At 49.5% G+C, this 50,182-nt stretch carries 40 protein-coding genes and 1 pseudogene (1 of these 41 running past the window's edge); 16 read left to right on the top strand and 25 right to left on the bottom strand.

The genetic code is table 11. The features are described 5' to 3' along the window. Positions 1-441: 441 nt before the first annotated feature. The 4 genes from thyA to KJS69_RS26775 form a co-directional block, all read right to left on the bottom strand. Positions 442-1,236, bottom strand: a complete 795-nt coding sequence (gene thyA, locus KJS69_RS26790; RefSeq protein ID WP_213586891.1) for a thymidylate synthase — start codon at positions 1,234-1,236, stop codon at positions 442-444. Positions 1,237-1,640: 404 nt separating this feature from the next. Beyond that, a complete protein-coding gene (locus tag KJS69_RS26785; protein ID WP_213586889.1) occupies positions 1,641-1,943 on the bottom strand; it encodes a YunC family protein in 303 nt (100 codons plus the stop codon). Between the two features lie 69 nt (positions 1,944-2,012). Continuing rightward, positions 2,013-6,554 (bottom strand): DEAD/DEAH box helicase, encoded by a 4,542-nt coding sequence (locus KJS69_RS26780; protein WP_249730727.1) that lies wholly within the window; start codon positions 6,552-6,554, stop codon positions 2,013-2,015. A gap of 150 nt (positions 6,555-6,704) precedes the next feature. Continuing rightward, complete coding sequence (locus KJS69_RS26775; protein ID WP_213586885.1) at positions 6,705-7,079, bottom strand: DUF423 domain-containing protein; 375 nt, start codon at positions 7,077-7,079, stop codon at positions 6,705-6,707. 168 nt (positions 7,080-7,247) lie between these two features. Here KJS69_RS26775 and KJS69_RS26770 point away from each other — a divergent pair, with 168 nt between their 5' ends. The 4 genes from KJS69_RS26770 to KJS69_RS26755 all read left to right on the top strand — a co-directional run bounded on the left by KJS69_RS26770 (position 7,248) and on the right by KJS69_RS26755 (position 11,477). Then, complete coding sequence (locus tag KJS69_RS26770) at positions 7,248-7,691, top strand: hypothetical protein (protein ID WP_213586883.1); 444 nt, start codon at positions 7,248-7,250, stop codon at positions 7,689-7,691. A 469-nt stretch (positions 7,692-8,160) separates the two neighbouring features. After that, complete coding sequence (gene yhbH / locus KJS69_RS26765; protein ID WP_213586881.1) at positions 8,161-9,309, top strand: sporulation protein YhbH; 1,149 nt, start codon at positions 8,161-8,163, stop codon at positions 9,307-9,309. 5 nt (positions 9,310-9,314) lie between these two features. Further along, positions 9,315-10,739 (top strand): SpoVR family protein, encoded by a 1,425-nt coding sequence (locus KJS69_RS26760; RefSeq protein WP_213586905.1) that lies wholly within the window; start codon positions 9,315-9,317, stop codon positions 10,737-10,739. Between the two features lie 372 nt (positions 10,740-11,111). Beyond that, a complete protein-coding gene (locus KJS69_RS26755; RefSeq protein WP_213586879.1) occupies positions 11,112-11,477 on the top strand; it encodes a helix-turn-helix domain-containing protein in 366 nt (121 codons plus the stop codon). 49 nt (positions 11,478-11,526) lie between these two features. On the opposite strand, the gene KJS69_RS26750 is transcribed toward KJS69_RS26755, so the two are convergent. Beyond that, positions 11,527-11,700, bottom strand: coding sequence for a hypothetical protein (locus KJS69_RS26750; RefSeq protein WP_213586877.1), 174 nt, complete (start codon positions 11,698-11,700; stop codon positions 11,527-11,529). Positions 11,701-12,251: 551 nt separating this feature from the next. On the opposite strand from KJS69_RS26750, the gene pseB reads away from it, so the two are divergent. From pseB to KJS69_RS26710, 8 genes are all read left to right on the top strand, one after another. Next, the gene (gene pseB, locus KJS69_RS26745; protein ID WP_213586875.1) at positions 12,252-13,250 is read left to right on the top strand and encodes a UDP-N-acetylglucosamine 4,6-dehydratase (inverting); all 999 of its coding nucleotides are present in this window, start codon (positions 12,252-12,254) and stop codon (positions 13,248-13,250) included. Then, positions 13,237-14,421, top strand: a complete 1,185-nt coding sequence (gene pseC / locus KJS69_RS26740; protein WP_213586873.1) for a UDP-4-amino-4,6-dideoxy-N-acetyl-beta-L-altrosamine transaminase — start codon at positions 13,237-13,239, stop codon at positions 14,419-14,421. Before pseB ends, pseC begins: the two co-directional genes overlap by 14 nt. Positions 14,422-14,441: 20 nt before the next feature. Continuing rightward, positions 14,442-15,176, top strand: a complete 735-nt coding sequence (locus KJS69_RS26735) for a cytidylyltransferase domain-containing protein (RefSeq protein WP_213586903.1) — start codon at positions 14,442-14,444, stop codon at positions 15,174-15,176. Positions 15,177-15,242: 66 nt separating this feature from the next. Then, positions 15,243-16,586, top strand: a complete 1,344-nt coding sequence (locus KJS69_RS26730) for a DUF4910 domain-containing protein (RefSeq protein ID WP_213586871.1) — start codon at positions 15,243-15,245, stop codon at positions 16,584-16,586. A 276-nt stretch (positions 16,587-16,862) separates the two neighbouring features. Further along, complete coding sequence (locus tag KJS69_RS26725) at positions 16,863-17,537, top strand: formyltransferase family protein (protein ID WP_213586870.1); 675 nt, start codon at positions 16,863-16,865, stop codon at positions 17,535-17,537. Next, positions 17,534-18,589 (top strand): pseudaminic acid synthase, encoded by a 1,056-nt coding sequence (gene pseI, locus KJS69_RS26720; protein WP_213586868.1) that lies wholly within the window; start codon positions 17,534-17,536, stop codon positions 18,587-18,589. Before KJS69_RS26725 ends, pseI begins: the two co-directional genes overlap by 4 nt. A 315-nt stretch (positions 18,590-18,904) precedes the next feature. Further along, on the top strand, positions 18,905-20,401 hold the full coding sequence (locus KJS69_RS26715; protein ID WP_213586866.1) for a hypothetical protein: 1,497 nt from the start codon (positions 18,905-18,907) through the stop codon (positions 20,399-20,401). A 234-nt stretch (positions 20,402-20,635) separates the two neighbouring features. Beyond that, positions 20,636-21,919 carry a DUF4910 domain-containing protein gene (locus KJS69_RS26710; RefSeq protein WP_213586865.1) on the top strand — a complete coding sequence of 428 codons (1,284 nt, stop codon included), beginning with the start codon at positions 20,636-20,638 and terminating at the stop codon, positions 21,917-21,919. 178 nt (positions 21,920-22,097) lie between these two features. On the opposite strand, the gene KJS69_RS26705 is transcribed toward KJS69_RS26710, so the two are convergent. From KJS69_RS26705 to KJS69_RS26655, 11 genes are all read right to left on the bottom strand, one after another. After that, on the bottom strand, positions 22,098-23,231 hold the full coding sequence (locus KJS69_RS26705; RefSeq protein ID WP_249730726.1) for an LCP family protein: 1,134 nt from the start codon (positions 23,229-23,231) through the stop codon (positions 22,098-22,100). A 50-nt stretch (positions 23,232-23,281) separates the two neighbouring features. Beyond that, entirely contained in the window at positions 23,282-24,622 is a 1,341-nt protein-coding gene (locus KJS69_RS26700; protein ID WP_213586864.1) for a sugar phosphate nucleotidyltransferase, read from the bottom strand. 40 nt (positions 24,623-24,662) lie between these two features. Continuing rightward, positions 24,663-25,655: a GDP-mannose 4,6-dehydratase gene (gene gmd, locus KJS69_RS26695; RefSeq protein ID WP_213586863.1), complete on the bottom strand. Its 993-nt coding sequence runs from the start codon at positions 25,653-25,655 to the stop codon at positions 24,663-24,665. Positions 25,656-25,695: 40 nt separating this feature from the next. Further along, positions 25,696-26,823 carry a glycosyltransferase gene (locus KJS69_RS26690; protein WP_213586862.1) on the bottom strand — a complete coding sequence of 376 codons (1,128 nt, stop codon included), beginning with the start codon at positions 26,821-26,823 and terminating at the stop codon, positions 25,696-25,698. Beyond that, positions 26,801-28,045 (bottom strand): glycosyltransferase, encoded by a 1,245-nt coding sequence (locus KJS69_RS26685; RefSeq protein WP_213586861.1) that lies wholly within the window; start codon positions 28,043-28,045, stop codon positions 26,801-26,803. The genes KJS69_RS26690 and KJS69_RS26685 overlap by 23 nt, the downstream gene beginning before the upstream one ends. Beyond that, positions 28,042-29,235, bottom strand: coding sequence for a glycosyltransferase family 4 protein (locus tag KJS69_RS26680; RefSeq protein ID WP_213586860.1), 1,194 nt, complete (start codon positions 29,233-29,235; stop codon positions 28,042-28,044). Before KJS69_RS26680 ends, KJS69_RS26685 begins: the two co-directional genes overlap by 4 nt. A gap of 80 nt (positions 29,236-29,315) precedes the next feature. Further along, on the bottom strand, positions 29,316-30,710 hold the full coding sequence (locus tag KJS69_RS26675; RefSeq protein ID WP_213586859.1) for a lipopolysaccharide biosynthesis protein: 1,395 nt from the start codon (positions 30,708-30,710) through the stop codon (positions 29,316-29,318). Further along, positions 30,707-32,170: an O-antigen ligase family protein gene (locus KJS69_RS26670; RefSeq protein WP_213586858.1), complete on the bottom strand. Its 1,464-nt coding sequence runs from the start codon at positions 32,168-32,170 to the stop codon at positions 30,707-30,709. Before KJS69_RS26670 ends, KJS69_RS26675 begins: the two co-directional genes overlap by 4 nt. A gap of 23 nt (positions 32,171-32,193) precedes the next feature. After that, entirely contained in the window at positions 32,194-32,823 is a 630-nt protein-coding gene (locus KJS69_RS26665) for a CpsD/CapB family tyrosine-protein kinase (RefSeq protein WP_213586857.1), read from the bottom strand. Next, positions 32,807-33,532, bottom strand: coding sequence for a YveK family protein (locus KJS69_RS26660; RefSeq protein ID WP_213586856.1), 726 nt, complete (start codon positions 33,530-33,532; stop codon positions 32,807-32,809). The genes KJS69_RS26665 and KJS69_RS26660 overlap by 17 nt, the downstream gene beginning before the upstream one ends. Before the next feature lie 33 nt (positions 33,533-33,565). Further along, the gene (locus KJS69_RS26655) at positions 33,566-34,987 is read right to left on the bottom strand and encodes a UDP-glucose dehydrogenase family protein (protein ID WP_213586855.1); all 1,422 of its coding nucleotides are present in this window, start codon (positions 34,985-34,987) and stop codon (positions 33,566-33,568) included. A gap of 484 nt (positions 34,988-35,471) precedes the next feature. Between KJS69_RS26655 and KJS69_RS26650 the strand changes: the two genes are divergently transcribed. Next, complete coding sequence (locus tag KJS69_RS26650; RefSeq protein WP_213586854.1) at positions 35,472-36,830, top strand: hypothetical protein; 1,359 nt, start codon at positions 35,472-35,474, stop codon at positions 36,828-36,830. Here KJS69_RS26650 and KJS69_RS26645 read toward each other — a convergent pair. The 3 genes from KJS69_RS26645 to galU are packed head-to-tail and all read right to left on the bottom strand — an operon-like array spanning position 36,806 to position 39,375. Then, the gene (locus KJS69_RS26645; protein ID WP_213586853.1) at positions 36,806-37,801 is read right to left on the bottom strand and encodes a UDP-glucuronic acid decarboxylase family protein; all 996 of its coding nucleotides are present in this window, start codon (positions 37,799-37,801) and stop codon (positions 36,806-36,808) included. The two genes, KJS69_RS26650 and KJS69_RS26645, sit on opposite strands and share 25 nt — an antisense overlap. Before the next feature lie 22 nt (positions 37,802-37,823). Continuing rightward, complete coding sequence (locus KJS69_RS26640; RefSeq protein ID WP_213586852.1) at positions 37,824-38,462, bottom strand: sugar transferase; 639 nt, start codon at positions 38,460-38,462, stop codon at positions 37,824-37,826. 7 nt (positions 38,463-38,469) lie between these two features. Then, positions 38,470-39,375, bottom strand: a complete 906-nt coding sequence (gene galU / locus KJS69_RS26635; RefSeq protein WP_213586851.1) for a UTP--glucose-1-phosphate uridylyltransferase GalU — start codon at positions 39,373-39,375, stop codon at positions 38,470-38,472. 189 nt (positions 39,376-39,564) lie between these two features. Between galU and KJS69_RS26630 the strand changes: the two are divergent. Beyond that, positions 39,565-39,756 (top strand): annotated as a pseudogene (locus KJS69_RS26630) (helix-turn-helix domain-containing protein); the annotation flags it as partial. Positions 39,757-39,847: 91 nt separating this feature from the next. Here KJS69_RS26630 and KJS69_RS26625 read toward each other — a convergent pair. Continuing rightward, entirely contained in the window at positions 39,848-40,315 is a 468-nt protein-coding gene (locus tag KJS69_RS26625) for a hypothetical protein (protein ID WP_213586849.1), read from the bottom strand. A gap of 265 nt (positions 40,316-40,580) precedes the next feature. On the opposite strand from KJS69_RS26625, the gene KJS69_RS26620 reads away from it, so the two are divergent. Both KJS69_RS26620 and KJS69_RS26615 read left to right on the top strand, forming a co-directional pair. Further along, on the top strand, positions 40,581-41,423 hold the full coding sequence (locus KJS69_RS26620; protein ID WP_213586848.1) for a stalk domain-containing protein: 843 nt from the start codon (positions 40,581-40,583) through the stop codon (positions 41,421-41,423). Between the two features lie 429 nt (positions 41,424-41,852). After that, on the top strand, positions 41,853-42,500 hold the full coding sequence (locus KJS69_RS26615; protein WP_213586847.1) for a metal-dependent hydrolase: 648 nt from the start codon (positions 41,853-41,855) through the stop codon (positions 42,498-42,500). Positions 42,501-42,746: 246 nt separating this feature from the next. Here the strand turns inward: KJS69_RS26615 and KJS69_RS26610 are convergent, their stop codons facing one another. From KJS69_RS26610 to KJS69_RS26590, 5 genes are all read right to left on the bottom strand, one after another. Further along, positions 42,747-42,998, bottom strand: coding sequence for a hypothetical protein (locus tag KJS69_RS26610; protein WP_213586846.1), 252 nt, complete (start codon positions 42,996-42,998; stop codon positions 42,747-42,749). A gap of 565 nt (positions 42,999-43,563) precedes the next feature. Next, on the bottom strand, positions 43,564-45,297 hold the full coding sequence (locus tag KJS69_RS26605; protein ID WP_213586845.1) for a methyl-accepting chemotaxis protein: 1,734 nt from the start codon (positions 45,295-45,297) through the stop codon (positions 43,564-43,566). 1,038 nt (positions 45,298-46,335) lie between these two features. After that, positions 46,336-47,283, bottom strand: coding sequence for an aldo/keto reductase family protein (locus KJS69_RS26600; RefSeq protein WP_213586844.1), 948 nt, complete (start codon positions 47,281-47,283; stop codon positions 46,336-46,338). A 31-nt stretch (positions 47,284-47,314) separates the two neighbouring features. Beyond that, positions 47,315-49,438: a glycoside hydrolase family 31 protein gene (locus KJS69_RS26595; RefSeq protein ID WP_213586843.1), complete on the bottom strand. Its 2,124-nt coding sequence runs from the start codon at positions 49,436-49,438 to the stop codon at positions 47,315-47,317. 115 nt (positions 49,439-49,553) lie between these two features. Continuing rightward, positions 49,554-50,182, bottom strand: the 3' portion of a protein-coding gene (locus KJS69_RS26590) for a sensor histidine kinase (protein WP_213586842.1). It continues 1,204 nt past the right edge of the window; only the last 629 of its 1,833 coding nucleotides appear in the window; its start codon lies off the right edge, out of view — the gene reads right to left on this strand; its stop codon occupies positions 49,554-49,556.

Below are 50,182 nucleotides of genomic sequence, written 5' to 3'. Positions count from 1 at the left end.
GCTCGAACGGCAACGCGAGGCGAGAAGCGACGATGAGCGGCGAGGCACGGCGGGTACCGGCACTCGAGCGGCAACGCGAGGCGGGGGGCGACGATGGGCGGCGAGGCACGGCGGGTACCGACGCTTGAGCGGCAACGCGAGGCGAGAAGCGACGATGAGCGGCGAGGCACCGCGGGTACCGACGCTTGGGCACCGCGTCGGCCAACGACTGCAATAATGCAGTCGTTTGGACCGGAACCCGCTCTTTCCAAACCATCGCCTGCATTTCTGCAGTCAAATCTTTAAATTTATCTCTTTTTCAGGCTTAATGGAAAAATCTACTGCACATTTGCAGTAGATCTGTCAAAAAGAGAGCAAAAGCCATCCATCGACTGCACTTCTGCATTCCTTTATACATTTGAAAAGATCGGAAAATGTAACAATTACGTGCCTGAGTGCCCCTTAAACAGCAATAGGCGCTTTAATCCGGGGATGGGATTTATAATCTACTATTTCGAAATCTTCATAACGGTAATCAAAAATCGAATCGGGTTTTCGCTTAATCATCAGCTTGGGCAGCGGGTAAGGCTCGCGGGTCAGCTGCAGCTTAACTTGCTCAATATGATTGGAGTAGATATGTACGTCTCCTCCGGACCAAATTAATTCTCCCGGCTCAAGTCCGCATTGCTCCGCCATCATATGCGTCAGCAGAGCATAGCTGGCGATGTTGAAGGGAAGGCCCAAGAACGTATCGATGCTTCGCATATTGAACATACATGAAAGCTTGCCGTCCGCCACGTAGAACTGGAACGCATAATGACAGGGCGGTAAAGCCATCTCGTCGATTTCAGCCACATTCCAGGCATTGACCAGAAGACGGCGGGAGTCCGGGTTGCTCCGGATTTGCTCGATCACCCGGCTGATCTGATCTATACGGTTTCCATCCGGAGCCGGCCAGGAGCGCCATTGAGACCCATAAACCTGTCCCAGATCCCCATTGACATCCGCCCATTCATCCCAGATCGTCACCCCGTTCTCCTGCAGGTAACGAATATTCGTATCTCCGCTAAGAAACCATAGCAGTTCATGGATGATCGAGCGAAGATGGAGCTTTTTAGTAGTCACCAACGGAAAGCCCTCGGCCAGATCGAATCTGAGCTGCCGCCCAAAAACCGAAAGAGTCCCGGTTCCGGTCCGATCCTCTTTCTGAACACCATTCTCCAATACATCTTTTAATAAATCCAAGTAGCTTTTCATTGTGCACCTCACGCGTAGAATCATAAACTATAGATACGGCAAACTTATAAGACTCATTATAGCAGAGACGACCCTTGAAGCGGAACTTCACCTCCGCCAATGTCCCGTTCATTATAATTTGTAGTGGCTGTGAGAAAAGCTCTATCGGAATCCATCAAGGATGAGCGGCCGCGTTTAAAGGTTGTTTTTACCACACTAGAAAGAACTTAGTTTTAATTCAGCGGTCAACTCCAGCAATGAAGAGCCAACATTACCCAAAGACATAAAGGCTCTGTGATGATTTTCAAGCTGCGAAAGTTGATTTATAAAATCTATATATGTGGTAAAAAAAGGGCCGGCACCGTGAAGTGCAGGCCCAACTGTAATAGAGATGGCGAAGAGGTAGTACGAATCCTGCCCAGGAATCACATCATCTTGGCGACCGCATCCATTCCTTTCATTCCCGAATGAATGCCTAGCGTCTCTGCTTCCAAAGTAACGGACTCCAATGGCGCTTCCAATAATTCTTCCAGCGTTCGGACTCCGACCGCTCGGCCGGCGATGATTTTGCGATCCTTCAGCTTATCGTTCAACAGTTGGACATCCAAAGCGCCGCACATAATATAACCCTTATCGGTAGTTACGGCCAGCAAAGTGGTCTTCGGCAGCTTCACTTCAATCCCTAGAGCTGTCCGTCCGCCGATATCGATCGGTTTGACCTGCATCATATGGAGCATCCCCTTTCCCACACTGTCCCTATTAGCATATGAGGGGCAGGGACATCCGGTTATAGGCGGCTATCGGAATGAACTGGGCCATATAACGATTTTGTGACGGTCGCGCTCGGCTCCGCTCTGCACTAGCCACTCTGTGGCTGCCGTTTCCGCTACCGGCTGACCGTTCCATTGTTCAACCGCGATTTTCCTTTGACCGCTTTGGCGCAATATTCGGGAAAGCAAATCCGGGAGCAGGTCCCTCCATTCCGGCCAGGATTCCCTCGCTGCTGAATCCTCTGCGCCTTCTTCCTCCATCGTCCATATTTTCTTGCCGTAATGCTCCAGCCACAAAAGCCACCTGTCCCCGCACAGCACGATATAATTGCCCGGCTTGCGGGCAAATGACGCCTCGTTCCGATTCGGCCACGGCACCGTCGCCCCATAAGGATTGACAGGATCGGAGGCGGATAACAGAATAAGCTCCGAATCAGAGTAACGGACGCTGTTCAGGGACTCGGCTGTCTCTTTGAGAGCGAATTGCATGGCGCTGACTCCTTGCACGAACATTCCGCGAGTGACCATTCCCCATTCTTCGAGTCTGCGAAAAATGCCCGACATCGTCTCCCACGCAAACGGGGCATCCTTTGCCGTTTCCTTCGTCACCGCTCCATACCGCTTAAGCAGCAGATGGGCCCATTGTAACGCGGACTCTTCCCCTGCCGTGTTGGCCAATGGCGAGGCGCGGTTGTCCGGCTGCGCCCATTCATCCAATGCATACCAGCGTCCCAGACCGGATTGGAACTTGCCGGGTCGAGCGCTCTTCGCTTGCTTATAGCTGCGGACCGGTCCCAATTGGTCGTTGGATACGCGTCCCTCCCAAACCAGATCGATCAGCTTGTCCAGCAGAACGGACGGCACTTCTCCGGTTTCCCGGCTCAGAACGGTCAAGAAGCTGGCCCCTTTTGCCTGCAGCAGTTGGAGCAGCTCCGGATGAGCGCTATCCGCAGCGGGCGATCGCATAGCTTGCATAAAAGGCGAATACAACGGCTTGGCTTCCACTTTAAAGAAAGCTATGCGTCCCGCCTTTTCATTCTCTTCCTTAGCGCCCAGCCAAATCCATTCTCCGGAAGCGAGCAATAAGTCGAGCTCTTCCTTGCGGTAGGCCGTCAAGCGGGAAGGAAATACGATGCTTTCCCATTGGTCCAGCGGCAGAAAGACACCTTGCAGTTCCTCCAGCACTGTCCGCAATCCCTCCGATCCGCCCAGACGCTGACCGGCGGTCATCCGGTGACGTTCCACGAGATAACGACAGAATCGAGCGGAGGGCACCCTCTCGGAAGCTCTGCGAAAATCCCGAATCGATATGCGGATCATTCGGCGGGTTACCTGCGTGCTTGTAAAGAGTTCTTCCTTGCCTTCATGGGCAAATGGCGCAGGCTCCATCATCCCGCTCTCCTGCCAGCTTGCCAGCAGCTCCTTCGTCCGCTCGGGAGTTAAACCGTATCGGCTTTGCAGCTGTTCCGGGGTAAAAGACAGGCGATGATCAATATAGCGTTTATAGATAAAGGTAGCCGCTATCGAATCCTTTTCCCTCGTTTCATATAAATGCTGCTCATCCCGGCAAATCCAACGCTGCTCATCCCCGATTGTCCATGCCGTAACCCGTCCCGCCGCCGCCAGCTCCGGAAGCCATTCCGCCGCATGGCTTCCAGCCAGCCGGCTAAGCTCTTCCTCCGTCTGATCGCCCCGCTCTTTAAGCAGCCGATACAAGTCTTCGGGACCGTTCCATTCCAGCCCTTCTCCCCGTTCCAGCCGCTTCTTCTCCTGGCTCAACGCCTCCGGATGGATCATTCCTTTAAGACTGTCTTCTCCAAAATATTGAGCAGCCAATTCCTTGCTGACACTGGCCAGTTGAACCTGAAGATCCGGCTTCAAGGCGTCGGATTCATACAGCGACACCCCGACATAATCGAGCAAAAACTGGGCGGCAAAGGGAGAGGGAAATCGGGTCTGTTCCACCTTCCATTCCATTTCCCCTGTCCCGATTCGGGTCAGCACGTCTTTTAGGTTCTCCGTGTCCAGCGTGTCTTCCATACATTCCTTCACGGCCTCCCGTAAAAAAGGAAATCGGTCCGCATAAGGCAGCGCCTCCTCCAGCAATCCTTCGCTCCGCAACCGCTTCTTCCAGGCCGGAACACGACTGAACCCCTTGGAGAGCAGCAGAGAGGTCTCCGCTATGCGGCGAAAAGCAATTCCCAGCATAGGCGATCCGGGGAGGGATTCCAGCAGCAGCTGGTCCAGGGAAGCCGCATCCACCTGCCGCATCAGCGATAACCAGACCGGGTCCCATTCCGGGAAAATGAACTCGATGCCGTTATCCTTGGCATTCGCATAATAGGTTCGACGAACCGTTCCACTAAGCTTCGCTTGAATCGCCAGCTGCCAGGTCAAATTGAACCGGCGGCCTAACAGCGAATGAATAATGACGTGATGCTGGCGGGTATCATCGGTAAACTGCTCGACGATGATCCTTCGATCCGTAGGCAGCGGGCAGACCGCTTGCTGGCTCCGCACCCAGGACGTCAATTGCTCCGCCGCCCGCGCATCCAGCGCATATTCGTCCATCAGCCATTGCTGAGCCTGCTGCGCCGACCCTTCCGCTCTATCGCCCAGCTGGGCCATAAACTGTCCGATCCGCACTCCCAGCTCATAACTGCGGCCGAGCGCTTCCGCCCGCCAGAACGGAATCTCGCTGAAGCGGTTCTCCGCTTCCGTCACATAGACCCGGTCGTGCTTAATCGACCGGATGGACCAGGAATTCGTCCCCAGTTGGAAGACGTCGCCAGGCCGGCTCTCGAAGACGAATTCCTCATCCAATTCCCCGAGGTGCTGCCGGGTGTCCATATGGTACACCGGATAGCCGCTGCTGTGGGGAATGGTGCCTGCGCCCATGATGGCCGCCATGGGCGTATGAGCGCGGCGGCTGAGCCGGCCGGTATCGCGGTCCCAATCGAGCAGCGGGCGGGCGAATGGATAGAGCCCCGCCAGCACCTCGAGCAGACCGCGGAACCGGCCGCGCGGGAAGCCGCGGAAGCAGTCGCTGCGCGTGAGCGCGCGATAGAGCTGCCCCTCCTCCCAGTCGTCGACGGCGACCATCGCCGTCACCTGCTGGGAGAGGACATCGAGGGAATGCCGCGGAATGCGGATTTCCTCGATGTCCCGGGCAGCGATGAGCCGCGCCAGCACAGCGGCTTCCGGCAGCTCGCCGCGACTGCGCGCGAGGATGAAGCCGCGGCTGACATCGCCGACGGCGTGGCCCGCGCGGCCGATGCGCTGGATGCCGGCGGCGGCCTGCTTGGGGCTGTCGATCTGGATCACACGATCGACATGCCCCACATCGATGCCGAGCTCCAGCGACGACGTCGCGACGAGGCAGCGCAAGGCGCCTTCCTTCAGCAGCCGCTCGACCTCGAGCCGCTTCTCGCGCGATACGCTGCCGTGGTGGGAACGCGCCGCCTCATAGCCGAAGTGCTCGTTCAGCCGCAGCGTCAGCCGCTCGCACAGCCGCCGGTTGTTGACGAAGAGGAGCGCCGTTCTGCAATCGTCCATCAGCTGCACGATTCGTTCCACGATGGAGAGCCAGAACAGCTCCTTCTCTCGTGACGGCGCCGGCCGGTCCGGCATCGTGACGAGCAGCTCGTAGCGCTTCTCCATCTCGCTTTGCACGATGACGACGCTACGCGGCTGCATAGTGCGGCTTTCCCACGGCATGGGATTGTTCCCATCCGCAGCATTCTCCTCGCACGCTGCCCCAGCCTCTCCGGCTGCGCCCTCCGTAATGCCTTCTCCCTTCACGCAAGCTGCCGTTGACTCGTTGACCGCCTTCTTCTCATCCGCTGCTTTCTTCAAGCTTGCTGGCTTATTCTCGCCTGCTGCGTTTTCCTCGCCGGAGCCGGCTTCCTCCCAGCCCCCCAGGAAACGGGCGACCCGCTCCAGCGGCTTCTGAGTGGCGGAGACGCCGATCCGCTGAAACGATCGGCCGCACCATTCCACCAGCCGCTCCAGCGTAAGGGTCAGATGAACCCCTCTTTTATCCGCGGCCAGGCTGTGAATTTCGTCGACGATTACTTTTTCTACCGTCTTCAATATTTCCCTCGCCTTCGGTGAGGTCATCATAAGATAAAAGGATTCAGGTGTCGTAACCAGCAAATCCGGCGGATGACGCAGCATGGATGTGCGGGTGCTCTGCGAAGTATCCCCGGTTCTGACGCCGATTTTTAAATCCGGCCATGCCTCTCCGAGCTCAAGTGAGTACTGCTTCAACTGCTCGACAAACCGGAACAAATGATGGTGAATATCGTTGTTGAGCGCCTTAAGCGGAGTAATGTACAATACCCTGACCCCGGGCTCCGCCTTCGCCGGCCGCTCTTTGCTTTGGACAAGCGAATCCAGGCAAGGCAGCAGCGCGGCCAAAGTTTTGCCTGATCCAGTAGGGGAAGCAATAAGCGTGTGACAGCCTGCAGCCACCCCTTTCCATGCTTTACGCTGCACCTCTGTCGGTTCTCCAAAGGATTGCCGAAACCACCCCGCCAATACCGGGTGAAACGAAGCTAAGGCATCCATCTTTACAGCCATCTCCTTCCATGCACGAAATGATACAGTCCATATTTTGTGAATTTACGTATAGTTCTATTGTTATGTAAGCTGGCCGAGGCGCGAAAAGAGCCGCTTTTCCCAAGTTGCCATGGAAAAACGGCCCTGTTCCGAATTCACTCACTTCATTTTAATAGCAGAAATCGCCACTAGCGCCCACCCGACGATAAATAACACCCCGCCAATGGGAGTGATCATCCCCAAGGCAGTTATCCCCGTCATGCTTAAGACATATAAGCTTCCCGAGAAAATAAGAATACCACAGAAAATAAGCCTGCCGGCCCACAGCAGCTGTCTGGATTGGGGCATCCTCATGGATAGCGCAGCAATAACGAGCAGCCCAAGGGCGTGATACATATGATATTTGACCCCGGTCTCAAAAATACTCAGCATTTTGTCATCTAAAGTGGCTTCTAATCCATGAGCGCCGAAAGCGCCCAAAGCAACAGCCAGCAGAGCACAGACGCTGCCAAGAATGATGAACTGCTTATGCATGGTTTGCCTCCTCGCATGGAACCTTTGTCAGCATCATATCATAATTTTTTTACGAATGCTCGTGACTTGAGCCATGAGTTGTTGACAGGTGGTTAGAGTTTCAATTATCCTTGATTTCGATTAATATGGTAATAATATAAGATATGGTACGAAATAGGGGGTACACAAATGGAAAATTTCAATGAACACGAATCGGAGCGTCCTCGGGATTCGGGGTATGCCCGAAATGAATTTATCGCTCCCGAGAAACATTCGGGACCGGGAATCGCTTCTTTTATCGTGTCGCTTCTGGCCGGGATAGGTTACATCGTTTTGATTATTTTAAGCACGGCTGTTCTGGCCAACAAGCTGGCGGCCCTGCCGGACTTAACTATAGAAAATATCGAACAGCTTCAGCAAACGCCGGAGCTCGTTACCGTGATTCTTTTTGTCGGTTTAGGAATGCTCGGAGCTTTTGTCACTTCGTTGATTGCGCTTGTGCTGGGCATTATCGGTTTGCTGCAAAAAAACCGCAAAAAAGCGTTTGCCATTACCGGGACCATTCTAAGCGGCATTATGGTTGGCATTCCGCTCCTCTTCTTCCTTCTTTCCATGGGAATGGGAAGGATTTAGATACTCCCCGGGCATTAAGGGATGAAAGACGCTTTTCCGTTTCCTTTCTTTTTGCTTATTATAAGAGGTCTTTTCCGCTTCCGCGCGGAGAGGCCTTTTTCTAATTCCTTGACTAAATAAAATCCCTGCCGGGATGCGTGTCCCAGGTCCATCCAGAGTAAGATAAGATATTCCCATGGAACGAAAGGTTTCTTCCTCATGCGACTGAAGAATAATCACCGGGTTCCGTTCCCCCAACGGTCGAGTAACCCGCAGAACGGTTGCTCTTACAACAACCCCTCTCAAATAGACGCCTTTGCAAGGCTGCCTGCTTATTTATCTGCTTCTTCCTTTTGAAATAGGCGCATTCCATACATGGTTTTTCAAAAATTGAATATATTTGAATAACACCCGGGAAACACGATCATTCTTAATAGTTTATTGACTAAGTCCGCTAGTATTCCGAAAGAATTGTCAAGGAGGTGCCTGCATGTCCGAAAAGCCTTTATTTATCGTTTCTAGAGAAGATTGGTCGCTGCACCGTAAAGGATATCAGGATCAAACCCGCCATCAGAGGAAGGTCAAGGAAGCAATTAAGCAAAATCTTCCCGACCTCGTCACCGAGGAGAGCATTATTTTGTCGGACGGCAAGCAAATCGTAAAAGTTCCCATCCGCAGCCTGGATGAATACCGTTTTCGATATAACTACAATAAGTCGAAACATGTTGGGCAAGGAGATGGGGACAGCCGGGTCGGCGACATCCTCGGCACCGATCCGGCGGAAGGCCGGGCGGGCCAAGGAAGTGGAGCCGGGGATCAGGCCGGTGAAGACTATTATGAAGCGGATGTGACGATGGAGGAATTGGAGACCCTGCTGTTCGAGGAGCTGGAGCTGCCCCATCTGCAAGAAAAGCAGAAGGATCTGATGAAAGCCTCCGATATCGTCTTTAACGATGTGCGCAAAAAAGGAATCATGTCCAATATCGATAAAAAACGGACGATTCTTGAAAATTTAAAACGCAATGCGAATGCCGGGAAGCCGGGAATCTTCGGAATTTCTCCCGACGATCTGCGCTTCAAAACGTGGGAGGAGGTAGAGAAGCCCCATTCCAACGCCGTCATCATTGCTATGATGGACACCAGCGGCTCGATGGGCAGCTTCGAAAAATACGTCGCCCGCAGCTTTTTTTTCTGGATGACCCGCTTTTTGCGGTCTAAATATGAGCAGGTCGAGATGGTCTTCATCGCCCATCATACGGAAGCGAAGGAGGTAACCGAGCACGAGTTCTTCACGAAGGGAGAGAGCGGCGGCACGATTTGCTCTTCCGCTTACCAGAAGTGCCTGGAAATTATCGATAGCCGGTACCCGGAGGCTTATTACAATTTGTATCCGTTTCATTTCTCCGACGGCGATAACTTAACGTCCGATAATGCCAAATGCCTGGAATTGATCGGCAGAATCATTCAGCGCGCGAACATGTTCGGCTATGGCGAGGTCAATCAATATAACCGCAGCAGTACTCTTATGTCCGCTTTCCGGCAGCTCCAAAATGAGAAGTTCCAGTACTCGATCATCCGAGAAAAAGGGGAAGTCTACAAGGCGCTCAAGGCGTTTTTTGGGAAAAAGGAAACGGGGTGACGATGATGACCTCTGACGATCTGAAGCAGTTGGAGCGGAGCATTGATGAAATAACAGAGATCGCCCAAGGCTTTGGGCTCGATTTTTATCCGATGCGTTACGAAATTTGTCCAGCAGACATCATCTATACGTTCGGTGCTTATGGGATGCCGACCCGGTTCAGTCACTGGAGCTTCGGCAAAACCTTCCATAAAATGAAGATGCAATATGATTTCGGCCTAAGCAAAATCTATGAGCTTGTCATCAATTCTAATCCTTGCTACGCTTTCCTGCTGGAAGGCAACTCCCTCATCCAAAATAAGCTGATCGTCGCCCATGTGCTGGCCCATTGTGATTTTTTCAAAAATAACGTTCGTTTCTCAAGAACCAACCGGAATATGGTGGAGAGCATGTCGGCCTCGGCTGAAAGAATCCGTTTATATGAAATCGAGCACGGCAGCAAGAAGGTCGAAGCCTTCCTCGACGCAGTGCTGGCTATTCAAGAGCATGTCGATCCCAGTCTTGTCTATCGCTACAAACAGGCCTCCAGGCAGCGCGAGAATAAAGAGAAGAAGGAGGAGAAGTCCCAGGCCCTCTCCTCTCCTTACGATGATTTATGGTCGCTGGACAATAGGCAAGAAGAGGCAGCGGAACCCGAAGAGCCTAGAAAGTTTCCTCCGTCCCCCGAGAAGGATCTGCTCTGGTTTATCCAGCAGTATGCTCCCGAGCTGGAGGATTGGCAGCGGGATATCCTGACGATTATGCGGGACGAGATGCTTTATTTCTGGCCGCAAATGGAAACGAAGATCATGAACGAGGGCTGGGCCTCCTACTGGCACATTCGGATTCTTCGCGAAATGGATTTAACCTCCGAAGAGACGATTGAATTCGCCAAGCTTAATTCCGCCGTCGTACAGCCGTCCAGACACAGCTTGAATCCATACTATCTAGGGCTCAAAATATTCGAAGATATCGAGAAGCGGTGGGATAAGCCTTCACCCGAAGAAATCGAGCTTTACGGCCGAGTAGCGGGTGAAGGGCGAAATAAACTATTTGAGGTCCGTGAGTTTGATTCCGATACTTCTTTCATCCGAAGCTATTTAACGAAGGATCTCGTAGAGGAACTGGATCTGTATTTATTCGAGAAAAAGGGAAGCGAGTGGAGAATAACCGATAAAACTTGGGAGTCCATTCGCGATCAACTTGTTTATTCAAGAATTAACGGAGGATTTCCTTATCTCGTAGTAGACAATGGAAACTATTTGAAGAATGGAGAGCTTTATTTGAAGCATCAATTCGAAGGGATTGAGCTGGATTTGAAATACGTGGAGAAAACATTACCTTACGTCCAGCAGCTATGGGGTAAAACGACTCATCTGGAAACCGTGGTCGAAGACAAACAGGTGCTGTTCACCTTTGACGGCAAAAAACATACGCGCCGATTTTTATAGACATCTTCGCTTATTGTGTTATTGCTTCCTATGGTTTGCCAGGTCGTATGGAAGACCGGACCCAACCTGATTGCAGGGGGATGTCCGGTCTCCTTGTATTCCTTAATGACGCACGGGAATATATTAATCCTCCCTGGTCAATTTTGATAGAATCAGCCATAACGGTTCTTCGCCTGCCGATTGCTTTTTCAACCATTTTCTGATACACTCAGTATCGCAAAACCTTTTTATTTCAAAAATAACCTGATACGATATGTATCATCTATTTATTTTTTTTAGATTTTTCCGATATAAGTATCAAATTGATACGTTTTGTTTACAAATATGGAGAGGCAAGGAATAAAATCTCCCATAGAATGGGTGGTGAATAATATGGATTACGGTAGTCGAATTTACGCTCTTCGCACGTCGAAAGGCTTGACTCAGGAACAGTTAGCCAAGTCTCTGGAAATTTCCAGGGCCTCTCTCGCTCATTACGAACAAAACCGTCGCGAGCCGGATTCGACCATGCTGACCAAAATAGCAAACTACTTTGACGTATCCGTCGACTACATTATAGGAAGGACGAACAACCCTCATACTGTTCTCGATAACGACGTCAGGGAGTTTGTCGACCAATTGGAGCTCTCCGATGAAGAGATCATCGCGAAATTCAAGCTTAAAGTGGATGGCATCGAATTAACCGCTGAAGAAGCTAAAAGATTCGTCGCCTTTGTTCGCGCGGAACGCTCCATGTAGACGTCATTTCCCGCTGTTTCAGCTGATGCGAATTGGCGGGAACCCCACTCTATCTTCCTTGACCGAAATTCAGCCCATCATTATTCGCAGCTTCCGAACCAGAATTCCCCACATTTTCACTAATCCAAGCAGCAAACTTGGCCGGATCGATGTTCAATTGCGTTATAATATGATATACATCCAGTTCAATCTGATTCTTTGTCTTCTCTTCATTTTGGCTCAAGGATAAGCAACTCCCCGCGAAATAAATCTATTATTTTACATATATGGGATAATAACTAAACTCTATGATACATTTCGTATCTTGTCAAACGCTTTTTTTAGATTTATTTGTCACTTTGTTTCGCAATGTGTCAAAAACTTCTCCAATTTCCCATTTTTTTTTGAACCATCCTTTTTTTCCGTTCAAATTTAGGTCCTTTGGGTAAATTTAAATGATGTCTAAAGTTCAACACTTTTTGTTAAAAAGTGTATTTAGTTGCATATTGTGGTTTGTATTGCATATTGTAGCATACTTTTTCTTTTCGGAAGATATGAAAAAATAAAAAAATAATGTATCCCAAGGCGGCTGCTGTCCATTTTATATCGGATGATTTTTTTGTGAATCTCTTTCAGCCTCCCCTCCAAACGGCTTAAGACGTCAATGGAAATTCACAAATTTACAATTGACAGATCTAGGCTATTGGTATAAATTGATTGTAATTGATACAAATCGTATCAGCAAAGTAACGATTCGTATCGTTAATTTTTCATTGATGAGGGGTCGATCAATCAATGATTTTATTGGGTAAAACAGTGTTGATTACCGGTGGCACCGGGTCCTTCGGCAGAACCTTCATCCGCAACGTGTTGAGCTGCGGAATTAAGAAGGCCATCGTATTCAGCCGTGATGAATTGAAGCAGTTTGAGATGATGCAGGAGTTTAACGATCCCAGGGTACGGTTTTTTATCGGTGATGTTCGTGATAAGGATAGGCTTCGACAGGCATTCGACGGAGTGGATATAGTTATCCACGCTGCAGCACTCAAACAAGTTGGATCTTGTGAATACAATCCGTTCGAGGCCGTTAAGACCAATATCATGGGAGCGCAAAATGTGATCGAAGCGGCAATCGATCGCAATGTCAGCCGCGTAATTGCATTGAGTACGGATAAAGCGGCCAGTCCGGTTAATTTATACGGAGCTACCAAGCTCGCTTCCGACAAGCTCTTTGTAGCCGGGAATTCGTATACCGGCGGCAAGGAAACCCGCTTCGCTGTTGTCCGATACGGCAATGTGGTGGGCAGCCGCGGCAGTGTCATCCCTCATTTTCTCAAAATGAAGCCGACCGGCATCCTGCCGATAACGGACGAACGCATGACGAGGTTTTGGATTACGCTGGAGCAAGGAACTCAGTTCGTCCTGGACTGCCTGCCCCGAATGCGAGGCGGCGAAATTTTCGTCCCCAAAATTCCTAGTGTGCGCATCGTTGATTTGGCTGAGGCCATCGCTCCGGAATGCCAGTTGAATTTCATCGGAATTCGTCCGGGAGAGAAGCTTCACGAAGCCATGATTACAGAAGACGACTCTCGCCGCACCGTCGAATTCGATAGCTATTACGTTATTCAGCCCGAATTCCCATGGTGGCAGCATGAAGGAGAACAGGAGGCCGAAGGGTCACCGCTTCCCGAATCATTCAGCTATATGAGTAATACAAATAACGATTGGCTATCTGTGGATGAAATCCGAGCTGAGCTTGGACTCGGTTTGGGGGCCCTTCATGCCAACGTCTAATCCGGCCCCTCCCGAACGGGAACAGTTGCTGCCCTATGCAAGACATTGGATTGACGATGACGACATTGCGGCCGTCGTACAGGTTTTGCGAAGTGACTATTTAACATGCGGGCCCGCCGTAGAGCAATTCGAGCGTAAAATCGCCGAGTATGTTGATGCTGCCTATGCAGTCTCCTTCTCCAATGGAACCGCGGCACTGCACGCAGCATGTCACGCAGCCGGAATCGGCCTCGCGGATCAAGTCATCACAACGCCTATGACATTCGCGGCTAGCGCCAACTGCATTCTATATCAAGGCGGTATTCCGGTATTCGCCGATATTGACGAGCGAACGTACAATCTCGATCCGGAATCCGTTGAACGGGAAATAACCGAGGATACGAAAGCGATTATCCCTGTTGATTTTACCGGTCAGCCGGCCGATCTTGATTCGATTCTGGAGTTGGCCCGCAAGCGCGGGATCATCGTCATAGAAGATGCCGCTCATGCGCTCGGCGCAGAATATAAAGGGCAAAAAGTAGGCGGCATCAGTGATATGACGATGTTCAGCTTTCACCCGGCCAAACTGATTACCTCTGGAGAAGGCGGCGTCATTACAACTAATAACAAGACGTATTACGAGCGGCTGCTGCAGTTCCGGACTCATGGAATAACAAGAGATGCGTCTTCCTGGAATAAAGCTGGCAGCCGTTGGTACTATGAAATGCAGTTTCTAGGCTACAACTACCGGCTCTCCGACCTGCAAGCGGCTCTAGCTATCAGTCAAATGGATAAGCTTGAGAACTTCATCGCTCGTAGAAAGCACATTGCCTCCAAGTATAATGAAGCCTTTGCGGAATGTCCGCAGCTGCAGCTCCCCTACCAAGCTCAAGCTGGAGTCTCCAGCTGGCATCTATACATCATTCAGCTGCGGCTGGAGCAATTGTCGGGGACCAGGGACGACATCTATGAAGCACTCCTTCATGAAAACATTGGGGTGAATGTCCACTATATTCCAGTCTACCTTCATCCGCATTACCAGAAATTGGGTTACCCTGAACGAATTTGCCCAAAGGCAGAACGAATTTACGAACGGATGATTACTCTGCCTTTGTTCCCAGCCATGTCTGAGCAGGATGTGGACGATGTCATCCGAAGCGTCCGCAGAATTATGGAACGGTATTCCATTTGAAGAAAAGGAGGGGGATTCTGCTGAAGGTAGTCGCTATCATTCAGGCCCGGATCAATTCTTCCAGACTTCCCGGTAAAGTACTGATGAAGGTGATGGATAAACCATTGCTTGAATATCAGGTGGAAAGATTACAAAGGGCTGTTTCGCTAGATGACATCGTTATTGCTACGACCACAGGCTCTCAGGACGATGCTATCGCGGATTGGGCCAAGAAGCTGTCTATCCCATGCTTTCGCGGGCCGGAGCAGGATGTATTGGCCAGATATTCCATGACCGCCGACAGGTATCAAGCCGATGCCATCGTTCGCCTGACGGCGGATTGCCCATTGCTTGACCCGCAAATCGTAGATAAGGTTGTTGAATCTTATGTTCTGTACAGTCCGCCGTATGACTACTTTTCGAACATATATGAAAGAACGTACCCTAGAGGAATGGACACCGAAATTTTTTCTGCCGAAGCGTTAAAGATGGCCCATAACGAAGCGGTGCGGCCTTACGACCGAGAGCATGTAACTCCGTATTTATATAATCATCCCGACCGCTTCAAAATTGGAGGAATGATTCATCATACGGATGAAAGCCGATATCGGTTAACGGTCGATACGCCCGAAGACTTTCAACTGATTTCGCGGATCATCGAGACCTTGTATCCGCTCGATCCGCATTTTACATTGGACACCATCCTTGAGCTACTCCGGACTCATCCCGATTGGGTGAGGATCAACGCTCATATTGAACAGGTGCAAGCACTGTGATTATGCTGGTTTTTTTATAAATCCGGTGAAAACCAACGAGGATGATAGCACAAGGAGGTAAACAAGGTGGAACACAATGATCGACAACAACGGATGAGGCAATGGATGGAGCAATACTACATGCTAAACCGGGTTCCTGTAAGCGAAGAGATGGGAAGGTTCACCCGGAGTTTGGCCCAGCAATTGGGCGCGAAGCTGCATACTATCCCTTCGGGTACAGAATGCCTGAGCTGGATCATTCCGGACAAATGGACGGTTAAGGAAGCTTATATCGAAACTCTCGATGGACACAGAATTGCCGATTTTCATTGGCACCCTCTATATCTCCAAGCTTATTCCGCTTCCTTCTCCGGCATCGTCCCTCGCGAGCAATTGCTCCAGCATATTTCGGTTCATCCCCATTCTGATGACAAGTTAATCTATGAAAGCCGGTGGCAGTATCGCCCAGGACCCAAAACAGAATGGGGGTTCAGTCTGACCCGGAATACGGTTAACGATCTGTCCGAAGAAGAATATCGGGTCCATATTGATGTCGAATTCAGCAAGGGGACGCTGGATATCGTCGATTGGACCCTGCCTGGAGCGACTTCGGATACCGTATTGCTTGCCGCCCATACCTGTCATCCGGGGCAGGTGAATGACGGTATCGCTTGCATTGCCGTTCTGGTGGAGCTCTTCCGTTCATTGCAGCGGCAAACCAACCGTCATTTTACATACCGCTTGATTCTCGGCCCGGAATATTTCGCGGCCGCCGGGTTGCTTCATTACGGAACTGGAATAGAGCAGATCCGATACGCCGTCTATTTGGATATGCCCGGTCATAACCAACCGCTCTCTTTTTCCAGATCCTTCAGCGGGAACAGCTATATCGATGCCGCCACCCGCAACGTACTTAAATCTTATGAGCCGGGATATTCGGAAGCCCCTTACCGGGGACTGTACGGAAACGATGAAATGTTTTACGACGGGCCGGATTTCGAAATTCCGACCGTAGGGATCAGCCGCTATGATTACGAGCACTATCATACAGATGAGGATAACTTGGAGCATTGCGATTTCGCAAAATTGGAGCAAACGGTCGTCCGTTTACAGCAGATAATAGATGTGCTGGAGACGGATTGTATCCCGACACGCCATTATAAAGGCCCGCTCCAATTAAGCAGATATCATCTTTACATCGATCCGAAACAGAATCCGAAAGGCTATCAAAGCTTGCAAGCGGCACAAATTCTAATGGATGGGCAGCGTTCTTGTCTGGAATTAGCCGAAGCGTTAGATATCGATTACCGGTTCGTCCGCTCCTTTGCAGATCAGCTTCAGACCCAAGGGCTTGCTTCCATTCGTCCCGCCGTTTCCCCCGTCCGCGTCCTCACTCGGGAGGACGGTGCCCGACAGGAAACGATTCGATAAGAAAGTTCCCGTTTCAAGTCTTGGCATCCTTCGTGATCAAAAAGGGACTTTTGAACAACCTCTATATACTCGGCACTAAAGATTTCAAAGCTCATGAAGTGGAGAAAGAAAGATGCTTCCAGGGCGAGTTTTGGCTTTGTATTCCTACTATCCGAAGGCCTATTCAATAAATAAGGAATACAAAACAAGATGTTTGAAGCTTCGGAGGCACTTTCCTTCGAAACGGAATGATCGCTTTCTTTAGTGCCACATATATAAGTGTAAGGAGTCGTTAGCTTGAACCTATCCATAACTATCGTCTCTGCTGCGAACAGCTGGATGAATACTCACATTCCCCGCCTCATTGAACAAATGAAAGGGTCGGGAAATCAAACTGGATGGATTCACGACGTGAACTCCCTGCCCCATGGTGATTTGGCCTTTTACTTAAGCTGCGAGCAAATCGTATCAGCCAAGCTGAGAGAACGTAATCGTCACAATCTCGTCGTCCATGCCAGTGATTTGCCTCGCGGCAGGGGCTGGTCGCCGCTGAGCTGGAAAATCGTTAACGGGGAAAATTCCGTGCCGATCGTGCTGTTCGAGGCCGCTGATCAAGTGGACAGCGGTGACATTTATTTGCGCGATACGATCGAGTACACCGGCTTCGAGCTCCTTGGCGAATTACGCGAAGCCTTGGCTGAAGCGTCCATCCGACTGTGCTTGTCATTTATCGAGCAGTATCCGGCCATCGTTCATCTTGCGAGTAAGCAGCACGGCGAGGCCACTTATTATCCGAAAAGAACGGCCCGAGACAGCAGACTGGATCCCGATCGAACTATCCGGGAACAATTCAACCTGATGCGCATAGCGGATAATGAGAAATATCCTTGCTATTTTGAATTAGGGGGATGCCAATACATCCTGTCCATTGTCAAAAAATCCGGCGACCCGGTGAAAGGAGAGCAGAAATGAAAGAAATCCGCTTAGGCCATCGGCTTGCTGGAGTTAACCAGCCTCCGTTTATCATTGCGGAAATGTCGGCCAACCATAATCAATCGTTGGATAGAGCCTTGGCTTTGGTGGATGAGGCCGCGGACAGCGGAGCCCATGCTCTGAAGCTGCAAACCTACACTCCCGATCTGATGACGCTGGACTTGGCGGAAGGAGATTTCCTCATTCAGAATAAAGACAGCTTATGGAAGAATCAATCGCTCTATCAGCTCTACAGCCAAGCCTATACTCCGTGGGAATGGCACCAGCCGATATTCGAACGCTGTCGGGAACGTGGGATCCTGCCGTTCAGTACACCTTTCCATCCGGCTGCAGTCGACTTCCTCGAACGATTGGATATTCCTTTCTACAAAATCGCTTCATTCGAAAATAATGACAAACGGCTCCTTCAGACAGTTGCTGCCACTGGGAAGCCTGTCATTGTCTCGACCGGACTTTCCACGCTTGCCGGATTGGCGGAAACCGTGGAATGGCTTAGAGCGGCAGGCTGCCAAGAGCTGATCCTGCTGAAATGCACCAGCACTTATCCGGCTTCCCCTGAGCAGAGCAACCTGCTGACCCTGCCGCATATGAAGCAACTGTTTCAATGCGAAGTCGGACTGTCCGATCATACTCAAGGGATCGGGGTTGCGCTGGCAAGCGTTGCATTAGGCGCTTCCGTCATAGAGAAGCATTTTACTCTGTCCCGTTCCGATGGCGGAGTAGATGCCGCCTTCTCGCTGGAACCCGCTGAAATGAAGGCACTTGTGCTCGAAAGCGAAAGGGCTTGGAAAGCGTTAGGCCGAGTTCAATACGGCATAGAGGAACGGGAGAGCTCCTCTCTCGTCTTTAAACGTTCTCTCTATGTCAGTCGGGATATGCTGCCGGGAGAATCGTTCGACGATACTAATTTGCGCAGCATACGACCTGGCTATGGATTACCCCCCAAATATTATGATGTCTTTATCGGGAAATCCGTGTCCAAAGAAATCAAGGCGGGAACGCGAATAAGCTGGGATCTGTTGGATCATTGAGAATACATAGACTATACAATTTGAACTAAAGAATATATAGATCATGTAGTGGAGAAAGAAAGATGCTTCCAGGGCGAGTTTTGGCTTTGTATTCCTACCATCCGAAGGCCCATCCCATAAATAAGGAATGATCGGTTGATCGGGGTCCCCGCAAAGTACCTGGAAATGCTTCGAAGCTCATCTTCACTCTTTGGGGAAGGAGTATGATGTTTGAAGCTTCGGAGGCACTTTCCTTCGGAACGGAATGATCCCTTTCTTTAGTGACACTTATATAGTTAAAAAAACGGGAAGTTGCGAATCGGAGATGGTCGTATTATGAAGGTTCTATTTTTTGCCAACCATTATAAAACTATAGTTTTTCATAAAATAGCAGCAAAGCTTATCCAAGCTGGTCATCGGGTTTACTGGATTTCCCCCAGCCACGAATGGGCTGAATGGCTCGTGCGAAACGGAGTAGAGCGTCATACGTTGCTAGACTTGACAGACTATGGAGAAGAATGGGTGGCCAAGAGCAAACAGGAGCTGTCCGAGGAAGACCGAAGCTTTATTGCCGCTCACGAAGGGCAAGACCTGCTGCTCTCCAACATGATCTTAATGGACCGTGGGCTGGTCAACAAAAAACCATCGTATGCACGCGCATTTCTGGCGGTTTGCGGCAAAAGGATCAAGCAGTTTTTACTGGACCATGGAATCCAGACTGTGTTCTCAGAGCGAACCTGGGCAACGGAATTGTTGACGGTAAAGCTATGCGAGAAGCTGGCCATTGCCAATTTTCATCCGCAAGTCATCCGAATTCCTGATGGAAGATTCAGCTTTTTTAATACTTATACCGAAAAAAACTTCGAGTGGATTCGTAAGCCAAGCAGTGAGGATATCCGGCAGGCAGAGCAATTCCTCGATTATTTCTTGGAAGCCAGTCCCAAGCCAAGATATTTTCATCTCAACAATATTGTTCCCCGGATCAGAGCCCGCTGGCCCATCGCGTTCTTCCAAAGATTAATCCGGGAAAGACGATACCGATATCGCTATGATTCGGCACTGCCTACGACATTCGAGTTGGTTGGCCATAAATTCAACGAATTATTCAATACATGGTCTATCCGAATGAAAGACCCATTCATGATGCCCCATCCAGAGACCCGTCCGACCAGACCTTATGTTCTTTACGCTATCCATAAGCAGCCGGAAGCTTCCATAGACGTACTGGGAGGAGCTTGCTCTAATCAACTCGATATCATTCGGGCGATGGCGCGAAGCACACCCTCCACTCATGATCTGTACGTAAAAGAGCATTCCAACAATATTGGAAATAATTCCATGCGCTTTTATAAACAACTGCTATCCATTCCCGGGGTCAAGTTAATTTCCCCGTTTGCAGACAGTCATTCCCTGTTCAAGAGAGCGGATCTGGTGGTCACGGTATCGGGGACGATCGCTTACGAAGCGGGCTTGTTTGGAGTTCCCGCCGTTTCTGTGGCCAGCATGTTCTTCAGCCCCTTGCTGGTCGACGGGAATTTCAATCCGTATTCGGACAGTATCGCGGAGCTCCTGCGCAATCAACGGCCGTCTCTCCCAAGCCATGCCGACAAAGTGAGCTTTATCGCCCGGCTGCTCGCCAATTCGTTCGAGGGAACCATGAGCTGTCCTATCGAGGATCATACGTGTGTCAAACATGACAACATTGACCTTCTGGCCCGTGGATTCTTCACTTTGCTGGACGTCATTGAGCAAAAACAACCGAGTGCCGAAACCCGGCCGCTGCCATTGGTTGACCATTCGCTTGCAGCCCCTCCTCTTCGAGTTACCGTATAGCGGACTGAAGAGACAAGGAAGTGGCAGCTAAAATCAAAGGACTATCGGTTGACAACCGGGGTCCCCGAAAAGTACCTGGAATTGCTTCGGAGCCCATCTTCACTTTTTGGGGAAGGAGTATGATGTTTGAAGCTTCGGAGGCACTTTCCCTCGGAACGGAATGATCCCTTTCTTTAGTACCAATTATATAGTCCGACAAGGACGGATGTAGACGAAAAGGAGTGCGGAAAGACTATGATAATGGACTTGTTCGATCGATTGTTTCCGATTCACCGGAGCATTACCGGCAATGGGGTACGGGAATCGTTGGCAATTCTTAACGAAATAGTCCCTATAGAACAAAAAGAGTATCCTTCAGGAATGGAGTGCTACGACTGGACCGTCCCCAAGGAATGGAACGTTCGAGAAGCTTTTATCCGTAATAAATGGGGAGATACAATTGTAGATATTCGTGACAATAATCTTCACCTGGTCTCCTACAGCACTCCATTCCACGGAAGGGTAAGCCGGGAAGAACTGCTTTCGCGAATTTACACTCTGCCCGAAATGCCTGACGCTATTCCTTATGTTACTTCCTATTATAAGGAACATTGGGGATTCTGCCTGGAGCACAACCGGCTGAAGCAGTTGGTCGATGATCAATATGAGGTGGTTATCGATTCGACGCTGGAGGACGGGCATATGACGATTGGAGAAGGGGTAGTATCGGGAAGCGTCGGGCAGGAAATTTTGTTCTCCACTTATATTTGCCACCCCTCGATGGCTAATAACGAGCTGTCCGGTCCTATCGTCCAGACGATGATCTATAAATATTTAAGAGAAAGAGGAAATTTAAAATATAACTATCGATTTTTATACCTCCCCGAAACGATCGGTTCCGTCCTGTATCTGAGTCAGTACGGGGAGCCGTTGAAGGAGAAGCTGGCTGCCGGCTACGTCATTACCTGTGTCGGACACGGCTCCTCCTTCACTTATAAGAAGAGCAAAAGAGGACATACGCTTGCCGATCGCGCCGCCATTCACGTTCTCCAGCATTCGGGCAAGCCCCATCGAATCATTGAGTGGTCCCCTTTCGGCAGCGACGAAAGACAATATGGCAGCCAAGCCTTCCAGCTGCCTGTAGGCAGCCTGATGAGGACGATGTATGGCGATTACAAAGAGTACCACACCTCGCTGGACAATCGCGATTTAATATCCGAGGAGGCTTTGCAGGAGACCGTCCAGATGTATATCGATATTATTGAAACGCTCGAGGCCAACGAAACCTATCAAAGCACACATATTCATTGTGAGCCTAAGCTGGATAAAAGAGGGCTGTATCCGTCAACCGGCGGAACCCGTTCGGAGAAGGAGCGTAAACAAGTGTCCATGATTATGCATCTGCTGGCCTATAGCGATGGAGAGCATGATCTGATCGCTATAGGAGATAAATTCAATACGATGGGCAAGGACTTAGCCGAAGCGGCAGCTTTGTTGGTCGGGGAAGGCTTGTTAGTCCCCATAAGCGCGGTGAATTAAGTGTGCGGAGGTTAACCTACCCTATCTTTTTGTGCCAGACACCATTAACTCTTCTAGCTACGCGCCTATACGGGCACACCAAATAGAGGACGTTCGATGAAATCATCGAACGTCCTCTTCATCACTGACCGTCCTAATATCGTAAATCATCCGGCTTCAATAACGTACGGTTTGCGGCTTAATGAAAGTAGTTTTCCGAAATGCTGTACAGCTGATCCTTATCCGGAACCCAATAGTAGAGCTGCAAGCCCATGATCGCATCTATGGCCCGATTGCTGTGGCCTGGCATTTGCATATATCGAAGCTGGTCCTGCTGCAAATTTTTGAACAGCCATGCGAGACTGAGCAAATCAGAGTCTGAAAAATTCGTGTCCAGTACCTCTTCTTTGACCTGATGGATCAGACCCGGGAGCTTAGGTATATAATCCAGTTTCGTTAATTTTGCAGCAATCGAGCGAATGACCTCCATCTGGGCTTCTTGTCTGCCGAATTCCCCGTCTTCCCGCGAGTAACGCTCCCTTACATAATCGAGAGCCAATTCGCCGTTTAATGTCTGAAGACCTGCGGGAAGCAGCAGCGGCTCCCGAGGAGTGAGCGGCTGGGTCAACCACACCTCACTGGGCAAATCCAGTTCCACGCCTCCGATAGCGTCTATGATACTCTCGAATCCGCTAAAGTCTATCTTCACATAATAGTTTATGGTCACATTCAATAAATCGCTTACCGCCTGAATGGATGCTTTCGTGCCGCCGCTATTCCCGTTTCTTTTGCTTCCGATAAAATGGACGTGATTGATTTTGGTATAACCTGTTCCTTCGAGGTAAATCTGGGTATCCCGCGGGATGGAGAGAATATTGACTTCCTTCTCCCCGGGATCGACATGAGCCAGCATGATCACATCCGTTCGGGAGCTCTCCTCCGCTCTGGCATCGACTCCAAGGATCAATATATTAAAGGCAGGATCGTTCATTGCCTCCCCGGTTCGTCCACCATCAGACGGACGGGTGGAAGATGCGGAGGACAGAGAGTCCGCTCCCTCCAAATCACTGGATGAAGGCCACTTTCTATCCCCTCCCAATAAATCAGCACCTTGAAAGTCTACTCCAAGAGAGGTAATTTTCACAGCCTGCGAACGGATGAAATCCATCCCCCAGGAGCCCATGTATCCTGATGATTTCGGTACCGCAAGCACCGGATGGTTCGATGGCTTAAAATGAACTCCCGGAGATAATGAATAGCCCCAGACCCCCAATACGGCTAATAAACCGATAATGGCAGTTCCTCCCCATCTCAACCAACGCTTCCTCTTCATCCTTTTCCCACCCCGGTTCCGTTCGAAACTATTCCCATCACGGACACGGATCAAGTTCCCAACTTGAGAGCCGAGCCGTCCATTGGAGCCATTCCATATTGGACCTCGACCATCTCCATATCGGTAAACGCATGCATCTTATACTCCGCTTCCTCCGGGAGTACGACGACGTCCCCCATATGGATATAACGGAAGCTTCCATTGACTTCGATTTTTCCTTGCCCGGTAAGAACGGTCCAAACTTCGCTATGGGCTAACGCGAGCCGAGCCGCAAGAGTACCTCCTGCCTTAACAAAGCATTTTTGAATCCGCACATCACTTCCCGGAGGTCCCGGCATGTATTCCAGTACTTTATAATAGCCCCAAGCTTTTTCCCCGTACATAGGAAATAACTCGTCATGCTGCATGATAGTTTTAATACGGGGACTGGCCGATTTATCGGCCACGAGAATTCCGTCCGGACTGGCAGCGACCACAACGTCGGATAGGCCAAGGGCAACGACCGGAATATCCAGCTCATTAATGACATGAGTCCCCGGCGAATCCTCTTTCCTGACCTGCTTGCCGATCGCTTCCTGGGCCATTTCTTCCGTCAGCGTGTTCCAGGTTCCAAGATCTTTCCACGATCCCTCGTAAGGAAGCACGACGACATGCCCGGCTTTTTCGGCCACCTCGTAATCAAAGCTGATCTTCGTCAGCCGGGAATATTGCATAACCATTTCCTCATATTGAAGCGGAAGCCCTTTGCTTATCAGCAGATCGATCATGTATTGCAGCTTGAAAGCGAAAACTCCGCAGTTCCATAGAGCGCCCCGGTGAATGAGCGCCTCCGCTTCCCGCTCAGACGGCTTTTCCTGAAAATGACTAACCTTCAGGCAGCCAGGATGGTTGGCGACCTCACTATAAGAGGGGACAATATACCCGTATTTCTCTGATGGATAAGTCGGCCTGACCCCTATCAGAGCCAAGTCTGCCTCAGTTTGATTGAGCAGGGAGTCAAACTGAACCACCTTGTGAAAGAAAGCTGTCTCCACGTATGGATCAACGGGAAGGACAGCGATCACTTCATCCAGACTGACGCCGGCCACGGAATACAAATATACAGAGGCCAAGGCGATGGCCGGAAACGTGTCTCGGCGTTCCGGCTCCACTATGAGGGGGATTTCACTCCCCAGCTGGTTCTGAACCATGTCCACTTGTTCTCTGCTCGTTGCTATGTAGCCTCTATGGTTCAAGCCGGCTTCCTCTAACTGCCTCCAAACTCTCTGTGCCATCGACTCCAGTTGACCCTTCTCATTCCGCAATACTTTGAGGAACTGTTTCGATCTGGCATCATTGGACAAGGGCCATAATCTTTTACCGGAGCCGCCCGATAACAAAACGAGTCTCATGCAGGGCCACATCCTTCAAATATAATAGATCTATTCTTCCTCAAACCGAGAATATTTCACGGGATTCCCCCGCTCTGACTCTTTGCAGGTCCGCATCGACCATCATCCGAATCAATTCTCTAAGCGGTGTCTCCGCTCTCCATCCGAGCCTTTCTCTAGCCTTGGCCGGATTCCCTTGCAAAATATCCACCTCTGCTGGACGATATAGCTCCGGATCAATCACAAGATGATCTTCCATGTTTAACCCTGCATATTCAAAAGCGATTTGGCACATTTCCCGAACCGTTGTCGTAGTGCCTGTAGCAATGACATAATCTTCAGGCTTATCCTGCTGAATCATTAACCACATCGCCTTCACATAGTCTCCTGCATATCCCCAGTCTCTTCTGGCATCGATATTGCCAAGACGCAGTTCTTTCTGCTTCCCGCATTTGATCCGGGCTACCGCATCCGTCACCTTCCGGGTAACGAATTCAATCCCCCGCAATGGCGATTCGTGATTGAATAGTATTCCCGAGCATGCAAATATATCAAAGCTTTCCCGATAATTGACGGTCGACCAATGTCCGAATAATTTGGCAACGCCGTACGGACTTCGCGGATAAAGCGGTGTCGTCTCTGATTGGATGGGCTGCTGCACCAGTCCGAACATTTCACTGGTCGAAGCTTGGTAGAATCGAATAGTAGGATCTGTAAGACGGATCGCTTCCAACATATGAAGCACCCCGAGCCCACTCACTTGAGCGGTCGTCACGGGCTGCTTCCAGGAAGTGCCGACGAAGCTTTGCGCGGCCAAATTATAAACTTCATCCGGTTTGGATACTCTGACTGCCCGGACAAGCGACGACATGTCGCCCATGTCCCCTTCGATCAACTCCACTTGCTCGTGAATTCCCAGAAACTCCAGTCTCCATAAAGAAGCGGTACTGCGGCGGGCTGTCATACCGTACACTTTATAACCCCGATCAAGTAAAAACTTGGCCAAATAAGCCCCATCCTGGCCTGTTACACCCGTGATTAAAGCTTTTTTCATCCCGTTTCCTCCCATCACTGTTATCGATCCACTCGCGGAATCATTTCATAGAAATCGTTTCGCGGCTGCCAGTTCCAGATTTATGCTGCTCGTAAGATTCCAACAAAGATCGATTGAAGCGATTTTTAAACACAGCCGTATCATATTTCTTTGCATGAGCAACGATCGTGCCAGTATCCCAGGCCAGTCTCTCCAATTGCTCGACTGCTTCTATTACGCTTTCCGGCTGTTGTTCGGCAAAGAACAATCCATTTTTATAGGGAATAATTGTATCCAACGCTCCCCCTGCCCTATAAGCCAGCACTGGCCTTCCGGCAGCGTTCGCTTCCAAGGGGGTTATTCCGAAGTCTTCTTCCCCCGGAAACAGGAAGGCCCGGCAGCGGGACATTAACGCACCGACCTCTTCATCCGACAACCTGCCAAGAAACTGTACATTATTTTTAGCCAAGCCCTCCAGCCGAACGCGGTCCGGACCATCTCCAACGATATAAAGAGGAAGGCCGAGACGGTTGAATGCTTCTACGGCCAAATCTATCCTCTTATAGGAAACCAATCGTGAAACTAGCAAATAATAATGATCTATTTGCCTCGAAGGAGTGAACCTGGATGTATGTACAGGAGGATAAATCACTTCCGATTCCCTCCCGTAATAAGTTCGGATCCGGTTATATACAACCGAGGATATAGACACATAACGGTCTACCCGATCTGACGTTCTCTCATCCCAGTAGCGCAAATACTTTACATACTGGCGCAGGACTGATTTTACCGGCTTTGGATACGGTTCTCTTTGAATATAATTTTCAAAGTCCCAAGCGAATCTCATCGGCGTATAACAGTAACAAAAGTGGAAGGTTTCTTTAGGAACGCGAATTCCTTTAACAAAGGCAAAGCTCGAACTAATTACGGCATCAAAGCCTTCTAAAGAAAGCTGGCGAAGAGCAAGAGGATAGAGCGGAAGCAGTTTTTTAAAGTTTGTTTCGATACCCGGTATTTTCTGAACCCATGTTGTTCGGATGTCCGTCTGCTTCAACGCTTCACTAAGCCGTTCCCGGTTGACGGCCAATGTATAGATGGGAGCATCCGGGTACATTTCATGCAGTACCTCAACTACACGTTCCGCCCCGCCCATCTGAGTCAGCAGGTCATGGACGATCGCAATTTTCAACGTATTTTCCCTCCGCCCTTACTGTGAACGCAGATTTTTTGCGGGGCAGCAGCTCCGGATAAAATTGAACCAGCGCCCGAATGGACTGACCGATGGCAAAATGCTCCCGGACCCGCTTAATGCCTCCCTCTCCCATTAGCCTGCGCCGCTCCGGCGAGTTCATCATCCACTGAATCGCTTCACTGAGCACGTCGGGATCCCCTGGCGGAATAAGAAGTCCAGTCTCACCGATCTCAACAATTTCTTGGGGTCCTCCTGTGTTCGAGGCAATCACGGGAAGTCCCAGCGCCATCCCTTCAACGATGACCTGACCGAAAGGTTCAGGCATAACCGAAGCATGAACGAGCAAATCGGCCTCCACCATTAATCGCTCCATTCGGTCTACATGTCCAAGCATCGTTACATTCGTAAGCTGCTCCTGCTTAATCCAATCCAGAAGGGATTGCTTGTAATCGTCCTGACCGAACAAAGCATCTCCCGCAATCCAGAATTTAATGTTTGGCTTATCCCTGAGCAAACGAGCAGCTTGAAGCAGCGTGCGATGCCCTTTCCATTCATCGATTCGTCCAGCCATCAAGACGACGAAGTCGCCTTCATTGCGGCTCCATTCTTCAGGAATAGCCTCCTGTTCTTCTTTAACGACTTCTTCCCGGCCAAACCTTCCAGCGTAAGCGGGGTAGAGAACCAGTTCCTTGTGTCTCCCCGCGGAGGGCAGGCATAGAGTAGCCAGGGTCGATCTGGAATTGGCAATCACTCCATTCGGAAACATCCGCGCCAGCCTCTGAATGAATTTAGCCACATAAGATTTAAGATAGGGAGCCTGGATTTGATCGTGAATATGCCAGACTAACGGCAGACGTGCCAGCTTGGCAGCGACCGCCCCATACAATGCTGCTTTCAGAGAATTGGTATGAACGAAGTCCACCTTCTCTTCCTTAAGCAAACGGGCCAGCCTCCGGCTGTACCGCATCGTCTCGAATACAGAACGGAACAAGCCACTGGAGACAGCATGCCGATTCCGATCGCGGATAGCCGGATCCAGAGGGAGGATGCGAACGTCTATCCCTTTCTCCGCTAGCCTTTCTTTAAGGGGACCTTCCTCCGCAAGAATGACTATTGGATCTATCGAAGCCCCTATTCCCTGTAAATTCGTAAGCAGATTGTACAGAGCTACTTCAGCGCCGCTCCAGCGAGCTGTATGATCTAAATAGGCTACCTTCATCCTTTTCCTCTCCCTTTCTGTTCGAGTACTTCCATAAAAATATCTTCTATCGCTTTCAAAACCTGGTTCCACGTATAATGTTCCATCACATACTCCCTGCACTGCTGGGCGCTGGGCCACTGCTCGCGCCGCTTCAATACATGATTCAATCCTTTAGCCAAAGCGTTCACGGTTATTCCTTCACTTAGAAAATCCGGCGAAAACCGGGTTAAAATTTCCAGATTTCCTCCCACGGGAGTTGCAAAAACGGGAACTCCGCTCGCTAACGCCTCCACGGTAGTAAGTCCGAAGCCTTCCAGCGCCTGGGTCGGGACTATGACCAAATCAGCCGCCTGATAATAGGATGGAAGCAGCTCTTCCGGAATGTAATTAAGCATATAGACATTCTGTTCCAGTCCATTGCGTTGAATAGCCGTCTCCAGCGCTTCCTTCAAGGGACCTATTCCGCCAATGTACAACAAAGCATCAGGATGTTGGCGAACGACTTCCGTCCAGGCTTCGACCAATTGAAGCAGCCCCATCCGGTTAACCAATCTTCTGACGGATAGAGCTATCAGCCCGTCTTCGGGCAATCCCAACTTATTTCGAAGCTGCTTCTTGTCATCTGTCGGTCGGAACCGTTCTGTATCGGCCGCCCCCGGCACGATGTGAATGCGATCGGGAGCAATCCCGTAATCTTCCTGCAGGACTCGCTTAAAGTAACGGCTCAGCACAATAAAACGATCCGCCAAGCGATAGGTGTTGTTTTCCATTCTCCGGGCTAATGCCGAGCGAATTCTTCCCTTCAGACCGGCTTCCTCCACCTTCATTTCCGCGGCCCAAGGACCGTGAAACCCTACAATCAGTGGAATGTTTTTACCGAATGCTATACGGGCCGCTCCCAATCCATACGGGGCAAAGTGGGAATAAATAATATCGATGTTTCGTTCATTTATTACTCTGGCTGCGTACTTCTTAAATTCCTTTTGTCTCCGCAATAACGGCATGAGCGGATTAGAGATGTTGGAAAGAGTCAAGTTCGTCTCGGGCTCCTGTTCCGGAGGCTCATTGCAGCATACCAATGCCTCAATACAGTGGCGCAGAGCTAATGTTTTGCATATGGATCGATAATAAATGTTCAATCCTCCCGGTTTATCCGAAGGCCAATCCAGCCCTGTCGCCAGTATGTTTAAACCTATTTCAGCCATCATATCCTCCTATATAGGGCAATAAAGATTTCGAAGCTTCCATTCCATGGGCAATAATTTGTCGGTAATTCATTGTCTGTTTATTATTTTTCCTTATCGTCTGACGATTGGACTTGAACCGATGCAAAGCGGCTATATAACCAGCGGAGATCATCCCATCGGATCAGCATTCGCGGCATGGTCGTGTGCAGCACTTTTTTATAGAGACCCAGTCCTAACAGAAGCCGAATGATGGAGCCGGTTAACAATGCTATCCCCGCGCTAATTAAACCGTATTGGGGCACCATCACGAGCATCAGAAGCATTCCGGCGCCCATTCCCACCGCTTGCAGCATCGAATGATAGCCCGGCTTTCCCAAAGACATGAAAGACTGCGCCAGAATAAGCGTCGAGCCTCCGATCACTGCCTCGAGAACCAATATCCGGAAGACAGGAACCGCACTCACGTATTGTTCGCCGTACAGGACATTCAAAACCATCGTCCCCAGCAGCATCATCGGGATCGCGGCCAACATCGTAAGACAAAGACTAATGCGGAATATTCTCTTGACAAGCACAACCGCTTCGCCTTGCTCCAATCCCGCTGCTTTCGGGAAGAGCACCATAACCAGAGAACTGTGGATCACATTAATGACTCTGGATAAGCTGAAGGCGACCAGATAAAGTCCCAGGTCCGCAGGCATCAACAGAGTAACAACTATGACCTGATCCATATACCCGGATAGCGCGTTTAACACATCGGCTCCGGACGAGCTTCTTCCGTAACGAAACAGCTTGGCGAGTGAATCCTTCCAACGTCTAATCGTAAACCGGTAAATGCTTAGCATACGAAAAGTCAACCAGAGCGTCACAGGAACGGTTGTAAACGAATAGGCCAATGCCGCTGACAACGGAGTCAGCCTTCCGGCAAACAACAGGAGAAATAGCCACAGCAAGGCGCCAACGTGAGGAAGCATCCTGATCCGGTTGAATAGTTGAAATTCTCCCCGGGCCTGTAAAGCTGCATTGTTCATAAATTCTATCAGGAGGACAGGGGCCGATATCATAAACCACTGGGCATACCGAATTATCTGTTCCGAATGAGAGCTTAGCCCATAAGGAACCCCCGCCACTCCTACCGTCCACGCTAAGGCGCCAAAACTAAAGCAGAACATTAGGGCAGTAGTGTACAAGGAAGCGGCTTCTTCCGAGTGCTTCTTCATGTTGAACAGTAAAGAAGAAGGCAGGCCGAGCATAAACAGATTAGCCAGGAAAGTGGGCCAAAGCAGCAGCGCTGAAGATTCTCCTTTGCCTGCCGGTCCCAAGTATCGGGCTGTCAGAATGCCTGTCAATAGATTGACGGCCATGATCAGCATGCTGACCACCACAACTTTAAGCGAATTTGCGGTGCTGTCTTTACGAACATGAAAGCTTCGAAGGATAGACCATAGACTTACGGCTAACCCTTCTTTGCGCAACAACGGCTTCGAATTGCTCATCGCGCCTCCCCGCCAGCCGCTTCCTTCGGTTCCGGCAGTCCGGAAGCCACGATTAACCAGACCACGAAACCTCCCACACCGACCAACCTGTTCTCGAACATTAAATAGGCAATGGCTCCGATCAATACGCTAAAGGCCAGAATCGTGTACTTCCTTGCTTCCCTAGAATCTTCCTGCAATTTAGGAGGCCAAAGCAGTTTAGCAAGCAGCCATAATGCTCTGGAGAAAGCCAAGCCCCCTACGATTCCAAAAGTCAGGAATAATGCAAGAATACCGTTGTCGAAATTCCCGAACTGACCAAGCTGTCCATCGTTCTCCAATTTGGTTCCAACCCCGACACTGCCAAGCCCGGTGCCAAAAGGTTGATTCACCAGCATCGGCACGATGTTCCACATAAATTGCATTCGATCATTGTAAGAATAATCGTTTTCCAGATTACCAAGCGTCGTGAAGCGATTTACTAAATTATCCCCGCCAGGCACAGCAAGAAGAACGGAATACATGAGAATTCCGGCCAGCAGAATCGCCAGCATACTCCCCCATTTTCTCTTCCCTTGCTCCAAAAAAATAAGCAACAGAAGTGCCAGCACCAGGGTCACCCAGGAAGCTCTTACGAGAGTCACTATCAAACAGAAAGCGACGAGCAACACGCCGAACCAACCGGCAAAGCCCCTCCACTGTCTGTTTATCAACATAGCCACTAAGGCGGTAGATAAAAAAATAGCCGCCGGACCTGGTGAGTTAAGAGTAGAAAATACTCTAATTTCATAAGGTAGCGGTTGACCATTGGAGAACATATCCACCTCGTTCATCCAGAAGGCGTCCCATTCGGGAACGATAAAAAATTGAAGAATGCCATATCCAGCTACAATCACAGCTACATTCACAAAACATATTATCCACCGTTTGCGTACTTCAAGGCTGCTTCTACGAACCGCCTCATAAGGGATTATCGCGAGAGGGACAGCATAATTAGCCAGATCAAACAGACCGGCCACACCGTTCTTCCATCCTCCTACCAGCAAGCCGTAGATCAGAGCGACGGACAAGCAGAGCAAGCTCCCTTTCAAGACGGGTGAAAGCTTCAGCGGTTTATTTAGCATAGGAATGATTAGTGTCGTCGTGACGAGAAGCGGTAAAATGCTAAGCATGGAAACCGAGTTATATTCCTGGTACGACCATTCATATATTCGCCGAATGGCAGGTGTAAACGCCCATACCGCGATAATATAAGGGACGAGTCCATTGGAATCAGATCGGGCCAACAAAAGAGCTGGAGCGACCAGTGAAAAAACCAGGGTCCAAAGCACCCCGGTTTGCGAGTCGATTAATGAATAGCCTAGCCCGATGATGACGGCTGCGGCTAATGCAGCGACCGTAAGAATTAACTTCTTCATCCGGGTTGACGGTAGATTGGCTAACGGCGGAAATTGGTTTAAGTTCATTATTTTTCTAATCACTGGATTACTCCCGTCTACCCAAACTAATGAAAGACATAGCCGATTAATTGGCCGTGAACATGCTCAAAATCTTTCATTAGCTGGCGAATTTCGTCCGGTTTTACCGATCCGCCTTTCACGACGAGCAAGGTTCCGCTGCTTTGGGCGGCCAGGTAGAGACTATCGGCCGATTGTCCTGCCGCCGGGGAATCAATTACGATAACATCGTACTGTTCCTTAAGCTTCTCCAGCAGCCCTCCTATCTGTCCGGATATCAACAAATCTGAAGCATGCTTGAATGCCGTGCCGGCGCAGAACAGTGTTAAGTTATCCTGCATTGTATTATGCAGTCCTTCCTGCGGATCGCAGCTTCCTGAGAGTACTTCTGCCAATCCGAGTTCATTTGACTTGGCGAACCAGTGATGCAGATCGGGCTCCGCCAAGTTGGCGTCAATCAATAAAACCTTCCTGCCCGATTGAGCAAACGAGACGGCCAAATTGGCGGCAACATACGTTTTTCCTTCCCCTTTCTTCGCGGATGTAACCAGCAGTACCGGATTGCTCTGTTTAGAAAGAGAATAGTCAATTCGCGTGCGAAGAAATTTGAAATCCTCGGCCGCTTTGGATTGAGGGTTAACATGAGCGATTAATGCGCGATTAGCTAAGGTGGCCATAAGATGCTTCACCTACCTGTCTCAACTTCGTTTGAGCTTGCACTCTTTTAAAGTCCTTCTTCTCTATTTTTGAGATTTCACCCAGTTTTTTGAGTCCCAGTTCCTTTTCAAGAACATCGGCATATCGTACCGTTCGATCCGAAATTTCTACGCCTACTGCCCAACCTGTAGACAAAATGACCGCAACGGTAAAAGCAAGCAAAACATTGATCATCCGCTTGGAAGTCGGCTTAATTTCCCGGTTGACCTTAATATCCGGTAAAATCATTACTTCTTCCACTTTCATTATTTGTAGCGCCTGGGATTCGAATGATTCCGCTACAGCATGCACGATCTGATTCGCTTTATCGTAAGAATTGTCCTCCAAGCTGATCGTGATCATTTGTGAATCTTTAGCGGAAGAAACTTTTAACTTCTTCTCCAGCTTTTCAATATCTACATCCAACTCGGGATGTTTAACTACGATTTGATTTAATACTGTCGGTGATTTCATCAGCTCTTTATAAGTATTGTTCAGCAGCAAACCCGCACTGACGGCATCATAATTTTGCTTCTCTGAGCTGCCCACAATCACTTTCACCGAAGCTTCATAAATCGGGGGAAGCACGAAATAACTAACCCAGACCGCCGTGACTGTTGTTAAAGCTACAAATGAGATAATCCACACGAGCCGCTTACGGATCATACGGATGTAATCCATTAATTCCATATGGAACCTCCCCATTTACAAATTTACGGCTGTCTACACTACATGAGACAGCGTCGGGCGGGAAGCGTCTTGTTCACCTTTATCGGCAATCCATCCAAGTCCTTCATAATTAAAGCCCAGCTTGCGAATTTCAACGGAATCCAAGAAGTTCCTAGTGTCTAAAACATAGGGATTCTTCATTCTTTTATGCATATGTCCCCAGTCGAGATCCTTATATTCAAGCCAATGTGTGACGAGAACGATGGCGTCCGCCTGTTCGGCTACCAGTTCTCCACTATGGCAGTAAGTGACAGGAAGCTCCCCATTGGTTTGGCAAAAATTTTCCATTCCTTTTGGATCATGGACTTGAAGACTTGCCCCGCATTCGATAAATCTTCTGATCAATACGGCCGCTTGAGTATGACGCGTATCATCCGTATCAGGCTTAAAGGTGAGACCCAGTATGCCTATCCTTCTATTGTGCAGTGAACCCAGTTTGTCAAGAACCTTATCGACGATATATAGATGCATCCGGTAATTCGATTCGATTGCCGCTTTGACAATGCTTAGCTCTTGCCCGTGCTTTTGACTGGCGATTAACAATTCGGCGGTGTCTTTCGGGAAACAGCTTCCGCTCCAGCCGCTGGACACTTGCAGAAACTGGTTCCCGATTCGCGAATCCAGCCCCATCCCATAAGCTACCTCCAGGACATTCGCCTCCACCGCTTCACACATTCTCGCGATCTCGTTAATGTAACTGATTTTGACGGCCAAAAAAGCATTCGAAGCATATTTGATCATTTCCGCACTGCGCAGATCCGTCTCGAAATAAACAGGCGGGGCCATCACCTGACCCTCCCTGATGCCCAAACGTAACGAAATCGTTTCGAGAATATCCGGCCGCATAAATTCCGCATACAGCTCCCTTAGCATTTCTTTGGCGCGATCATCCAATGCTCCAACCACTATTCGATCGGGAAAAAACACATCTTCTAGCGCGTGTCCCTCTCGCAGAAACTCCGGATTGCTGGCGACAGCGAAATGCTCTCCCGACTCAAGCCCGGAAATCTGCTCCAGTATCGAGGTCACCTCTTCCGAGGTTCCGACGGGAACCGTCGATTTAATGACGATGACCGTAAAATGATCGGGGTTCAGGTGATTCGCAACGCGGGCCGTTGCTGTTCTAATAAAGGATAAATCCGCGCTACCGTCCTCAAGTGACGGAGTTCCTACACCAATGAAAACTACATCCGCCTCATAGACAGACTGATAGCTGGTAGAAGCAAATAAACGCGAACCGGCCTGCTCCTGAATTAAGGACTGCAAGCCCGGTTCATAGATCGGACTCTGTCCCGCGTTAATGGCATCCACCTTAGCCGGATCAATATCGATAATCGTGCAGCGATGACCCATCATGGATAAGGACGCTCCTGTTACGCTTCCTATATAACCTGCTCCAATGCAAGCAATATTCATAAATTTCCTCCGATACATAATTGAAATTAGATATGGCAATTTAGCATTAAATGAATAAAGGCATTTAACCTCCCCTCACACCATACCCCTGACGATAAACGTCTAAGGCTCTAACAAGCCCACAGTATGATCGAGTGCCTCCAGTAATATAGGTGCAGGAGACATTACCTTAGATACAAAATGGAACAATAACAAAAGTATTGATACATATTGTATCAGTATGGATATTAATCTATACTAAAAAGAGAGCATCGTCAAATAAAAAAATTTATTTATCCAACTCTTTTTAGATGATAGATTTAACGTCCAATCAAAAGAGTCGCAATGGTCATATTTTGTAATATAAAAGCGCTAGAAATGCTGGTGAATTTTTTATGGACAACCAAATCACTGAAAGTTGAAAGCAAGCTTAAAGCATCGCCTTCCACTCTTTCCAGGTCTATTTCTTACTCACCACATTTCCAGACTCGAAAGGAGATGAAATATGAGCGATTCCGTATATAAAATAACGATAGTAACTCTGCTTATCTTACTGCTATGCCTATATTCCGAAGGTCCTAAATCCCCTATTCAAAAAAATAAAGACATCCCTTCCTTGCTAGGTTCGGGCAACTTTACCAATGGCGATACATCAAGCAAAGAAAAAATCTCTTGGCTCGAGGATTTGAATTTGGGTTGGGGGCGACTCAATCTTTATCCGGACTGGTATTACAAAGACGGTAAGCCTACCCCACAGACTATTGACGGGCTGGTAGCGCAAATGTTCGAGCATAACATTACACCGATGCTGTTATTCGAGTACTACGGAAATTACGAATCCAAAGGGATTCCCATTGGAGATTACAATAAATGGTTTAGCATCGGGCAGCAATTCGCCGAACGCTTCAGGCCGGGTGGAACCTGGTCCCAAATCTATCATGTGCGAAACTGGGGAATAACGGTCTATTCCGCATTCAACGAGCCGGATGTGGAGTCCACTATTGATCGGCAGGCTTACAGCCAAGCATTGGAAGGATTCGCCGACGGCATTCATTCCGTAGATAAATCCCTCAAGGTGATCCCCGGCGGTTTCAGCGCTCAGAACGCATTCAAGGACTGGACGTTAAAAGGGTATGGCCCCGCTATAGCCCCGCTGCTTAACTCGGGAAAACTGGACGGGCTCGATCTCCACACCTATTTCGATTTGCAATATACCCCTATCAGCGGAACCTATACCAGCTCGGTCCAATATGCGTTTGATCAGGTGAAGAAACAGTCGGGAATTACAAGGGACATTTCCTTTTATTCTACCGAGTTCAATGTCAAGGACCGGAATCCCGCTTCCCCTGAGCAAGGAGCTTTACCCCCTGAAGTACTGGCTAATTATTTTTTAACGGCCATCTGGGATTCCCTTGGAGTTGTCAAAAATGATGGTCATTCGCCAGCTACCGAATTCGCTATGCCTTTCTCGCTGGCTCTCACTCCCGAACAAGACCCATGGTACGGACTATATTCAGGAAGAGTAGGCGGCACGACGGATTTGACGGCAAGAGCCAGAGTATTGAGAATGGTGTCGAATCTGACATCGGAAGCTTATTTCGAGTATTTGGATCCGAAATTGACGGGAGTTTACATTCTCTCGGGAGGCTTCAAAAAAATATGGGTTTGGCAAAACAGGAAGCATTGGACTAATGCACCCGGGACGGAATTTACGATCACCGGACTCCCAAATTACGCCACCCGCATATCCATCTACCGATGGAGCGGACTATGGAAAACGATAGAGCTGAAGCAAAATGTATACTCCTACAAGATTACAGGACTCATTCCAGAGGAAACCTACATGTTTGTAGCGGACGGATAGCTCCCTTCCCCCAGAGTCATCCTCTCTCTATAGACGGATATCGTTCTGCTCAATCCTTCTTCCAAATCAATTTGCGGCTCCCAGCCAAGCAGACGCTTGGCTTTTTGTATAACGGGCCGGCGGACCTTGGGATCATCCGAAGGAAGAGGAAGATAGGTAATGACACTATCCGAACCCGTAAGCCGCTTCACCAGCTCCGCCACCTGAAGGATAGAATATTCGGCCGTATTGCCGATATTGATGATTTGCCCGTTAGCCTCGTCTCTTTCCATCATTAGCTGGAGGCCGCGAATATTATCATCTACATAACAAAAGGAACGGGTCTGCGATCCGTCTCCATAAACTGTAATGGGCTCTCCTGCAAGCGCCTGAGTAATAAAGTTGGAAATGACTCTTCCATCATCATTGCGCAAGCCCGCAGAATAGGTGTTAAAGATGCGCGCCACTTTAATCGCAGTTCCATAGCGATTATAATATTCGTAGCAATACACCTCGCCCAGCCTTTTACTCTCGTCATAGCACGCCCTTGGCCCCCATGTATTGACATTGCCGCAGTATTCTTCGGGCTGCGGATGGACAGTCGGGTCCCCGTAGGCCTCGCTTGTGCTCGCAAACAGCAGCTTCGCCCCGTTAAGAAGGGCCAGCTCCAACATATAATAGGTTCCCGTTGTATTTACCGCTATCGTATCCATAGGCTTCGCCTGATAAAATTTAGGAGATGCGGGAGAAGCCAAATGATAAATCTCGCTAACTTCCCCGAAGGACGCATACAACTCCGGCACTTGGCGGTCGCTTACATCAAGCCGGAAAAACGTAAATTCCGGGCTTGGCAGAAACGGCTCGATATTGCTCTTCTTCCCTGAGGATAAATTGTCTATCCCAATCACACGATGTCCTTGCTTCAGAAGTTCTTTCGTCAAATGAGACCCGAGGAAGCCTGCCGCTCCCGTAATTAAAACTGTTTTTCCCATAACTGCCTTCGTCCTTTCAGGCCTAAAATGTATTGCTTCTAAGCACAACCATTACGGTTCTGATTAAGATTTGGACATCTGCGCCCCAGGAAAGCCTTTGAATGTATGTGAGATCGTGGTGCAGATTATGATGAATAGGCGCTTTGCGGTCCTCGCTAACTTGCCATAGTCCGGTTATTCCCGGCTTGACCAAGAACCTCAGCCTTTCCCTGTCCCCGTAAGCTTCCTGGACGATAGAGAACTGCTCGGGTCTCGGACCGACAAAGCTCATCTCCCCCCGAACAATATTCAACAGCTGGGGAAGCTCATCCAGGCTTGTTTTACGAATCCATTTACCCATCTTCGTTATTCTTGGATCATCCGCACTTTCCGGAGATCTTCCCTCTGGGGGGGCTTCCGTATACATCGTTCTCAGCTTGTAAATGGTAAACACTTTGCCGTCCTTTCCTACTCTCTTTTGCCGGAATAGGGCGGGTCCCTTCGATTCCAGCTTGATGAGCAGGCAAAGAAGAAGCAGAAGCGGAGTGACAACCGGCAGCAGCAGCCAGCCTATCATCCCGTCCAGAAACGGTTTGACGATAGAAAAATACAACCCGCACGGTTTCGAGACCTCCTCGATCGGCAATGCTTCCGAATTGGATTTTGTTATGGTCGCTTCCATGCTTCGATCACCCTGTTATTCGAATTTTGCCAACGGATTCGCTCTCCAAATCTCCGATTAATTGTTGCAAGTAATCTCTCCATTCGGAATGCAGCTCTTCCCTCTTTAATGCAAACTCGACGTTGGCCTTCAAAAATCCCAATTTGCTGCCCACATCATATAATCGGCCTTCATACAAATAACCCAATAAAGGCTCGTAGCGGATCAATTGCTGCAACGCATCGGTCAGCTGAATTTCTCCTCCGCTTCCAGGCGCTACCCCTCTTATAAGGTCGAATATGCGAGGAGTCAGAACATATCGTCCTACGATGGCATAATTGGACGGAGCGTTAACCTGCGGCTTCTCGACCAACCGATCGATGCTCGATAGCCGGCTTGAAAGATAAGTGCCTTCGGCTACTCCGTAATTATGCACCTCGCTCCAGGGGACAGGCTGAAGCGCGATGACGGAAGCTTCCTTGCCATCATAGATCTCGATCAGCTGTTTCAAACACGGTACCTCACTGTCAATGATCATATCTCCGAGCAAGACGGCAAAGGGCTCATTGCCAATAAACTTCCGGGCCGACCAGATCGCATGACCCAGTCCGAGCGGCTCCTTCTGGCGGACATAATGAATGTCTATAAGATTAGACACATCCCTTACAATCCGCAGCAGCTCTTCCTTGTCGTTCTCCTCCAGGTTAAACTCAAGCTCGTGGTTGTAATCAAAATGATTTTCGATGGAATGCTTGTTACGTCCTGTAACAATGATCAAATCATAAATGCCGGACTGAACCGCCTCCTCGACAATATATTGGATCGTCGGAACATCCACGATGGGCAGCATCTCTTTAGGAATCGCCTTGGTTGCCGGCAAGAAGCGTGTGCCCAGGCCTGCCGCTGGAATGATCGCCTTTTTAACATGACTCACTGTTCAAAACCTCCCTTGATTTCTACAACAATCATTTCAGTGCAGGGGTAAATGAAGTCTAATTTAATATTGTCAATAAACGCCCAATCCGATACAATATGTATCATGTTAAACTAAATTTAGTATACAATCTGTATCATGTCAATAGAAGCTTTTTACACTTTTATCCCTAAGAAAGGAATGTTGTCGATGAAATACGGACGCCGGATAGCGAAATTACGCGAGAACAAAGGAATGACTCAGGAGGAAATGGCACAATACCTTAACATATCACGGGCTTCCTTATCTCATTATGAGAAAAATCGCAGGAGGCCCGATGTGGAGACCTTAAAGAAAATGGCCGATTTTTTTCAAGTTTCAACCGATTATTTAATTGGTCGTAAAGTGGTTCACACCGGTACTTGTCAGGAGTGGACAACGATACCTGATCTGCCTGAAGAAGAAGACGTTACGTGATGTGAATCAGGCGGAGTCAAGCTAGAAGATGAATGTGATTCTGCGGCATCTGAATAATGGAGGCCGACATCCGTTCATATTGCCGGGCCCTTTGCAAACGCAGCGGGGAGCGATACAGAACAAGCTTATTTAGTAAATCCGGCAGCAAAGCCTCCTCCGTCCGCTCGGGAAGAATCCGGCTTCCGTACAGATAACTGTCGCGACCTTTGACCCTCCATAGCATTTGGCCCTGAATGTGGATACAGATTTGTTCAAAGCCGAGCTCAAATCCAAGAACATAGTGGTTCTGCACCGGAAGACGGAGAGTGGTGCGGAACATAAGAATCTCAACACCGATTCCCCTCACATCAACCGTCCGGCTGCTGCTAACCGTCTCGACATCGTTAATCCGATCCACCGACATTCGAGCCGACAACGGAACTTCTGGAGGTAAGCGCAACGTTCGTCCCGTTAACCGGTCTTTGGAATGGATGATATGCTTCATCTGGCCCAATCCTTTCACGCTTTTATTGGTTCCTTCTCTATATAGATATAGTTACATAAAGTATCATTAAACAATGATATGAAACAAAATGTATCGAGTCAAGTTAATTTTTGTCGGATGCTTCGTATCAAATTCAATGTAAAAATGGGGATCATTAGATTCCATTCCTCCTTTATTTCAACTTACTGCAACATTCTGTTTATCCCGTCCGTCTACATAAGTGGAAGAGGAAATTCCATCATATGACATTCAGGAGGATTTAAGCATGAAGAAGATGTTAAAATCGGTCGCTATCGCCGCAGTATCCATCGGGCTGATCAGTACGACCGCCATCGCCTCATCCGCAGATTGGACGGAAGTCAAGGCACTATTTAATAACAAAATGAAAGTAACTATTAACGGACAAGCCCCCGATTCACCCCTGACTCCGCTGATGGTAGACGGAGTTGCCTATTTACCGGTACGAGATATGGGAGAAGCGCTCGGAATGAACGTAAATTGGAATGAGCAAGAATACCGAATTGAAATTGAAAACGGACAAGAGGAGGCGATCACTGAAACGATAACCGCCATTATCCTTGACGTAAAGACAGGGAACAACGGAGACCAAATGGTCGAGGTGCTTTCCCTCGGGGCAGATTCACCGTATCCGGTCATCCGGTTGATCGTTCCTTCCGATCTGACCATTAAGGGTCCTGAGTCTGATGATTCTCAGGAGAAGCCCGAGCTGAAACCGGGGATGAAAATTGAAGCGGCTTATAGCCTGGCCATGACGAGGAGCCTTCCTCCGCAAACACGTGCGGAATCCGTCCGAATCATCCATGAGCTTGGTCTTGTGGAGGGAATCGTTCAATCGGTTCAATCCACCGATCATGGCTTATCCATTAAAATGGATGAGCAAGAGAACGATCCGACAAGCGGTATCATCCTTCATATTGCAGAAGATACGGTCATAAGATCTGGACCGTTGGCCGACCCCGCTACCGCGGATCAAATTAAAGAGGGGGCCAAGATTAAAGCTTATTACGGACCGATCATGACGATGAGCCTGCCTCCTCAAAGCCCCGCACAAGCGATTATTTTGCTGGACGATGCGGCAGCGGAGTAATACTGGAATTACTGAGGCCCAAGGATCACCTTGGGTAAAAATGAACCTCCCATCCCGCCTTTATAGGTGGGATGGGAGGTTCTTTCTTATGCGAACGAGCGCGTTTTGTAAGGATTTAAGGTGTAGAAATGCACTTCAATTGGATAGTGATTTGTGTTATACAAGAACTCGTTGTATAATAAATAATCGAACATACGTTTCCAGACTACTACATAACAGCTATATTAGTTGAACTAATGATTGAATAGGTCATGAAGTGGAGAAAGAAAGATGCTTCCAGGGCGAGTTTTGGCTTTGTATTCCTACCATCCGAAGGCCCATCCATATAGAAGGAATACAAAACAAGATGTTTGAAGCTTCGGAGGCACTTTCCTTCGGAACGGAATGACCCTATTCTTTAGTTCAACATATATAGACTTCGGAGGATTTATGAAAGGTTCCACTCATCTTGCCATCGGTGCCGCCATCGGCGTATTCGCCGGGCTGTATTACAACATGGATTTTAAAGAAGGAGCCCTCTGTGTAGCGGCTGCCTCCTTCTCCGCTTTAAGCGCCGATTTGGATGGTAACAGCATTCTCAGCGGCAAAATTGATAAAGTGTCCAAATGGCTGCGGGAAGGCCTCCTCGGGTTGGGAATTATATCTCTGATACTCGTCTCTTACCTATATTTCTATCATCATCTTTACTATTTGGAATGGACCGCCGCTTCAGGAGCGCTGTTTCTGGTTGGCTTTATTTCGCGGCAAGGAGTTATCCGGAATCTTCTGCTAAGCCTGATCGGCGCTGGCCTGATCTATGGGGGCTGGCAATTAAACATGACTTGGTTGTCCGGCCTAGGCTTATTTATCGCCTGGGTACCTTGGTTAAAGCATAGAGGGATGACCCATACCCTATGGGCCGTTTGGATATGGTGGGCTATTGGCGCAGGATTGGAACGCCAGGTCGAAATTGAAGGATTGGCAGCCGTATCCGCCATCAGCTACTTGTCCCATCTGCTGGCAGATACGCTGACTCCAAGCGGTGTAAAATGGCTGTATCCGCTATATAAGAAGCCCTTTCGGCTTCCCTTGCGATAATGCTATGAGGACCAGATGGGAATTGAGAAAGGAGAGGGAGGGCCAGCCGACCGAGACTTGCTTTGTCCTTGGCAGGCTGGCTTATTGAGACCGACTGTCGTCTACACTCTGTATCTATTTGACTGCGTAGTATGGCGTCCTAATCAGGGCATTTCTCAATCTGTTTGTTCGCTGCTGCGTCCGTAACTCCATCAGGCCAGACTGTCGCTGCAGCTTCGTCTTACTCAGTGACCGTTCCGTCTCTCACTACTTGTTTGTATCCGATGGAGTTCCCCGCTCACTGCGTTTCATATATTCGTCATACCGGTCATCTACCTCTTCAGCCATCGTGCGAATAACCGTCGTTTCTTCTACAATCGGATCCAGCTTAACGGTTTGCCGGATTTCATATTTGGAAGGCAGCCGCTCGACCGCCATTTTATCTGGCTCGCCCTTATTCAGCTCCCCCTCCAGAAGAGAATCCGTAACCGCTTTTTCCAGCCTCTCCTTCTTCTTCATAGAATCCCTCCTTCGCGTCAATCTCGTTCCACAATTACCGTGATCTAGTCATTCATCCTCTGATGGCTCCCTCGAAAGGAGTGGTACCGACTGTCCGGCTTGAATCTCGGAAAGCCCGCTTTGTCTCCGTTTCTGACGCGGCGAAAAAAAGCTTGGTACGCTTTGTCCAGACGCTCTACAACATGTTGAAGGACTTGGGAATGAACGTTTTTAAGCTCGGGGATGTATTGTTTTCTTTCTGGCAAGGTTGCTTTTTGTTCGTAATAGGTTAGGCTCTGTCCTGTACAGTTCTACGATACTTAACCGACCACACGATGTGATAATTGACGTTATAAACGCATGTTCTAGCGTGCTTAATATTCTCCTTTTGTCATACATATAGTCTACCAGAAACGAGTTTTTATTCAAACCACTTACATAGTTCGCGGTTCACATATGGTGTATTTTTGCCCTTGTATCCCCGCAGGGAGGATACAAGGGCAAAGCGGACTTACATCTGTCCCATTGAAATGGGGAGGATTCCCGTCCGCTCATCCTAAACGATAGGCGGCCAATCCTATTTATGCTATACGTGCTGACGTTCCAGATCCTTCTGGAGATTTTCCAGCAAGCCTACCACCTCCTGGGAGGCTTTCCCGATCAAATCCAGCGTACGCATAGCTTCCTTATAATCCCCTTGCTCTATCCATCGATTAGCCGTGGCGGCCAGCGAATGGACTTGCTGATGAGGTTGATCCAATGCTGCAAAAGATGGCAAGGAGGCCACTTGAGATCGGGAGCGATTCTCATCGTACCATTTCCCCAGCCGGCATATATGGAAATCCGCCACCGCCTCCGTATCCATTTCATGATAGCCTAGCAAGCGATTGTAAACCCACCATTTCCACAGCAAGTGATCGGTCTTGACGACACGAATTAATTGCCCATTGCTCATATGAGAGAAATAGTTAAGAGACTGCTGCCGCAGCTCGTTCACTTTTCGGCTGACCTTGTATATATCCTGCCCCGTATCCACGGCGTTTTCCTTTACTTGCTCCGTCTGCTTAAGTACTTCACTGATGCGGAAAGAAATTTCGTGCGTAGCCGCGGACTGCTCCTCCACAATGGCTGCTATGTTGCCGGTCGATGTTCCGATTTGACTGACCTGATTCATAATTTCATCCAAGCTATGTATAGCGTGCTTAGTCTGCTCCACTCGTTCAACGATATCGTCGGACATCCGGTCGGCCTGATCTCCGACATCCATTGCACTCTTGCGAACCTCCTGGATCATTGCACTGATGCTCTCTACGGATTGTTTCGTCTGATCCGATAATTTACGCACTTCGTCGGCAACGACTGCGAAGCCTAGGCCCTGCTCCCCCGCTCGGGCCGCTTCAATGGCAGCGTTCAAGGCCAACAAATTCGTCTGATCGGCCACATCCCGAATAAGCTGGGTTACTTTCGTCACATTTTCGATCGCCTGAAACAATTCTGTAAAACGATCCCGGGTTTCTGAAAATTGGCCGGCAATACCGAGAAAGCCTTGCAGGGACTCGTTAATAATCTCCTGGCCCTTATGAGCTTGAGTGATTAAATCTTCCGTATTTTCCGCTACTTGAACGGCATGGTTGGCCACATCATCCACAGAAGCGGATAATTCCTCGGCTGCGGCGCTTACGCTCATCGCTTCCTGGATGGTGGCTTCCACTCCTTCCAGAAGGGGATGAACCTTGTCCATTTGAATAATTTGTTCAATAATTTGACTGTTCGTTTCGATAAATTTGAATTCATGAGCCTCTTGATAGGCCTCGAGAACGATCAGTGCATCCAGCGTTAATATTTTCTGTAACGAGATCAGGATCTCCGTCGCTTCTTGCCTCTTGGAATACATCTCCATAATGTTCGGAATCATGTATTCATATATTCTCATAAATGCGCCGATAAACCATTCCGGCGAGAGTTGAATTCGGCTGTGGACGATCCCGACTTTCTTTCTGTTCTGAATGTAAGTATCGTCCATTTCAACTCGCGGAATCGATTTTAAATACGCGATAAAGGTTTGGGTCAATCTTTCTTTAGTACTATGGCAGTCGATAATATGCTTCATCTCGTCGATTTGAAACAACAATTCATAATGCCGCCGGGTAATCGTCTCTGCGTGCTTGTCCATCACAGATTGAAGCTTGTGGATATGATGGAGGTCATTCTCCGTTACCTGGAGGTAGAACAGCTTCTGCCGCAATTTATCCGTCCCCGGGATATCGGACGGTGCTATCGGTTTGATTTCATAGGATCGGTTCTTCTTCAATAAAGCCATAGCCGTAAAAATTCCTCTCCTTCTGTATAATTATATAATTTATACTATATACCTATATAGGAGGCACTAAAGAAAGCGATCATTCCGTTCCGAAGGAAAGTGCCTCCGAAGCTTCAAACATCTTGTTTTGTATTCCTTATTTATTGGATGGGCCTTCGGGTGGTAGGAATACAAAGCCAAAACTCGCCCTGGAAGCATCTTTCTTTCTCCACTTCATGAGCTTTGAAATCTTTAGTGCCGAATATATAGGAACTACGCGGGGGAATGAAAGGAGTTTCCCCCGCGGAAGGTCTGCCTATCCCCTTTATCGGCTAAAGGATTAAAAAAATAACCCCTCAAGTGACAGATTCCCTCGATGCGTATTCCGTCCACACTCCAACGGAGTCGGCGTCTAACTTTCCTCTAATCGCGATCGCTCTTCATAACTTTGCTTCGATAGGGGTTTATACAGTACTTTGCGGGGAGCCCCGTAAAATACCCCACAAACCTGCATGACCTGTCGGTCACCATCGGGGATGAACATTTTTGACGTTGCGACGAATTCGTTTACTATAGCCTTCCAGCGGCAATCCTTCTAAGGAAAGTGCTTACGGAACTGAGAGGCGTTATTCAATCGGAAATCAGCCGTTTTTGAAGCTAACGGAACTATACGCCGTTATTGCCTACCATTCGCGAAGGATTGCCATCGAAATAGGCGAATAGCGGTGCTGGGTTCCGTTAGGATGGCGATATTGCCCATATTATTGAAATAAGGTCGCTGACTTCCGTTACAGTCGCCACATCCGGTACATCGCAGCAGAATCACATTCCAATCATAGAGCTAACTTCTTAAAAAAGCGATTTTCTTACGATACAAACAGCGGGCCCCTTTTTTTCCTTCTTACGGTTTAATTTTGATAAATAATGTTAAAAAAAAGACCCCGTCCTCCCGGATAGGCTGGCTGCGGTGAACCAAACGCTTATCCGTGAAGAAGGGGGGGAGGGGGGGCTATTCAATAAAGGGATATTGATTATACGGCTGTACAGTTCCGTTACTTCCTACTCCAAAATTTGTTCGATTTCCTGCAGGTCTTCCGAGGAAAGCTTCACCCCGGAAGCTTTGGCATTTTCCTCCACTTGCTCTGGCCGTGAGGCCCCGATAATACAGCTGGAGATGTTATCCAGACGCAAGATCCAGGCCAGCGCCAGCTGCGCCGGACTGACTCCGTTGCGTTCAGCAATCGGCTTCAACTTCTCCACTTTCCTAAGCTGCTCCTCCTGCATGAACCGGTTAATGAACATGTTCGATTTCGGATCGGTCGCCCGAGACCCTTCCGGTGCCGGGGCCCCGGGCTTATACTTGCCGGTTAGCACTCCTTGGGCCAATGGAGAGAAGACCACCTGCCCGATTCCTTCCCTCTCACTGACCGGAATGACATCCTGCTCAATGGAACGAAGAAGCATGCTGTATTGCGGCTGGTTCGATATAATCCGATCCAGATTAAGCTCTTTGGCGAGATGAACCGCATCGAGCAACTGAACCGCACTCCACAGGCTAACCCCGATATAGAGCACCTTTCCTTGCGTCACCAAATCATCCAGCGCCCGCAAAGTCTCCTCCAACGGGGTTTCCGGATCAAAGCGATGGCATTGATACAAATCTATGTAATCGACGCCCATTCGTTTCAGGCTCGCCTCACACTGCTCGATAATGTGCTTACGCGATAATCCCCGATCATTAGGCCCTTCTCCCATCGGAAAAAACGCCTTCGTCGCCAGTACATACGATTCCCGCCGGTACTTGGACAAAGCTTTGCCGACAATGCTTTCCGCCGCTCCCTGGTGATAGACATTGGCCGTGTCAAAAAAGTTGATGCCCAGCTCATAAGCCCGATCCACGACCGCTTCCGCCTTGCTCGCGTCCACCGATCCACCGTAAGTGAGCCAGCTTCCCAGACTAATTTCACTCACCTTCAACCCGCTGTTGCCCAGTCTTCTGTACTGCATCGCCAATTCCTCCTTTATTCATCCTTGTCGCTCATTCCAAATGATGGAACACCCAGGTAAAGTCGCTGTAGGCCGAAGACCAGCCTTCTTCAACGGGCGAAACAGACGCTTCAGACCGCCCCTCCTGATCTACCCGCAGCGCTACCTCTCTCCATCTATACTCGCCTTGTTCATAGGCAAAGCTTACTCCGTCATCGTCATATAGCCGGCAAGCTCCGGATGCCGTGCCATAGTGATGCAGCTCGATAGGCACCTGCTCTCCCGGGCCGGGAGCATGTGACAGCTCCGGCATCAGCGGGAGGATCGAACCGTCCCGCACATAGACGGGGATAATCTCCAGCCCGGGGGAGACTTCTATGTAACATCCCCCTTCGTGACGCTCCCCGGTGTCGAAATCATACCAGACGCCTTCGGGCAAATAAATCCGGCGGCTTCGTTGTCCGGCGAACAGGGGAGCCACCAGCATGGAATCACCGAACATATACTGGTCATCCAGCTCGCTTTCTGCAGCAGATCCGTAAGCGAACTCGGTGGAATCCAGTCGCGAGCCATCCTTCTCCTGACCGCCTGCCATCGCCTCTTCCAATGGCATGGCCCGAACCGGCGGGATCCCTTCTTCATAGTACCGGGCGAACGCCGAATATAAATACGGAATCAATCGCATCCTCAGCCGGATATACTTGGTCACGATCGGCTCCACTTCAGCGAAGGACCATGGCTTGGTGCCATCCGCCCAAGCGTTCAGCATAGCCAGGGGAGACAAACAGACCACCTGCATCCGGCGCACCCAGTCTTCCGCGTTGTCCGCTTTCCGTACTTCCGGAGTCCACAGCAGGCCGCTGAAGCTGGCATTGCACATCGCTCTGACAAAAGAACGATGATCATACAGATCGGAATAGAGCACATAAGGCAGCGTGGACGCACACGCATTGGAAGCTCTCGCGAGCCCGTAGGTTCTCCGGTCGGCGGAGCGGAACAGATCGGCGGTCATCTTCTGCAGGGACAGCCCGTAGACCTGCCGCATCTGCTCGCCATCGCATCCGGACGGAAACTCCGCATGCTGCGGAAATATCCACGAATTGCGGGTCAGCTCGCTTCCATCGCACTCATCCAGCTTGTAGCCGGACACGCCTATGTCGACATGCTCCGTTTGGTGCTGGCCGGTATAAATTTGCCGGGCCTCCGGCAAAGTATAATCGGGCACGAGCCCATGCCACACCGTATGAGAGCCGGACAGCGGCTTAAGCGGTCCGTATATCTCCGCATCCGGCGAGACGTACGGATGCTCCCACAGGTTAACACGGAAGCCGTGTTCCTCCATTCCCCTAACGAATCGTTCCGGATCGGGGAATTTGTCCCGATCCCATTCATATGTCACCGGATAGCTTCGGCTGTGCCAGCCCGGTTCCAGCCCAATGACATCGCACGGGACTCCGCGGCTGCGGAATTCCAACGCCTCGGCCAACACCTCATCCGCCGTATAGCTCTTCGGAACCCGGTGCCAAAAGCCCAGTCCCCATTTGGGCGGGAGGAAGCCTCCGCCGTGGAACAGATTATAGCGGCGAACGGCCTCCAGCATAGTGGGACCGGCAAAGACGTATAATTCAACTCCCGGCTCGGGCACGACAACCTCCACCGTATCCGATAACGGAGTGGCCTTCCAGCTCGAATCCCGGTTCCGATCTTTAGCCTCATGGTGAAGATTGCTGTCTGTTCGGACCGACGATCCGCAATAGAACGTCGCAATACGCGACGTATTGACGAACACTCCATACCCGAGGTCGGATACATACCAAGGAACGGGAGCATGAGTTTCTCCGGTATCCTGCTTGGGATCGCTGTTTACCCTTAAAAATCGGGTGCGGCCGCGGTGGTTCATCCTCATAAACTGCAAGCCCATCCCATAGAGCCTTTCTTCCCGTTGAAGCGGAAGGGTGACAACCGTTCTAACCTTATCCGCCCGGACTCCAATCTCATCCAAACGGAAGGGCAGGCTGCCGACTCCCATTTGGGTTAACGCTTCGACATTCGCTGCCGGACTAACGATTGAGGCCGGTGTAACCTCGGAAGGTGCTCCTGTCCGAAGCTTCCATACGCCCGGTGCGACCTCCTTCCAGTCCGCATGCACAGAAGTATGACTGTTGCTGTTGCCCATCCATTACTTCTCCTCTCCCCAATGGGTCCATGCTGCTTCCCATTGTCACCAATTTATTGTTCTTCCCTGTTCCCCTTCGCCTTCTTGTCCTGCGTCGGGCAGGAAATAGACTCCATTATTTTTCCTTTGGCTTCAGACTGTCTCCCTGCAGGGGCATGATCATGATCATCTTCGTCCCCCTGCCTTCCTCGCTCTCTATATGCAAGCCATACTGCTCGCCGAACACCATCTGGATACGCCGGTGAACATTGAGAACACCAATGCCGCCCTTCACCTTGCGCGGATCGTCTTCGTCATCCGCCAGCCGGTTTGTCCGCAGCCTCCGCTGCAGCTCCAGCAAATCCTCGGAGGCGATCCCAGCACCGTTGTCTTCAACGATCACTCGAAAATGGTCCTCCGTCTCCTCAGCATCGATCCGAATCCAGTGATATTCCTCCACTCCATCCGGAAACGCATGCTGAAACACATTCTCCACCAAAGGCTGAAGGGTGAGTCGAACCATTTTTTTCAGCAGAAGCCTCGGAGGGACGGGAACGTCAATCTCAAACTCCCGTTCAATCCGGTGCCTTAAAATAATCATATAGTTTAAAACATGATTCAATTCATTCGCTACCGTTATTTCTTCCAGATTCGTCTGAATCGAATAACGGAGCATGTAGGCCATCGCTTTGACGATGTCCGATATTTCCTCCGATTCTTGAACGGCGGCATAACAAACAATGGTCTCCAGCGTGTTGTATAGAA

The sequence above is a fragment of the Paenibacillus sp. J2TS4 genome (genome assembly GCF_018403245.1).
GTDB lineage: Bacteria > Bacillota > Bacilli > Paenibacillales > NBRC-103111 > Paenibacillus_L.
This window is presented reverse-complemented; position numbering and strand designations above follow the sequence as displayed.

What these genes read in the sequence shown, in the direction of transcription:
- thyA (WP_213586891.1), bottom strand. Translation starts at nt 1,236, where the DNA reads ATGAAAAGCTACTTGGATTTATTAAAAGATGTATTGGAGAATGGTGTT.
- KJS69_RS26785 (WP_213586889.1), bottom strand. Translation starts at nt 1,943, where the DNA reads ATGATGCAGGTCAAACCGATCGATATCGGCGGACGGACAGCTCTAGGG.
- KJS69_RS26780 (WP_249730727.1), bottom strand. Translation starts at nt 6,554, where the DNA reads ATGGATGCCTTAGCTTCGTTTCACCCGGTATTGGCGGGGTGGTTTCGG.
- KJS69_RS26775 (WP_213586885.1), bottom strand. Translation starts at nt 7,079, where the DNA reads ATGCATAAGCAGTTCATCATTCTTGGCAGCGTCTGTGCTCTGCTGGCT.
- KJS69_RS26770 (WP_213586883.1), top strand. Translation starts at nt 7,248, where the DNA reads ATGGAAAATTTCAATGAACACGAATCGGAGCGTCCTCGGGATTCGGGG.
- yhbH (WP_213586881.1), top strand. Translation starts at nt 8,161, where the DNA reads ATGTCCGAAAAGCCTTTATTTATCGTTTCTAGAGAAGATTGGTCGCTG.
- KJS69_RS26760 (WP_213586905.1), top strand. Translation starts at nt 9,315, where the DNA reads ATGACCTCTGACGATCTGAAGCAGTTGGAGCGGAGCATTGATGAAATA.
- KJS69_RS26755 (WP_213586879.1), top strand. Translation starts at nt 11,112, where the DNA reads ATGGATTACGGTAGTCGAATTTACGCTCTTCGCACGTCGAAAGGCTTG.
- pseB (WP_213586875.1), top strand. Translation starts at nt 12,252, where the DNA reads ATGATTTTATTGGGTAAAACAGTGTTGATTACCGGTGGCACCGGGTCC.
- pseC (WP_213586873.1), top strand. Translation starts at nt 13,237, where the DNA reads ATGCCAACGTCTAATCCGGCCCCTCCCGAACGGGAACAGTTGCTGCCC.
- pseI (WP_213586868.1), top strand. Translation starts at nt 17,534, where the DNA reads ATGAAAGAAATCCGCTTAGGCCATCGGCTTGCTGGAGTTAACCAGCCT.
- KJS69_RS26715 (WP_213586866.1), top strand. Translation starts at nt 18,905, where the DNA reads ATGAAGGTTCTATTTTTTGCCAACCATTATAAAACTATAGTTTTTCAT.
- KJS69_RS26710 (WP_213586865.1), top strand. Translation starts at nt 20,636, where the DNA reads ATGATAATGGACTTGTTCGATCGATTGTTTCCGATTCACCGGAGCATT.
- KJS69_RS26705 (WP_249730726.1), bottom strand. Translation starts at nt 23,231, where the DNA reads ATGAAGAGGAAGCGTTGGTTGAGATGGGGAGGAACTGCCATTATCGGT.
- KJS69_RS26700 (WP_213586864.1), bottom strand. Translation starts at nt 24,622, where the DNA reads ATGAGACTCGTTTTGTTATCGGGCGGCTCCGGTAAAAGATTATGGCCC.
- gmd (WP_213586863.1), bottom strand. Translation starts at nt 25,655, where the DNA reads ATGAAAAAAGCTTTAATCACGGGTGTAACAGGCCAGGATGGGGCTTAT.
- KJS69_RS26685 (WP_213586861.1), bottom strand. Translation starts at nt 28,045, where the DNA reads ATGAAGGTAGCCTATTTAGATCATACAGCTCGCTGGAGCGGCGCTGAA.
- KJS69_RS26680 (WP_213586860.1), bottom strand. Translation starts at nt 29,235, where the DNA reads ATGATGGCTGAAATAGGTTTAAACATACTGGCGACAGGGCTGGATTGG.
- KJS69_RS26675 (WP_213586859.1), bottom strand. Translation starts at nt 30,710, where the DNA reads ATGAGCAATTCGAAGCCGTTGTTGCGCAAAGAAGGGTTAGCCGTAAGT.
- KJS69_RS26665 (WP_213586857.1), bottom strand. Translation starts at nt 32,823, where the DNA reads ATGGCCACCTTAGCTAATCGCGCATTAATCGCTCATGTTAACCCTCAA.
- KJS69_RS26660 (WP_213586856.1), bottom strand. Translation starts at nt 33,532, where the DNA reads ATGGAATTAATGGATTACATCCGTATGATCCGTAAGCGGCTCGTGTGG.
- KJS69_RS26655 (WP_213586855.1), bottom strand. Translation starts at nt 34,987, where the DNA reads ATGAATATTGCTTGCATTGGAGCAGGTTATATAGGAAGCGTAACAGGA.
- KJS69_RS26650 (WP_213586854.1), top strand. Translation starts at nt 35,472, where the DNA reads ATGAGCGATTCCGTATATAAAATAACGATAGTAACTCTGCTTATCTTA.
- KJS69_RS26645 (WP_213586853.1), bottom strand. Translation starts at nt 37,801, where the DNA reads ATGGGAAAAACAGTTTTAATTACGGGAGCGGCAGGCTTCCTCGGGTCT.
- KJS69_RS26640 (WP_213586852.1), bottom strand. Translation starts at nt 38,462, where the DNA reads ATGGAAGCGACCATAACAAAATCCAATTCGGAAGCATTGCCGATCGAG.
- KJS69_RS26625 (WP_213586849.1), bottom strand. Translation starts at nt 40,315, where the DNA reads ATGAAGCATATCATCCATTCCAAAGACCGGTTAACGGGACGAACGTTG.
- KJS69_RS26620 (WP_213586848.1), top strand. Translation starts at nt 40,581, where the DNA reads ATGAAGAAGATGTTAAAATCGGTCGCTATCGCCGCAGTATCCATCGGG.
- KJS69_RS26615 (WP_213586847.1), top strand. Translation starts at nt 41,853, where the DNA reads ATGAAAGGTTCCACTCATCTTGCCATCGGTGCCGCCATCGGCGTATTC.
- KJS69_RS26610 (WP_213586846.1), bottom strand. Translation starts at nt 42,998, where the DNA reads ATGAAGAAGAAGGAGAGGCTGGAAAAAGCGGTTACGGATTCTCTTCTG.
- KJS69_RS26605 (WP_213586845.1), bottom strand. Translation starts at nt 45,297, where the DNA reads ATGGCTTTATTGAAGAAGAACCGATCCTATGAAATCAAACCGATAGCA.
- KJS69_RS26600 (WP_213586844.1), bottom strand. Translation starts at nt 47,283, where the DNA reads ATGCAGTACAGAAGACTGGGCAACAGCGGGTTGAAGGTGAGTGAAATT.
- KJS69_RS26595 (WP_213586843.1), bottom strand. Translation starts at nt 49,438, where the DNA reads ATGGGCAACAGCAACAGTCATACTTCTGTGCATGCGGACTGGAAGGAG.